The following is a 57,671-nucleotide window of genomic DNA, read 5'->3' as shown; positions in this document are numbered from 1 at the left end:
CAAATAATTCTCCAGAATTTCTTCCGTGAGCAACCAATGAACGAAGAATAATTTCTTTAGTAGTCATATTAATTACCCACATTCTTTCTTCATTTGAAGACAAACTAAAATCTACAATTGTTAAAATTTCTTTTTCAATAATTCCTTGTTTTTTCAATTCATTATAACCTTCAAAAGCTTTTGAAAAACTTTCATAGTTAGGTAATGATAATTCATTAGATTGAATTGAATTATAAAATGACTTACATTTAGCCTCCAAAGAAACTTTTGCATTTGAAGCTACTAATTTTGGGTCAGTTAGATTATTTTTTATTTCTTTGCTAGTGCTTAGAGAAGTAAAGCTTAAGCAAATAAAACTAAGGGCAAAAAGAGAAAATAATTTGTAATTCATTGTTGTTCTAATAGTTATTCGGTTGATTTGAGGTTCCAAATATATTTAAAATTTTTAACCAAACAAATTTTTTTATGCTTTTTATCGAAAAAAAATGCATTTAGTCGATTTAATATCAAAAAGTTAAAGATTTTATAATTTGTTTCCCTCAAAAATGAATAATCCTAAATTTGTAAAAAAGATTTCATGCATAATAACTTCGTTTTCTGCCTTTTATTGTTCATATTTTCAAATTATTTCTTTGGACAAGAAGTTTTAAACACAAAAAGTGTTAAAAAAATCACAAAAGCAGAAAAAAATACTTCAATCATTTCAATTGATGGTCAACTTGATGAAGAAGAATGGTCAAAAGTTTTACCTGCAAAAGATTTTTACACTTTATCTCCAGACAATGGAAATCTAGAAAGTCCAGAATTACGAACAGAAGTCAAAGTTCTCTATGACAATGATGCCGTATATATTGGTGCAACTTTATATGATAATCATCCAGAAAAAATCTTAAAAGAAATAACAGAAAGAGATAATTTCGGAACGTCAGATTCTTTTGGAGTATTTATAAACGGTTATAATGACGGGCAACAAGATTTTCAGTTTTATGTAACTGCTGCCAATGGACAGGCCGATTGTAATTTTACATCACAAGACGGTGAAGATTATTCTTGGAACGCTATCTGGTCAAGTAAAGCAAAAATAACCGATTATGGTTGGGTAGTTGAAATAAAAATCCCATATGCTGCTTTACGTTTTCCAAAAAAAACAGAACAAGTCTGGGGAATTAATTTCTTTCGAGAAGTAAGAAGAACAAGACAAAAATACACTTGGTCACCTGTTTATAATACTATAGGTGCTTTTTCTCAACAAGCTGGTATTTTAAAAGGTATTGAAAACATTCAACCTCCTACTCGATTGTTTTTAATTCCTTATACATCAGCTTACTACAACACCAACAAAGAAGATTCTGAACTTACACTTAAAGGAGGTTTAGATATTAAATATGGTATTAATGATGCTTTTACTTTAGACGCTATCTTAATTCCTGATTTTGGTCAAACCAAATTTGACAATGTGGAATTAAATTTGGGTCCTTTTGAACAACAATTCAATGAAAATAGACCTTTCTTCACTGAAGGAACCGATTTGTTCAACAAAGGAAATTTACTTTACACGAGAAGAATTGGTGCTTCACCTCAATTTTATCCCGACTTAAATAACAATGAAGTCATTGAAGAATTCCCTACAACGACTAATTTACTCAACGCTATTAAAATTTCAGGTCGTAACAACGATGGATTAGGAATAGGTTTTCTAAATGCAATTACTGAAGAGACCAAAGTAATTATAAAAGATAACGCATCTGGAAATACAAGAGAAGCCATAGTTGCTCCGTTAACTAATTACAATGTAACTGTTTTTGACCAACGATTTAATCAAAATTCATCTGTAACCTTTATTAATACGAATGTAACTCGAAATGGAAGTTACAGAGATGCCAATGTTGCGGGTTTGGTTTTTGATTTAAACACTCCAAAAAACACCTATAATTTATCTGGAAAAATAAACTTGAGTAATACGTTTGATATAGAAAATAAAAATGGAATTGAATCTAATCTTGCCTTAGGAGAAACTTCTGGAAATTATCGTTTTAGTATTGGCGGTGAATACCTCTCTAAAGATTTTGACAAAAACGATCTAGGAATTGTATTTCTAAACAACTATTATAGTTATTATGCCAACGCTTCTTATCGTATATTAACGCCAACCAAAACTTTTAATTCTTTTAATGTGGGTTTATATACGTATATGGAACACAATAATGCGAGTAATGAAATACAAAACAATAATTTCAGTTTAGATGTTAACACCACTTCAAAAGACAATCATTATTTTGGTTTTGGTTACAGAATAAAACCTTTTGAACGTTATGATTATTATGAACCAAGACATGAAGGGAGATATCTTATTTTACCAAGACTACAAAGCTATTGGGCTGGATTTTCGTCAAACTATAATTATAAATTCGCTTTTGATTTGCAACTTTCCCATCTTTTTTATGATCAAAGTGGCCGTTATGATTTTGATATCTTTATTAGTCCAAGATACCGCTTTAGTGATAAATTTTCTTTAATTTACTCTATTAACCCTTACATTCAAAAAAACAACATCGGTTATATTGATTATTTAAGCACTTCCGATGAAATTATTATAGCGCAAAGAGATCGTCATACTATTAATAATGCTTTAACCAGTAAATTTTCAATTAATAGTCAAATGAATTTCAATCTATCCGTTAGACATTATTGGTCATTTGCTGAAAACAATACGATTTACATACTTCAAGACAATGGGAGACTTCTTGAAAAAAACGATTATACCGATAATAAAAATTCTAATTTTAGTACTTGGAATTTAGACTTATCCTATTCTTGGTGGTTTGCTCCAGGTAGTCAAGCAACAATTCTTTATCGAAATAATGCAGCAAATTATTCCAATGATATCGACAAAAATTTCAAAACTAACTTTGACCACCTTTTTACTGACAATTTAAACCATACTTTTTCAATTAGCATTCGTTATTTCATCGATTACAATCAAGCTAAAAATTGGATTAAAAAAAGTTAAAAACGCTTTATAATTACTCAATCGTTTTCGCATTTTTATTGTTAAATTCAACTATCTTTTTTCTGTCTGAATTTCTCAAATAGTTATATTTGTAGAAACACATCCAAAATGAATAAGAAAGTAATTTTAATGATATTAGATGGTTGGGGAAAGTCTCCTGACCCAAAAGTTTCCGCAATTGATAATGCACATACTCCATTTATTGATAGTCTATATACCCAATACCCCAATGCGCAATTAAGAACAGATGGTTTGAATGTAGGATTACCTGAAGGCCAAATGGGAAATAGCGAAGTGGGACACATGAATTTAGGCGCTGGAAGAATTGTGTATCAAGATTTAGCAAAGATTAATTTGGCCGTAGCCAATAAAACGATGAACCAAGAAAAACCTTTAACAGATGCTTTTGAATATGCTAAGAAAAACAACAAAGCCGTTCATTTTTTAGGATTAGTTTCGGATGGTGGTGTTCATAGTCATACTTCTCATTTAAGAGGTTTAATTGATGTTGGCCAAAGTTTAGGCGTTCAAAATATGTTTGTTCATGCCTTTACAGATGGTAGAGACGTAGATCCAAAATCTGGGGCACAATATATTGAGAATCTTCAAAGTTATTTATCTCATACTAATGCCAAGTTAGCTTCTGTAATTGGAAGATATTATGCCATGGACCGAGATAAAAGATGGGAAAGAGTAAAATTAGCTTATGATTTAGTTGTAAACGGACAAGGCACACCTTCTAAAAATGCAACACAAAGCATTCTTAACAGTTATGAAAACAATGTAACTGATGAATTCATCCAACCTATTGTAATGACTGACTCTAATGATCAACCCATTGCAACTATAAAGGAAGACGATGTTGTTATTTTCTTCAATTTTAGAACCGATAGAGGGCGTGAACTAACAGAAGCGTTATCGCAACAAGATTTTCATGAAGAAAACATGCACAAATTGAATTTGTATTATGTTACCATGACCAATTATGATGAAACCTATAAAAATGTACAAGTGATTTATGACAAAGATAATATCACTGAAACTTTAGGAGAAGTTTTGGAAAAAGCGGGTAAAAAACAAATTCGTATTGCCGAGACAGAAAAATACCCACATGTAACTTTTTTCTTTTCAGGTGGTCGAGAAGAACCATTTGCTGGAGAAAGTCGTATTTTGAAAAATTCACCCAAAGTGGCTACCTACGATTTACAACCCGAAATGAGTGCTTACGAATTAAAAGATGCTTTAGTTCCTGAATTAAAAAACGGAGCAGTGGATTTTGTATGCCTTAACTTTGCAAATGGAGACATGGTAGGACACACGGGTGTAATGGAAGCAGCTATTAAAGCATGTGAAGCTGTAGATATTTGTGTAAAAGAAGTTGTGGAAACCGCTTTGGAAAATGGCTACACTACGCTACTTATTGCTGATCACGGGAATTGTGAAACCATGATTAATCCAGATGGCACACCAAATACAGCACACACTACGAATCCAGTTCCTCTTATTTTAATTGACAAAGAATTAAAAACGATTCACGATGGCGTATTAGGCGATATTGCTCCTACTATATTAGATTTAATGGATATTCCAAAACCTGAAGCTATGACTTGCAAATCGTTATTGTAAATGAAAAAAACGCTTGTTTTAGTCTCTTTTTTACTATTTCTATTTAGTTGTTTTACTTTATTTCAAAAAGAAAATACAGAAGATTTCGTTACCTATAAAGTAAATCCAACTAAAGAAATAATTTCTTTTTATTGGAAAAATGAGAAAAATTTAAATTTTAAAAGTATCACCAACTTAAAAAAATGGTTGATAACAAAAAATAAAGAATTGATTTTTGCAACCAATGGTGGTATGTATAAAAAAGATTTTTCGCCTCAAGGGTTATATATAGAAAATTATATCAAAAAAACATCACTAGACACTATTGCAGGTAAGGGCAATTTTTATTTGAAACCAAATGGTGTTTTTTATATTACCGATGAAAACAAAGCATATATTACAATAACAGAAAAATTCAAATATTCTGAAAATATTAAGTATGCCACACAATCTGGTCCAATGCTAGTAGTAAACGACAAAATACATGATGCTTTTGCCAAAGGATCTAAAAATCTAAATATTAGAAATGGTGTAGGAATATTAGATAATGGTGAAATTATTTTTGCCATGTCAAAAAAAGAAATCAATTTTTATGATTTTGCTACCTATTTTAAAAATCTAGGATGTAAAAATGCTTTATATTTAGACGGTTTTGTATCAAGAACTTATTTACCTAAAGAAAATTGGATACAAACCGATGGCAATTTTGGAGTTATCATTGCTGTTTCAAAAAATAAATAAATTATGAAAAAAATTAGCTTATTCTTCCTTCTCCTAATTATCAACAGTTGTGCATTACATTCTAAAGGTGAAGATGGAAAACCTGGAACAAATGGAACAAATGAAAGCAATGGAATAGATGGAGCAAACGGGAAAGATGGAAAAGCTGCTCTTGGATTGAATTTGGTTAAGAAAGACAAACCAAAAGAAATTGGCGATGGAATTCTAGTTGGTAAGACTCAAAAAAATGACTTATTACAAGAACCATTTAAAGAGTGGTTTGAAAATGGCTTTACTGATTATCAACCGGATTCTGAAATTATCAACTCCTTAAAAGGAATCAATTTCAACTACAGCATTACCATTTTTATGGCAACATGGTGCGAAGACAGCCAGAATCAAGTACCCAAGTTTTATAAAATTTTAAATGAAATTAATTTTCCAGAAGACAAGGTAACGTTAATTACCATGTTAAGAGATAAACCAACCCCTGAAGCATTCGAAAAAGAACTAAATATAACAAATGTTCCCACTTTTATTTTCTTTGAAAACGGCAAAGAATTAAACAGAATTGTAGAATCTCCCGTTGAAAATTTAGAAAAAGACATGGTTACTATTCTATCCAAAAAGCCTTATCGTCATATTTACAGCGAATAAACTACGTTAAAAAACGATTTATGTAACAATAAGTCCTTGTTTTTTATATTTTTGTGACCAAGTTTATTATTGCTATGAAATCAATACATTTTACACTGATATTCAGTTTTTTACTCAGTTTTTCACTATTTGGTCAAGGAGGAGCTTCCTCTTGTGCAGAATTAGCCGCAAACCCTGAAGCCTATCAATCCTGTGCGACAAATATTCCGTTTTCAAACTCAGTGGGTCAAAATGGAGAAAACTTTAATACTACTTGTATTGGAGAGAATTTTCAAGGACCTACTTGGTTTTTTATAAAAATTCAAAATTCTGGCCCTATTACTTTACAAATTAGCCAAACCGATTTATCTGGCAATGGAACAGATGTAGATTTTGTTCTTTGGGGCCCCTTTACAACACTAAATAATGTTTGTAATCAATTAAATACAGGAACAGAAATAGATTGTAGTTGGTCTGCAGCAAGTATAGAAAATATTAATATTCCAAATGCTACAACTGGACAGTTGTATGTTATGCTAATCGACAATTACTCTAATATAGCTGGTAACATAACTGTAACTCAAATTTCAGGTTCGGGATCTACAAATTGTGACTTTCTATCTCTAACGAAAATTACAAATACAGATGGAACCGATATTACATCTACCGATTATTGTAAACCCGCAACTAAAGACATCATGGCAACAGTTGATGTGACGAACTTTAGTGGTTTGGTTTCTAATTTAAGATTTAGCTATACATGGTATAAAGATGGTGTTCAAATTGGAACTACAATAACAGATTCAACCAGCCCAACTAACACCATAACTGTAAGTGAAACGGGAAATTATAGGGTAGAAACAACAGCTTATGATATTACCAACCCTAGTATTGTACAAGATAGTAGCACAGATATTGATTTAAGCTTTCATGTTGTTCCCGATAGCAGTATTCAAAATTCAAATACGGTGTGTTTGAACACTAATCCTGTTTTAAGTACAACAATTTCTAACAATGCCTTGTTAGATCCTACCGTTGATGTTTTAAGTTACCAATGGTATTTAAACACTTCTCCAATAACTGGACAAACAAATCCTTCAATTACCCCAACGCTTCCAGGGGATTATTATGTTGTTGTTTCTAACAATTCCTGTTCTGATGTACAATCGAATACCATTAGAATTATAGCAAATCCCAATATTACTATACAAAGTGACCAAACCATTTGTGAAGGAGATACTTACACCATTACATCTAATAATATAAATGCTTCTCTCAATTCCAATGTAACTTACGAATGGTATAAAGATGGTTTTCCAACAGGAATTACAACACCAAACTATGATGTTAATGCTAGTAACCAAGCCATAAACACAACAGCCACTTATTATTTGATAGCAACCGAACAAAATACATGTTCTTTTACTTCAAATACAGTTTCAATTACAATAAATGCCCTTCCAGTAGTAAACACCATTCCAATTCTTTTTGAACAATGCGATTACATTCCCTCAACTTTAGATGGAATTGCTGAAATGAATTTAACCAGTTTATATGATATAATTACGAATGCAACTCCTGGATTAACACTTTATTATTATCAAGATGCAGGTTTAACCAATGCCATTACAAACCCAACCAATTATAGTAACACGAGTTCGCCATTTAACCAAACTATCTATGTAAAAGCCGTTAATGAAGCTATTACACCAAATTGTACCTCTTCGGGAACAGCAGTAATTACAATTCAGGTAAACCCAACAAACTTATCTAATTATCCAGATATGGCTCCCGTTTGCCCTGAAATAAATCAAACCTATGGTTTTGTTGATTTTGAAGCCCAAAGAACTTTTATAAAGAATACCTATTTCCCTTTATCAAATGTAATTATAACATTTCATGACAATACCTCAGATGCTTCTACTGGTTTAAATGGTTTAACCAATGCCAATCAAATGCCAATTGGAACTACTACTATTTATGCAAGAGTTATTTCAGCAACTACAGCTAGTTGTGAAAGTGTAGGCACATTTGATGTAATTGTAACAACACCACCTTTGCAAACTACTGTAAGTACAGCAATGATATGTGTATTAGATAATTATACATTAAGCTCTAATGACGCAGAAGCATTAACAGGACAAAATCCTACTGTAGTTACCTCCTATTTTAACTCCTTTTCAGAGGCTCTAAATAATCAAAACGCAATAAATAAAAATATAGCATTACCTTTAACACTTGGCACTAAAACTTATTATATTAGGTTATTTGATACCGCTACGCAATGTGTTTCAATTATTAATTTTGACATCAATGTATCTCCTAATCCAACACTAGTTCAACCTAGTCCTATTACTCATTGTGGTGAAACTACAGCATTTTTTGATTTAGAATCTAGAATTAATCAAATTACGGCTGGAAATTCAAATTATCAAGTTACTTTTTATGAAACACTTGCTGATTTAAATACTGGTAATGCAATTGCAACTCCTTCGAATTATGAAAGTGCCACTGCTACTGTATACATTAATGTAATTGATACTGCTAATAATAATTGTGCCGCAACAACTACTTTAGACCTTGCTGTACTACCAAACCCAGGTGCTTCGAATAACCCAACACCTTTAGAAATATGTAATGATGCTGGGTTTGATGTTTTTGATTTAACCGTTCGTGAAAACGAAATGGCTGGTTCAACTCCCACAACAGATATCGTTTTTAGTTATTATATCGATTTAAATGATGCATTAAATAACACTAACACTTATATCTACAATCCGACTCAATTTACCAATACAATCGCTAATTATCAGAAAATATATGTTCGTTTAAACAGCAAAGTAAATAGAGATTCAGAACTCAATATCGCTTGTTTTAAAATTTTAGAATTAGATTTATATGTAAGACCTTATCCTGAAAATATCATATCTAACGAACCATACATTATATGTACAGATCAAGAAACCAATACAATTACTCCCGTAGAAGTTAAAACTGGATTAGATACAACCAACTATAGTTTTACCTGGTATAATGGTTTTGATGCAATAACTGGCAATGAAATAAATAATGAAACAAACCCTTCTTTTGTAACCTCAACAGTTGGAGAATATTCAGTTATGGTTACTAATATTTCTAATGCAGCAATGTGTTCTAGCATTTTCAATTTTACAACAGCAACATCATTAGCTCCTAATTCCATAACAGCATCTCCGTCAGAATTAATTGCTTTTGATACAGAAAACACAATTACTGCTATTGCATTACCTAATTCTTCCGACTATTTATATAGTATTGACGGAACATCTTGGCAAGAAGACCCAATTTTTACAAATGTTTTACCAGGAAAATATACTTTAAGTGTGAGAAATAAATTTGGGTGTGGAGATGCCTATACCGAATTTATTATTGCTGATTTTCCACGTTTTTTTACACCTAATGGAGATGGTTTTAACGATACTTGGAATATACAAGGAAGTGAAACTATTGATGTTTTAACCATTTATATATTTGATAAATATGGCAAACTCTTAAAACAATTAGCTCCTAATGGCGCTGGCTGGGATGGAACATTTAATGAAAAACCGTTACCATCATCTGATTATTGGTTTAAATTAGTCTATACGAAAGACAATATTACAAAAGAATTCAAAAGCCATTTTACTTTAAAAAGATAATTAAAAAACGATTTTCATTCAATCCTGGTTCTTCCAGGATTTTTTTTGTAACAATTCTAAAATAAAAGTTAAACTTTCAATAATTAATAGTAATACTATTATATTTGTAAGTATAAATATCAGTTATGACTAATTTACTTAACAATCTTAGTATAAGTGTGAATGAGAAACTCTATGTTAAAAACCCTGAAACTTCAGGTTTAGGAAAAAAAATTATTGAACATAGCATTTTATTAATTCACGAAATTGGATTTGAATCTTTTACGTTTAAAAAGTTAGGCGATAAAATTCAATCCAATGAAAGTTCGATTTACCGTTATTTTGAAAACAAACATAAGTTGCTTCTTTACTTGTCTTCATGGTACTGGTCCTGGATTGAGTATCGGTTGGTATTTGCTACCGCTAATGTTTCGGATCCAATGGAAAAATTAGCCAATGCGATAGAGATTGTAACAGAAGAAATAAAAGATGATCTCTCTATAACACATATTAATGAATCTATTTTAAATAAAATTATCATTGGAGAGTTTACCAAAACTTTTTTAACGAAAGAAGTAGATGAAGAGAACAAAGAAGGCTATTTTTTAGTCTATAAAAGTGTTGTTAATCGCATTATTTTGATGATTGAAGAAGTGAATCCTGATTATAAATATGCAAAAACATTAGCTTCAACCATAGTTCAAGGTGCATTGCATCAACATTATTTAAAAGAACATTTTAAAAACATCACCAATTTATCCGAATCCAATTGTTTAGCTGATTTCTATATCGACTTAATTAAAAAAACAGTACTATGACACCATTAGAAAGATTTAAAAACTTAATTCTAATTGATAAAAGAGATATTTATCAAATTTTTCTTTATTCCATTTTTGGTGGTTTGATTAGTTTAACTTTACCATTAGGAATTCAATCAATAGTTAATTTTATTCAAGCTGGAAAAGTATCTACTTCTTGGGGAATTTTAGTTATTGTAGTGGTTATTGGGGTAATCTTAGTAGGCGTATTCAAAATTATGCAATACCGAATAACTGAAAATTTGCAACAAAAAATATTTGTGCGTTCTTCCTTTGATTTTTCATTCCGTTTCCCAAAAATAAAATTCAACCAATTATACAATCAATATCCACCAGAATTAGCGAATCGTTTTTTTGATACCTTGTCGGTTCAAAAAGGATTTTCAAAATTATTATTAGATATTTCGGCAGCCATTTTACAAATTCTCTTTGGAATTATACTCCTTTCTTTATACCATCCTTTTTTTATTCTTTTTGGAATACTTCTCCTAGGATTACTCTATTTTATTTTTAAAGCTAATTTCAAAGTAGGATTAGAAACGAGTTTAAAAGAGTCTAAATACAAATATAAAGTAGCGCATTGGATACAAGAAATTGCAAGAAATCATTTGAGTTTTAAAAATCAAAATCTATTTGAATTCTCTCTAAGTAAAAATGATGATTTAGTAAGTGATTATTTAAATTATAGAGAAAAACATTTTAAAATTTTAAAGCGTCAATTCATCCAATTGGTCGGATTTAAAACCATTATTACTGCTGGATTATTAATTATTGGAGGTATTTTGGTTTTAAGTCAACAAATGAACATTGGTCAATTTGTAGCGGCTGAAATTATTATCTTAACTATTATTACAGCCGTTGAAAAATTATTTGGTGGGTTAGAACTTTTTTATGATGTATTAACTTCATTAGAAAAATTAGGAGCTGTTTCTGATTTAGAAATTGAAAAGGAAAGTAATTCACAAAATTTCTTTTTAGACAATGAAGGCATAACTTTAGAAGTAAAAAATGTATATTATAAATACCCTCAAGCCGAAATTCCTATTTTAAACAACATTAACTTAACCATTCGTCCAAAAGAACGTGTTGTTATTAAAGGTGAAAACGGTTCAGGAAAAAGTACGCTTATCCGATTGTTAGCCAAAATAATAGATCCAAGTACAGGAACATTATTTGTAAACAATGTGAACATTGACAAAATAAACATAGGAAATTATCGATCCAAAATTGGTTTAATTACACGAGATGATTCCACTTTTGAAGGAACTATTCTAGACAACATTACATGTCAGAATGAAAACCTTAAAATAAATGAGATTAATACTGTTTTGGAGCAAGTCCAATTAATTGATTTTATTAAAACATTACCTTTAGGTTTAGACACTCCTTTATTTCCTGGTGGTAAACAAATAAATGCTTCTGTAGTACAAAAAATTATTTTAGCAAGGTGTATTTTATCCAAACCTGAAATTATCTTATTAGAAGATCCTATTAATAAGATTGACAAGAAACAGTCTCAAAAAATTATTGATTTTTTAATGGATAAAAATCATCCTTGGACAGTTGTCGTAACCGCATCAAGTAAAGATTGGTTACCTCATGCCACTCAAATTATTACATTAGAAAATGGTCAAATTGTTTAAAGTCTAAATTGAAAAATAATGCTAAATATAACTAAGAATAGAGTAGATTCCTATCTTGATTTATCAAAATATAAATCCAATAGCGTTTTTGCAGAGAATAAAGGCTATTTGTTTATTAAAAGACTTTTAGGCGCTATGGCCATTTTAGTCTTACTTTTTCTTTTTCTTCCTTGGACGCAGAACATATCGGGTTCTGGTTTTGTAACTACTTTAAAACCAAATCAAAGACCCCAAAACATTCATTCAGCTATTGCAGGTCGAATTGAGAAATGGTATGTGAATGAAGGTGATTTCGTTAAAAAAGGAGACACCATTTTGTTTATTTCTGAAATTAAAGAAGATTATTTAGATCCTAATTTAGTAGAAAACACTGGAAATCAAGTAATTGCTAAAGAAAACGCAGTCAATTCTTATGCCAGCAAAGTAAAAGCTCTTGAGATGCAACTTGGTGCCATAGAAAGCGAAAAGAACTTAAAATACAAACAAGCAGAGAACAAATTAAAACAAGCGTATTTAAAAGTAAAAAGTGACAGTATTGATTTAGAAGCTGTAAAAACACAATTAAAAATTGCAGAAACACAATTCAATAGAGCTGTAAATTTAAATAAAGAAGGTTTAAAACCACTTACAGACGTTGAAGAGAAAAGAGTTAAATTACAAGAAATGCAGGCAAAAATAATCACACAAGAAAATAAATATTTAGCCAGCCAAAATGAAATTTTAAATGCTTCGATGGAATTGAATCGTATTGCTGCAGAATATGCAGAAAAGAGAGCCAAAGCAAGTAGTGATAAACAAACAGCCTTGAGTTCACAATACGATACAGAAGCACAAGTGAATAAATTAAAAAACCAATACACCAATTATCAAATCAGAAATGGTTTATATTACATTACTGCACCTCAAGATGGTTATGTAAACAGAGCGATTCAATCAGGTATTGGTGAAACTATAAAAGAAGGCACGTCTATAGTAAGTATCATGCCTGCTAATTTTGAAATTGCTGTAGAAACGTATATAGAGCCTGTAGATTTTCCACTGATAAATAAAGGAGAGAAAGTAAGGGTTTGGTTTGATGGATGGCCAACAATTGTATTCAGTGGATGGCCTGGAGCTTCCTATGGTACATTTGGAGGTATCGTTGTTGCAAAAGAAAATTTCATCAGTGAAAATGGAAAATATCGTGTCTTAATTGCACCAGATCCAAATGATAAGAAATGGCCAGAACAATTAAGTATTGGCGCAGGAACACAGTCTATAGCTTTATTAGAAGATGTGCCTATTTGGTTTGAAATTTGGAGAACCTTAAACGGCTTCCCTCCTAATTTTTACCAACCAGAAAGCACAAAAAATAAATCGGAAAAAAAATAAGAGTATGAAATCAAACATTTGCATTATCTTCTTGTTTTTAAGCTGTTTTATAGTTGCTCAAGAACCTTCAAGGGAATTTACTTTTGAAGAGTTTCTTGGCTATGTAAAGAAATACCATCCTTTGGTCAAACAAGCCGATTTAAAAATCTCTGAAGCTCAAGCAAAGCTAATGAAAGCCAGAGGTGCTTTTGATCCAAAAATTGAAGCCGATTTCTTAAAAAAGCAATATTCCGATAAAACCTACTATTCCTTATTCAATGGTAGTTTTAAAATACCAACTTGGTATGGTATCGAAATTAAAGCAGCCTTTGATAATAATGAAGGTATTTATTTGAATCCAGAAAATTCAGTCCCAAATTCAGGATTAACATCATTAGGAATTACAATCCCTATTGGACAAGGGCTTTGGATAAATGAAAGAATGGCAGAATTAAGAAAAGCCAAATCGTATCAAAAATTAAATCAAGCCGAAAGAGATTTAGAAATAATTGCTATTCTTCATGCTGCAACGGTAAGTTATATTAATTGGAAAAGAAGTTACGACGAAAAACAATTATATACCAATTATTTAGAAAATGCAACGGAACGTTACAAAGGAATTATAACCTTAATTGAACAAGGAGACAAAGCCGGTATCGATAGTATTGAAGCAGGAATAACTGTGAAATCTAGAAAGTTAAATTTGGAAAATGCGCAATTAAAATTAACCAAAGCGAAGCTCGAGTTATCTAATTTTTTATGGACAGAAAACAATATCCCATTAGAACTAGAAGATGTATTATATCCCGATTTAAATATTGAAAAAACGATTTTAACCACATTAAATATTGAAGATTATTTACTACTTAATCTGGATAATCATCCTAAATTAAATGCATTACAATCTAAAATTGATATTTTAAACACCGACCGTCGATTACAGGCCAATCGGATTTTACCCAAATTGGATCTTAGTTATAATTATCTATCTGAGCCTAGTGCATTTGAAAATTATCGCTTTGAAGATTACAAAATTGGAGTGAATTTTTCTTTTCCATTATTTTTAAGAAAAGAAAGAGCCAGTTTAAAGTTAGCCCAACTAAAAGTTCAGGACAGTGAGTTGAGTTTACAATTTGAAAAAGAAAATTTAGCCAATAAAATAGAAGCGCAAAAACAAGAAATTGAATCCTTTAGAAAACAACGTATTTTAAATACTACTTTGGTAAATGATTACAACACCATGCTTGCAGCAGAAGAACGATTGTTTCAAATGGGAGAAAGCTCTTTGTTTTTGATTAATTCGAGAGAAAATACTGTAGTAAGTTCACAACTTTCCAATATTGCCTTGGAAAACGCATATTTATTAGCTTCGGCTGGACTATTTAAAACGATTGCCAAACTTAATTAAATAAAAAAATCCCGAAAAAATCGGGATTTTTAATTTATAACACTACAGATAATTAGTAACGACCACCTCTATTGTTATCTCTGTTAGAAAAGTTTCCTCTTCCTCCTCCACCATTTCCATTACGGTTGAAAGATCTTCTTTCACCTTCAGGTTTTGGTTCAGATTTGTTTACAACGATAGTTCTGCCTTCAACAGTACCACCATTTAACTCATCGATAGCTTTTTGTGCTTCCGCATCATTTGGCATCTCAACGAATCCAAATCCTTTACTTCTTCCAGTAAATTTATCAGAGATAATCTTAACTGAATCAACAGTTCCATACTCTTCAAAAAAACCTCTTAAATCTGCTTCCTCAATACTAAAAGGAAGACTTCCTACAAAAATGTTCATAAATATATATTATAATTGAAACAAAGGTAATCTTTTAATGCATACAAAATCTTTTTATTTCATTTATTTTCAAATGTTTACACAAAAATAATATTTAAACTAGCAATGTATTGAGTTACAAACCATTTACTAAATCAAAATCAAATTACTTCTAGTTAATTAAAACAAAAAATGAAGTGTTTTTTGTACTTCCCTAATTAATTTTAATAAGTTCGTTTTTTAATCTCACCTATCTATAACTAATTAGTCACGCTTTTAGAATCAATTTTAATTCTATTATATATTTATTCTCTCAGAAAATTTTTCTAGTATTTAGAATACCTTAAAAAATACCATATAAAATTGTATTTTTGCTTTTTGAATTGGATTATTATGATTGTTATAAAAACGAAAGAAGAAATTGAATTAATGCGAGAAAGTGCCCTAATTGTTTCTAAAACATTAGGTATAATTGCCAAAGAAATTAAACCTGGTGTAACCACGCTATATTTAGATAAAATTGCAGAAGAGTACATTAGAGACCATGGTGCTGAACCTGCATTTTTAGGCATGTATGGTTTTCCCAATTCTCTTTGTATGAGTCCAAATACACAAGTGGTGCACGGTATTCCAAATAATACTCCTCTCCAAGAAGGTGATATTATTTCCGTAGACTGTGGTGCTTATAAAAATGGTTTCTATGGAGATCATGCCTATACTTTTGAAGTGGGTGAAGTAGAGGCGGCAACCAAAAAATTACTTCAAGTAACCAAAGAATCACTTTATGAAGGTATTCGTGCCACTAAAGTGGGCAACCGAGTAGAAGACATTGGCTTTGCCATTCAACAATATTGCGAAAAACACGGTTATGGAGTGGTTCGAGAGTTATGTGGTCATGGTCTAGGAAGAAAAATGCATGAAGACCCAGAAGTTCCAAATTATGGCAAACGTGGCAGGGGTAAAAAATTAGTTAACGGAATGGTTATTGCTATTGAACCGATGATTAATATGGGTACTAAAAACATTATTCAACATAGAGATGGTTGGACCATTACTACAGCTGATGGAAAACCTAGTGCGCATTTTGAACATGATGTGGCTATTGTCGATGGAAAACCCGAATTACTTTCTACTTTTGCCTATATCTATGATGCTTTAGGAATTACGAGTAATGAAGAAGAAGGGTTAAGACAACAAGCATTCGTATTATAATTTTATAAAGAAATCAACCCATTACTTTCCGATATAAAACAAACACCATGAACTGTAAAACATGTGACAACCTATTAGAGGATCAGGATAAATTTTGTTCCAATTGTGGGGCAAAAATAGTTCATGATCGATTATCTTTTAAAGGAACTATGGAAGAATTTGTTGGCCCTTTTTTGAGCTGGGACAACAATTTTTGGAGAACTTTTATAGGTTTATTCAAACAACCCAAGGATGTTTTAGAAGCATATATTAATGGTGCTAGAAAAAAATACTTTCAGCCCTTTTCTTATTTAATTTTATATACCACAGTAGCTGTACTTTTTTATAAGTTGTTTCCCTTGCCTGACATTTATGATTTTACAGCTAATTTTAACAAAGGTGCTACTGATCCTAATGTACCTCAAATAGATATGAAAAAGTTCTATAGTTCATTCTATAATTACTATAATTTTATCATCATCTTAACAATTCCCATATATTCCTTATTAACCTATCTTACCTTTAAAAGAAAAGGAAATAATTTCTTTGAGCATTTGGTATTCAATTCGTACATGCAAACGAATATTGGATATGTTTCCATACTCATACAAATTCTATTATTACACCTTCTACACCAACCTTCACCGTTTTTTACCATACAAATTTTATTTTCGGTTTGTTTTAGTATCTATGTTTTTAAGAAATTGTACCATTTAAATGCGAAGCAAGTTGTTGTTGCTATTTTGAAATTTTGGGGTTTAGCCTTATTGGTATATATCATTTTGTCAATTCTTATAGGAGGTATTGTAATTTTAACTATGCTTCTATCAAAGTAACTATACATGAAAAAGATTTTCAAGTTTATCCTCAATACTATTCCTCGACCGCTACTCATTCGATTGAGTATTTTTGTGAGACCTATTATTGCTTTCGTACTTAAAGGAAACAAGTATACAGATCCAATAGACGGAAAAAGTTTTTCTATGTTTCTTCCCTATGGTTATGGTACCCAAAGAAATAATGTTTTATCTCCAAGTACATTATCTTTAGAAAGACATCGTTTACTTTGGTTATACCTCCAAAATGAGACGAATTTCTTTACCTCTGAAAAAAAATTAGAAGTTTTACATTTTGCTCCAGAACAAGAGTTTTACAAACGATTCAAAAAGCAAAAAAACCTTTACTATACCACTACCGACTTACTTTCACCTCTCGCAGATGTAAAAGCAGATATTTGTAATTTACCTTTTAAAGACAACACGTACGATATTATTTTTTGCAATCATGTTTTAGAACACATTCCAGATGACACTAAAGCAATGCAAGAATTATATCGCGTTTTAAAACCTGGTGGAATGGGAATCTTTCAAATTCCTCAAGATTTATCTCGAGCTACTACTTTTTCTGACGATAGCATTACGGATCCAAAAGAGCGTGCCAAAATATTTGGACAATATGACCATGTAAGAGTTTATGGACGCGATTATTTTGATAAATTAAGGAGTATTGGTTTCCATGTAAAAGAAGTAGATTACACCCAAACACTTTCTAATGATTTAGTAGAAAAATACTGTTTAGCCAAAGGAGAAATCATCCCAGTTTGCTTTAAATAATTAGATATGCCCATTTCAAAAGAGACAAATCATGCTTTAGTATTTGATTTATCTTATCATCCCATTTTAGAAACCTACACTCCTTCTGCTTATATTGTTGAGCAAAATGAAGGTGTTTTATCTTATATCATTAAAATTGCTAACTCCAAAACCATTGCAGAATCTGAAATTGAATTAAATGCAATCGAACAGCAATTATTAAGCATTTGTGATAAACTGACTCCCAAACAAATACTTTCAAAATACAAAATTAAAAATAAAGAAGCGAAGCGTTTAGAACTGCTTTTAAGTGATGCAAAAGTAAAAAAACTGGTCTCTCATTTTGTTGCTTTTTCCATGGAAAATTTTTTTAAACTAATATCATCTACAACTATTCCTTTAAGTATTGATTTAAACAAAAAAGACGTTTTTAACAAACAACAACTGGTATTTGCATCAACGCCATTGGAACCCAAATTTTATTTTTCCAAGACAACCGAAAACCTGATTTACCGTTTGAGTTTATTGGATAACCAAAATGAATTTTTCCCTTTTAAACAAGAGTTAAAAATTGTAATGAACGAACCCTCTTGGATTACTTTCGACGGAAAAATATATCATATTCAACATATTAATGGAAATAAATTAAAACCTTTTTTACAAAAGAAAGAAGTTATCATTCCAAATAAAAACAGTATTGAATACTTTAATAAATTCATCAAGAATGTGATAAAAAAAGTTCCTATTGAAGCGGATGGATTTAGTGTTATAAAAGACAGTTCTTGTAAAGGTTGCATTATAAAGCCTAGCTTATCAATTACACATAAAATATATCTGTTAGAAGTTTTTTTTGTTTATGAAGATTACACCTTCTCAATTACCGATGAAAAAAACTCACATATTAGTTTGAATTATAATGAAAATAATGAGTTTACCGTGCTTCAAACCGTTCGAAATAAAAAACAAGAAGCTGCATTTGTAAAAGAGCTTGAAGCTAACGGATTATTATTTCTAAATTCAAAGTTTGCATCGTTCACCAATGCCATTAATGAAGTTTCAGAATATTACAATATATTGGCATTAATAACTAAGCAAGATAAAATTGTAAATACAAATATCTCTATCGATTGGAATATAAACGGTAAGTTAATCAATACCGCAACTTATAAAATTGCGTCCCATTTTGTAGAAAACAAAGATTGGTTTGACATTGAAATGACCATTGAAATAGGCTCTCACACCTTACCCTTTTCTGCAATTATTCCTTATTTGAAATCAGGCAATCGTTTTTATGAACTTCCAGATGAGAGTATTTTTATAATACCAGATGAGTGGTTTAGCAAATATAAACCACTAACCGATTTTGGGAAACAAAAGAATCATTTAATCCAAATTCAGAAAAACCAATTTACATTATTAGAAGAAACAGGAATCGCTACAGAAAATAATTCTTTCAATAAAGAAATTATTCCTTATGATACAACTGGCAACATTCAAGCATCTCTTCGAAACTATCAAAAAGAAGGCGTGAATTGGTTGGTAAAAAATTATCAATTGGAACTTGGCTCCTGTTTGGCAGATGACATGGGGCTTGGAAAAACCATTCAAACATTAGCCTATTTGGATTTTGTTTTTACCCGTTTTGAAGAGGATTTTTCAACAGTACAAGAAGACGAATCTTCATTGGATTTATTTAGTACAGCTCAAAATAAAGAAAAAAAGTTAAAAGCATTAGTCGTTGCTCCTAGCTCCTTAACTTATAACTGGTTTAATGAAACCAAAAAATTTGCACCTCATTTTACACGATTAAATTATACCGGTTTAGATCGAAAAATAAAACGTAAAAAATTAGACAAAGTAGACTTAGTTTTTACTTCATATGGCTTGTTATTGAAAGATATTGCTATACTAAAAACAATCCCGTTTCATTTTTTAATTATAGACGAAAGTCAGCAAATAAAAAACAGAAATTCTAAGATTTACAAAGCCATCAATACCATAAATGCCACTCATAAAATATCTTTAAGCGGAACTCCAATAGAAAACTCCTTGAGTGATTTATGGAGTCAAATGCAATTTGTAAATCCTAATTTGTTAAACAGCTTTACTTTTTTTGACACTTATTTTAAAAAACCAATTGAAAAACAAAAAGATGTTCAAAAAATTAAAGAATTAAAGTCGCTGATTAATCCTTATTTATTGAGAAGAACCAAAATGGAAGTAGCTCAAGATTTACCTGAAATTTCTGAGCAACTATTTTATTCTGAAATGAGTGAGCAACAAGCCAAACTATATGACAATGAAAAATCAATTATCAGAAACTATTTAATTGATAAAAAAATAAATGCTATAGAAGCCAAGTCAAATTCCAAAATTTCCATTCTCAATGCCTTATCTAAATTACGACAATTAGCGAATCATCCTATTTTAATTGGTGAAGAAATGGATTCAGGTAAATTTTCAGATGTAACGGCTTATATAGAAACATTGGTACAAGCCCAACAAAAAACATTAATTTTTAGTTCCTACACTTCTCATTTAAAAATCTATACCGATTGGTGTGAGAAACAAAAAATTAACTATTGTCTTTTAACTGGTAATACCCCTTTAAAAGATCGAGAGAAACAAGTGGCTGCTTTTCAAGAAGAAGACTCTCAATTACTTTTCTTTATTTCTTTAAAAGCAGGCGGAACGGGTTTAAATTTGACAAAAGCTTCCTATGTTCTCCTTTTAGACCCTTGGTGGAACCCTTTTGCAGAATTACAAGCCATTGGAAGAGCACATCGTATCGGTCAAAAAAACCAAGTCAATGTGGTTCGATTTATAGCGAAAGACACAATAGAAGAAAAAATAAATCAATTACAACAAAATAAAAAAGATATTTCAGACGCTATTATTGAAAATACAATTCCAGAAGAAATTTTTGACAATATTAATTACATTTTAGAATAATAAACCATTACATTATTTTAATTGTAATTTTTGAAAATTTGGTGTCGTAAATTGCTGCAATTGATTTTTGTCATCTGCATATAAAATCATAATATATAACTCAGTATGCTTTTCTGTAAAAGCTTGTATATCTTCCAAAGGCATCAACATAAAAGCAGTTGCATAACCGTCTGCCATAACACATTTTGGAGCTAAAACCGTAGCGCTTAAAATATTGTTTTTTTCTCTTTTACCTGTTTTAGGATTAATAATATGAACAAATTTTTCTCCAGTAATAGAATCTGTAATTACTTTTCGATAATTTCCTGAAGTTGCCATACCTAGATTTTCAATTCCAATGGTAACAATTAACTTTCTTTGATTGGGCTCTTGCAAAGGATCATCTATTCCTACAACCCACTTTTTATGATCGATGGTATTACTACCTATTGCTACCAATTCGCCTCCTATTTCAACAATTGCATTTTTAATTCCTTTGGCTTTTAAAAAATCGATTACTACATCTACAGAATAACCTTGAGCAATAGCATTAAAATCGAAATAAGTTTGAGAATATTGCTTAGAAATAGTCAAATCTGATTGTAATTGTACTTTATTAAAGCCTACATATTGCAACAAACTATCCACTTCTTTTTGAGATACATTTTGATGCTTTTTACTTGGACCAAAACCATACGCATTAATTAAAACTCCTACAGTTGGATCAAACAAACCATCGGTTTCTAGAAAAATTTGTTTCGATGCACGGAAGGTTTCGACAAATAAATCATCCACAACTATTGTTGAATCTCCAGCATTCAGCTTTGCTATTTTAGAATCTGGTCTATAGGTAGATAACGATAAATCAAAAGCTGTAAGTAAGGAATCAATCTGACTTTTAACAACAATTTCTTCTTTTGCGATGTATTTTATACTATAGGTACTACCTTGTGCTTCTCCCTGAATTATAAAAAAATCGTTTGTTGCTTCTTCTTTTTTATCTTGGCAAGAAATCAAAACAAAAAGAAATAATAGGTAACTATAAAAGGGTTTGATATCCATTGTAATTAATTATATAATCAGAATTTCTGTATATTGGTTTTTCAAAATCATCCGCGTTAGCTATACCCACACCTGCAAATAAAACTTTGGCGTTTTTGGTTTTCGCATGATTTATAAATGTTTCTATAAATAAAACATTCGGTTCATCAGGGTTAATTGGATAAGGAACAGCTTGAACCATTACAAAGTGAAGGGTATTTGTTTTCTTATCAACACAAACAAATTGAGGATGTTTTTTTAATTGACTATTAATGGCTATAAACTCAAAACCATTTTTTTCTAAGTCTTTCCCCACATGGCTCATAGCAATTTGATGCAATTCTTGTTCTGTTAATTCTTCCATACTACAAAAGTACAAATTGATTGGGTAGAAATAAAAAAACCGTTCTAAAATAAGAACGGTTTTTATTTATTATTTTTAGATTATCCACCAAAGTCGTCAAATCTAATATTTTCAGGATCTAATCCAAAATCTTCTCCCATTTTTTGAACGGCTTTGTTCATCATTGGAGGTCCACAAAAATACAATTCAATATCTTCTGGGTTTTCATGTTGAGATAAATAGTTATCAATTACCACATTGTGAATAAATCCAACAAATCCATCTCCTTCTCCATTGATTCCGTCTTTTACTTTCCAGTTATCTTCTGGTAATGGTTCTGACAAGGCAAGATAGAACTTAAAGTTAGGGAAATCTTTCTCTAAAGCTCTAAAGTGATCCGTATAGAATAACTCTCTCTTAGAACGTCCACCATACCAATAGGTTACTTTTCTTCCTGTTTTTACAGTACGGAATAAATGATACAAGTGAGAACGCATTGGTGCCATTCCAGCTCCACCACCTACATATAACATTTCAGCTTCTGATTCATTAATAAAGAACTCTCCATAAGGACCAGAAACCACCACTGGGTCTCCCGCTTTTCTTGAGAAAATATAAGATGAAGCCACACCAGGATTAACTTTTGCCCATCCATTGATGTTTCTATCCCAAGGTGGAGTTGCCACACGTACATTCAACATAATTTTTCTTCCTTCAGCTGGGTAAGAAGCCATAGAATAAGCTCTTTCAACTAACTCATCGTTTTTCATTACTAATGGCCATAAATTGAATTTATCCCATTCTGCTTGGAATTTATCTGGTTCACCAGGATGTTCAACAGGGTGTGCTGTAATATCTATATCCGAATATTTAACTTCACATTTAGGAATTTCAATTTGAATATATCCGCCTGGCTCATAGTGCATATCATCTGGTAACTCCACAATGAATTCTTTAATAAAAGAAGCCACGTTGTAATTAGAATATACTTTTGCTTCAAATTTTTTGATACCGAATACTTCTTCAGGCACCTCAATTTTCATATCTCCTTTTACTTTCACCTGACATCCTAAACGCCAACCTTCTGCTAATTCTTTTCTATTGAAATGAGGAGTTTCAGTAGGCAAAGCTTCTCCTCCACCTTCTAAGACTTTACATTTACATTGAATACAAGTTCCTCCACCTCCACAAGCAGATGGCAAAAATATTTTTGAACTTCCTAATGTAGATAATAAAGAACTTCCTGAATTTACTTCTATTTCTTCTTCACCATTGATTTTAATTTTAACAGGTCCTGAAGGAACTAATTTTGCTTTAGCAAACAAAATAACCGCTACTAAAACCAATAATAAAACCAAAAAGGCAACTACTGTTGTTAAAATTAAACCTGTAGTACTTACTTCTAATGCTATCATAATTAATTTTGTGCTATTTCGGTTAATGAATCTTTTACAGTTTCCACAGCAGTCGAATCCGTTTTTACTTCTTCAACTGGAGTCACTTCTTTCATTTCAGTTGGAGGAATTGCTTCCACAACTTCCTTTTTAGGAGCTTCATCACCACCTGTTAACATTCCACCGAAAGACATAAATCCGATAGCCATTAAACCTGTCAAGATAAAAGTAATACCTAATCCTCTGAAAGCAGGTGGCACATTAGAATATCTGATTTTTTCACGAATGGCTCCAATCGCTAAAATTGCTAAAAACCATCCAATACCAGAACCTACACCGTAAACTGTTGCCTCCGTAATATTATTAAATTCTTTTTGTTGCATGAATAAAGATCCTCCTAAAATCGCACAGTTTACAGCAATTAACGGCAAGAAAATACCTAATGAATTGTATAAAGCAGGCGCAAATTTCTCCACAATCATTTCTACTAATTGAACCATTGTCGCAATAGTTGCAATAAATAAAATGAACGTTAAAAAGCTTAAATCATAATCTACATACTCATCCCCTAACCATACTAAAGCTCCTGGTCTAAGCAAGTATTGATCTAATAAGTAGTTTAATGGTACCGTTACTAACATAACGAAGATTACCGCAGCTCCAAGTCCTACAGCAGTAGAAACTTTTTTAGAAACCGCTAAGTAAGAACACATTCCTAAGAACGTGGCAAATACCATATTATCAATAAAAATTGACTTTAAAAATAATTGTAATAAATCCATTTCTTAGTGTGTTTCTTCAATTAAACTTTTATTTCTTGAACGTTGGAAACCAATAATTAGTCCCAATGTAATTAAAGCCATTGGTGCTAATAACATGAATCCATTGTTTTCATATCCTAAGGCATATAAACCTGAAAGTTCGCCTTTAATTGGATTTCCTAGTAAAGGGTGTCCTAAATATGTTTTTCCTAGACCAAATAAGTCACCAGAACCTAATAATTCACGGAAAAAACCAACAATTACCAAGATAACTCCATATCCTAATCCGTTTCCAATACCATCTAAGAATGATTTCCATGGTGTGTTACCCAAAGCGAATGCTTCAAATCGTCCCATGATGATACAGTTCGTAATAATTAATCCAATGAAAACTGATAATTTTTTTGCTAAATCGGGTACAAAAGCTTTCAAAGTTAAATCTACTAAGATTACTAATGTTGCCGCTACCACTAATTGAGTAATAATACGAATGGAATTGGGTATGATATTACGCATTAATGAAATCACTACGTTACCCATAGCTGTTACGAATATTACCGATAAAGCCATAATAACAGAAGCTTTTAATTCTGCTGTAATTGCCAAAGCAGAACAAATACCTAATACTTGAACCGTAATTGGATTATTATCTGCTAAAGGATCTTTTACTAGTCCAAGATTCTTTTTTGAGAACAATGGCTCTTTTTCTTTTGTTTTAGTATCTGCCATAGTTTTATTTTTTAAGGGTTTCAAAGTAAGGTAAATACAAACCTAAACCTTTTTTCAACATAGCTGTTACACCATTTCCAGTAATTGTAGCACCGGAAATTGCATCCACTTCGTTATCCGTTTTGTCTGTATTATTAGGATCTCCATTTGATTTAGAAACCGTTACCGATTTAAAATCTCCAGATGGGCCATAAATCATTTCACCTTTAAAATCATCTTTAAAGAAAGGCTCCGTAATATTAGCTCCTAAACCTGGCGTTTCACCTTTGTGGTCAAAGAAAACACCATAAATTGATTTTAAATCATCATTAAGAGCAACATATCCCCAAATGGCATCCCATAAACCGTTACCTCTTACAGGAACAATGTAAATGGTTTTTCCATCTTTTACCGCTTCAAAAATAGGCAAACGTTGCGTTTTACCTTCTTTAGCCGCATTTTGCTCTTTTTTAACATCAATTAAATAAGCTTCTGCATCCTCTGTAGCTGTTGTTCCTTCAACAACAAATTGTTTTTTAATATATTGATTGAACATCTCTGTTGCATTCGCACGAGTTGCTTCTACTCCTATTGAACTTAAAATATCTAATTGCGTTTTAACTTTATCATTGTTAACACGCATGTCTTTTGTTGCATTTGCAAAGAATGCCAACAAAGAACCCACCACTACTACTAATATTACTGCGAATACAATAGTATATATGTTTGAATCTGTACGTTTTGTTGACATAATTAAGCAGTTTTAAGTTTTAATCGTTTCATTCTTCTCTTCACATTTGCCTGAACAACATAATGATCAATTGTAGGAGCAAATACGTTCATTAATAAAATTGCCATCATAACCCCTTCTGGATAAGCGGGATTGAAAACACGAATTAATATAGAGAATAAACCGATTAAGAATCCATAAATGATTTTACCTGTATTCGTTTGCGATGCTGATACAGGATCTGTTGCCATAAATACAATACCAAAAGCCAAACCACCTATTAATAAGTGTTGCCAAAATGGTAAGTGCATTAGACCATAGAACTTACTTCCTTCTACGATAGCTCCAGAATCTACTAATCCATTAAAGATTAATCCCATTACTGCGGCACCAATAACTGCAGAAATCATGATACGCGCACTTCCAATTCCTGTAAAAATCAAAAACAAACCAGCTAATACAATTAAAAAAGTAGAAGTTTCTCCAACTGAACCAGGAATGAATCCAAAGAATGAGTTCATTGCATCCCAATGCTCAGGAAGTGGTTTATTTTGAGCTAAAGCTCCTAAAATAGTTTCTCCAGAAATAGCATCAACACCATTTGAAGCTTTTAAACCATCAACAGCACCATGCACCCAAACTTTATCTCCAGACATCCATGCTGCCCAGTTAAAGAATAAAAATGCACGAATTGTTAATGCTGGATTTAAGACATTCATACCTGTACCACCAAATAATTCTTTACCGATAATTACTCCAAATGCAACTGCAACAGCTAACATCCATAAAGGTAAATCGATAGGAACAATAAGAGGCACTAACATACCTGTTACTAAATACCCTTCTTCCACTTCGTGTTTTTTAACCGTAGCAAAGATAAATTCAATACCTAAACCAACTCCATAAGAAACTACTAATAATGGAAGTATCTTTTTCAATCCAACTAAAAAGTTGTCTAATGTGAAAAAATCAACAGCTTCAAAACCATTAATTTGTCCATTCATTTGGTAACCTGCATTAAACATTCCGAATAATAAAACAGGAACCATTGCCATAATAACCGTGTTCATTACACGTTTTAAATCGGCAGCATCTCTAACATGTGAACCAGAATGTGTTGTTATGTTAGGCATATAAAGAAAAGTGTGCAACGCGTTGAACGATTGTTCCATTTTAGTACCGCGATACTTTTCTTTTAAATTATGTAAATTTTGTTTCAAACTCATTTTTTGTGATTTTAAATTTCTTAAAGGGATTAACCTACTTCTTTAATCATTAAGTCTAATCCTTGTCTCACAATTCTCTGATGATCTTGTTTTGAAACATCAACAAATTCTGTTAAAGCAAAATCTTCAGGAGCAACTTCATAAATACCTAAAGCTTCCATTTGGTCAATATCTTTAACCAAAATAGCTTTCAATAATTGCATTGGGTAAATATCAAGCGGACAAACTTTTTCATACTCTCCAGTTAACACAAAACCTCTGTGCTCTCCGTTTGTATTTGTATTTAAGTCGTATTTTTTATTTGGTGTTAAAAAAGAGAACATCATAGCTCTGTAAACACTAAATTTATTAGGTCTAGGGATATTCCAACCAAAGAAATCGTAATCGTCACCTTCTGGAATAACAGTAACTTGATTATGATAAAACCCTAAAGCAGCATCTTTAGTTTTCTTATCACCTGTTAAAACATTTCCACTAATAATTCTGTAATTACCTTCTTTTAAATTTCCAGCAACAACATCATTAATTTGAGCACCCATTAAAGCTTTCACATAAGAAGGTCTTTCAAAACCAGTACCTGTTAAAGCAACTATTCTTTCTGCGTTAAATTTTCCTGTTAAGAACAATTCACCTATAACGGCTACATCTTCTATTTGAACAGTCCAAACTTTTTCACCTTTATTGATAGGGTCAATTTTAGCAATTTGAGTAGAGACTAATCCTACAGGATGTACACCTTGCCCTTTGTGCACCACAACTCCTTCCACAGAAGGCATAAAATCAGCTTTTGAATCCACTGTTACATGAACTTTTCCTGAAGTTAACTTTGTTAAGGCTGCAAAGCCAGCTTCTAAAGCCTCCTTTTTTCCATTTAAAACAAAATTTAAATCCCCTTCTAATGGTGCTGAATGTATTCCAGAAACAAAAATAGCTTTTGGTGTATCTGCCGAATTCGCAACAACATCATACGGACGTTGTTTAATGAATGGCCAACAACCAGAAGCTAACAAATGTTCTTTAACTTCAGAACTCGACGAAGATTTTGGATTTATTTTGCTATGCTCTACGTAGACATCTTGAGAATCAGCAAGTATTCTAATCTCTAGAATAACTCTTTTTTCTCCACGAATAATTTCTTGAACGGTTCCACTTACCGGTGACACGAACTTTACAGCTTCATCTTTCTTAGAAAAAAAGATGGCTTCACCAGCTTTTACAGCAGCTCCTTCCTTTAAAATCATCTTAGGAGTGACCCCATGAAAATCAGAAGGTTTAATAGCATAGACTTTCGATCGGGTAGCATTTGAAAGTTGTTTTTCCGCTTCACCCTTCAACTTAAGGTCTAAACCTTTTTTAATTCGAATGTCTTTTGACATGTTTATTGAAGATATGGTTAGTACTATTTTATAAAACGTGCAAATTTAATTAATTAAGAAACACTACTCCAAAAATATAGCAATTGATTTTCATTATTTATACTTATTCTAAATTATCAAAAAATATCCATTACAGCATAAATTTTGCGCTACTATTTAGAGATTTACTATTTTTACAAAAAGTACAAAAAACATGATGATTAAAAAAATTATCTTACTCTTTTATTTTCTTTCTTTTACAGCTATTTATGCACAAAGTGAAAGCGAAACTGAACCTCCTTACAACATCAAAACCATTTCGTTTGTTCAAAACAATAAAAACGTATTACCTTTTTTTAGATTAGGTGAAACTTTTGAACTACAATTTGATGATTTATTTGGAAATGAAGCAGATTACTATTACACCATAACTCAATACAATTATGATTGGACGCCAACTACTTTAGCCAAAGTAGAATACCTAACTGGATTGGACAACCAAAGAATAATCACCTATGAAAATTCTTTTAACACACTCCAACTGTATTCGCATTATCGCCAACAATTTCCAAACAAATACAATCGTATAACTAAAAGCGGAAATTATATCATAAAAATCTTCAACGACGAACAAGAGCTTGTTTTTTCAAGAAAATTCATCATTTACGAAGAAGAAGTTCAGGTAGCAACCGAAGTGCGTAGAGCCCGTGATTTTGAAAGTTTAAATGAAAAACAAAACATTGAAATTGCAATCAATTACGGAGATCTATTGCTTCAAAACCCAATTCAAAATGTAAAAATTACAATTTTTAAAAATGGAAATTGGAAAGAACAAATTTCAAATATAAAACCCCAATACACTATTGGTTCTGAATTGATTTACAAATATAACAAAGAAACCCAATTTTGGGCTGGTAATGAATTTTACACACTCGACAACTCTCAAATTAGAGTAACCAACAATACGGTTTCTAGAGTAACGGCTGGAGATATTTACAATTCACACCTTTATGTTAACAAAGCCAGAAAAAATGGGATATATACCTATTTTCCTGATTTCAACGGAAACTTTATTGTCCTAAACAGTAATTCAGAAAACTCAGAAGTCGAAGCAGATTATTCTTGGGTATATTTTAGCCTTGACGCACCTAATATGTTTCACAATGAATCCATCTACATCACTGGCATGTTCAATAATTACGCCACAAACGAAGAGAATAAAATGACCTACAATGAAGAATCTGGACTATTTGAAAAAGCCATTTTAATCAAACAAGGTTATACTAATTATCAGTACACTCTTTTAGATAAAAATAAAAAAATTGATTATCAAAATGCCCTTGATGGGAACTATTACCAAACCGAAAACAATTATACTGTAATTGTATATTACAAAGGAAACAATGATCGTTATCATCGCGTGATAGGCATTTCAAACACTAATAGCGAAGGAATAAGAAACTAATGATTCAAAGAAAATTCAAACAATATCGTGGTTACGAATGTTTAAACTGTGAAACGCCATTAGACAGTAGCGAAAAATATTGTCACCATTGTGGTCAATTGAATTCCACTAAAAGACTTACTATATCCGATTTTATCGAAGAATTTCTATCAAATTTCTATGCTTATGATTCAAGATTAAGAAATTCAATAGTTTCCATGTTTACTAAACCTGGTGTTTTAGCCAAAGAATTCAACGAAGGGAAAAGACAAAAATATGCAAATCCATTCCGTTTGTTTCTAAGTGTTTCAATCTTGCTTTTTTTAACGATAAGTTTAGCAGAGAAATTTTCTGATTCTCAATCCAAGAACAACAATACTGTCAATATTAATAATCCTAAAGAAATTGCAGCAGTTGGTCAAGATAGTTTGGCTTTTTCAAATGCATCTCAATTAAAGAATGAACTTAAAGAGTATAAAAATCTAAACAAAGATTCTATTTACACCAAAGAAGAATTAGACAAAAGTTCGATTGGCTTCTATTATAAATTTAGTTCTTTTCGAAATTTTCATATTAAATACCCTAACAAAACAACCGCTCAAGCACTAAAGGAATTAGGCTATGACGATACACAGTTAAATCATTTTTTGTATAATAAATCTATTTTATTTAAGACCAATAACATCAAAAATGAATTAGCAGAATATTTTTATCAAAAACTACCCTTTTTAATATTTTTATCTCTACCAATAATCACCATTATCTTTTGGATGGTTTTTTATTCCAAAAAAATAAATTATACCGAACATTTAATTTTTTCCTATACTTTTTTCACATTTCTTTTTATATGCCTCATATTATTTAATAGTATTGCCCTTTTTAGCGAAACTATCTCTGAATTTTTAATTGCCATAAGTACATTATTCATATTCCCATATTACCTTTATCGATCACTACGTAATTTTTATCAACAAAATCGTTGGAAAACCGTTTTAAAATTCATAATTTTGAACCCACTATTTGGTATATTTTTATTAATTTCATCATTGATAATGATATTCTTAGGAATACTTTTATTTTAAAATGGTAACACAAATAACAAAAGGCATTAAAATTTCTGTTCAGACTAGTTTTGAAGGTACTTACTTCAAAAACTACAAGATTCACTTTGCCTTCAGTTACGAAATAAAAATTGAAAACCATAGTAAAGATTCAGTACAATTAAACACTAGACATTGGGAAATTTACGATGCTCTTAATAACAAGGAAATTGTTGACGGTGAAGGAGTCGTTGGAAAAAAACCAGTTTTAAAACCAGGTGAAACACACACATATACCTCTGGCTGTTTGTTATCTTCTCCTATTGGAGCCATGAAAGGTTTTTACAACATGATTAACTTTACAACTACCAAAAGTTTTAGAGTTATCATTCCTACTTTTAAGTTTAGTGCTCCTTTTGCTTTAAATTAATTTTAGCACTCTTTTTTCTGCAACAATTGTTGCCTACTATCCATTATTTTTTTCTTAAATTTGCCCATCAACATATACTAATTCATTAAAAATAATATCTTATGTTAAAAGGATTTTTTAACGTTCCAAAAGCTGTAAATGAACCCGTTAAAACATATGCAGTTGGCTCAAAAGAAAGAGAAGCAGTTGCAAATGCTTACAAAGAAATGTGGAATTCTAAAATTGAGGTTCCATTATACATTGGTGACCAAGAAATAAAAACGGGTAACACACGCACCATGTCTGCTCCTCATGATCATAAACATATTGTAGGAACTTACCATTTAGCAGAAAAAACACATATTACACAAGCTATAGATAATGCTCTTGAAACCAGAAAAAAATGGGCAGCCATGTCATGGGAAAATAGAGCCGCTATATTTTTAAAAGCTGCCGAATTGATTGCTGGACCTTATCGTGCAAAAATTAATGCAGCCACAATGATTGCACAATCTAAAACGATTCATCAAGCCGAAATTGATGCAGCTTGTGAATTAATCGATTTCTTACGTTTCAATGTGGAATATATGACACAAATCTACAAGGAACAACCTAATTCTGATTCCTCAACATGGAACAGATTAGAACACCGCCCTTTAGAAGGCTTTATCTATGCTATTACTCCATTTAACTTTACAGCTATTGCAGCTAATCTTCCAGCAAGTGCTGCCATGATGGGTAATGTAGTAGTTTGGAAACCAAGTGATAGCCAAGTGTTTTCTGCAAAAGTAATTATTGATATTTTCAAAGAAGCAGGATTACCAAATGGCGTAATCAATGTAGTATTTGGTGATGCTATCATGATTACAGATACTATTTTAGCTAGTCCAGATTTTGCAGGCATTCATTTCACGGGTTCCACCCATGTATTCAAAGATATTTGGGCTAAAATTGGAAACAACATTAATACCTACAAAACCTATCCTAGAATTGTAGGTGAAACTGGTGGTAAAGATTTTATCATTGCACACCCATCTGCAAATGCGAAACAAGTTACCACAGGTATTACAAGAGGCGCTTTTGAGTTCCAAGGTCAAAAATGTAGTGCCGCTTCAAGAGTTTATCTTCCACAAAGTTTATGGCCTGCAGTGAAGAATCAATTGGAAACCGATTTAAAATCAATGAAAATGGGATCTCCAGAAGATATGTCAAATTTCATTACCGCTGTAATTCATGAAGGTTCTTTCGATAAATTAACCTCTTACATTGATCAAGCTAAAAAAGATGCCGATGCAGAAGTTATTTTTGGTGGAAACTATGACAAATCAAAAGGATATTTTATTGAACCGACGGTTATTTTGACTACAAATCCAAAATATACCACTATGGAAACTGAATTATTTGGCCCAGTAGTTACAATTTATGTATACGAAGATGCAAAATGGTCAGAAACCCTAAAATTAGTAGATGAAACTTCTGAATACGCTTTAACCGGAGCCGTGTTTAGTACCGATCGATTTGCCATTGAAGAAGCGACTGTAGCATTACAAAATTGTGCAGGAAACTTCTACATTAATGACAAACCAACTGGTGCTGTTGTAGGTTGCCAACCTTTTGGTGGTGCTAGAGCATCTGGAACAAATGACAAAGCAGGTTCGGTATTGAACTTATTACGATGGGTTTCTCCAAGAACAATAAAAGAGACTTTTGTTACTCCAGAAGATTACAGGTATCCGTTCTTAGGAAATTAAAAGATATTTTAAATAAAAAACGCTATCGAATATGATAGCGTTTTTTATTTGAAATATATTATTTCTTATGTTTTAAAGGCAAATAGACTACTTTTTTAGTTTCAAAAAAATCTTCTTCAAAAAAATCAGCTAAATTATATTGAACCGCATTCGGAAAAGCAGTCAATTCCTCTGTTAAATCACCGCCTTTTAAATATAAGATTCCATTTTTCAATTCGTGTTTCGAATCTTTGACAGTTCTATCAGCAACCCATTTCACAAAATCAGGCATATTAGTAACGGCACGACTTACAATAAAATCAAAATTCCATTTTACCAATTCGGCTCTTTTCTGTTCCGCAACCACATTCTTTAACTCTAAAGCTTTAGCTACTTCTTGAACAACTTTTATTTTCTTTGCAATTACATCAATAAGATAAAATTCAACTTCAGGATACATAATCGCTAATGGAATTCCTGGAAAGCCTCCTCCTGTTCCCACATCCATAATCTTACTTCCTTTTTTAAATTCTAAAATTTTTGTAATCCCTAAAGAATGCAGTACATGCCTCACATACAATTCCTCAATATCTTTTCTTGAAATTACATTAATTTTCGAATTCCAATTTTCATACAAGTCTTTCAGCATCTCAAATTGTTTTATTTGATGCTCACTAAGATTTGGGAAATATTTTAAAATTAACTCCATTGCTTTTTTTTGTTGCAAAAATACATTTTTTAACAAACAATTAGGTTAAAATAGGTAGTCTAATAGAGATAATTATTATCTTTGGTCACAAACAAAGCTTTAGATAAAAAATAATGAATACAAAAACCCCTATTTTCTCAAAAACAGATAACGCTAAGTTTTTCAGAACTTTAAATAAACGAGTAAACGATTATTTTAAAGAAAAAAACTTAAAAAGAACAGGGAACTGGAAGTTGCATTTAAAAACAATTATAATGTTTACTTTATTCCTAGCGCCTTATTTCTTTTTAATTTCATTACAAATGCCTTTTTGGGTGTATTTACTTTTAAGCATCACTATTGGTGTTGGTATGGCTGGTGTAGGAATGAATGTTATGCATGATGGTAATCACGGTTCCTATTCTACCAAATCTTGGGTCAATAAATTTATGGGAGGCAGTATCTACATTTTAGCAGGAAATGTATACAACTGGCAAGTACAACATAATGTTTTACATCATACATACACGAATATACCAGGTCATGATGAAGATTTAGATGCAGGAAGAATTATACGTTTCACCAAAGAAGCGAAGTGGTATAAATTCCATAAGTTCCAACATTATTATTCTGTGTTTTTATACGGATTATTAACATTCAATTGGGCTTTAACAACTGATTTTAAACAAATGAGCGGGTATTTAAAAAGAAATCTCTCATATGGTAAATTAAAAAGTCCAAAAATCTTATGGACAACTTTAGTTATTACAAAAATTATTTATTTTTCCATTTGGATAGTAATTCCAATGGTAATGGGAATCGTTTGGTGGAAAGTACTAATTGGCTTCTTCGTGATGCACTATACTGCGGGTTTAATTTTAAGTATCATCTTTCAACTAGCGCATGTTGTGGAAGAAACGACGAATCCTGTTCCCTCTGCTGAAACAGGTGAAATTGAAAACACTTGGGCTATTCACCAATTATTCACTACAACTAATTTTGCTCCAAAAAATTGGATTGTAAATTGGTATACAGGTGGATTAAATCATCAAATAGAACATCATATTTTTCCAAACATAAGCCACATTCATTATGGAAAAATTGCAGAAATAGTAAAACAAACCGCTAAAGAATGCAACTTACCTTACTATGAATACAGAACAATGAGAAGTGCCATTATAGCTCACTTTAAGCATCTCAAGGAACTAGGTCAGCAACCACAATTAGCATAAAATTGAGACGCGAGAGATCGCGTCTTTTCTATAAACTATAAATAACAAACTACACAATGAACGCATTATCAGATAGAATTAACAATTTATCTACATCGCAAACACTAGCAATGGCCGCTTTAGCCAGAGAATTAAAAGCACAAGGAAAAGATATCATAAGCTTAAGTTTAGGCGAACCTGATTTCAACACTCCTGATTTCATCAAAGAAGCTGCCAAAAAAGCAATCGATGAAAATTACAGCACCTATAGTCCTGTTGACGGTTATGTTGAATTAAAAGAAGCGATTTGTAAAAAATTCAAACGTGATAATGATTTAGATTATAAACCAGCTAATATTGTAGTTTCAACAGGTGCTAAACAATCTTTATATAATATTGCTCAGGTAATGCTAAACGAAGGAGACGAAGTGATTTTACCAGCTCCTTATTGGGTATCGTATTTTGAAATCATCAAACTTTCGGGAGGCACACCAGTTGAAGTACCAACTTCTGTAGAAAGTGATTTCAAAATAACTCCAGAACAATTGGAAAAAGCAATTACTCCGAAAACAAAAATGATGTGGTTTAGTTCTCCTTGTAACCCTAGTGGTTCAGTTTATAACAAAGAAGAATTAACAGCCATTTGCAAGGTTTTAGAAAAACACCCTAATATTTATGTGGTTTCTGACGAAATTTACGAACATATTAATTTCTCTGGAACATTTTGTAGTATTGGTTCCATCCCAGGAATGCAAGAAAGAACTATTACCGTTAATGGAGTAGCAAAAGCATTTGCCATGACAGGATGGAGAATTGGCTACATTGGTGCCCCTGAATTTATTGCAAAAGCGTGTACTAAAATCCAAGGACAAGTAACGAGTGGAGCTAATAGTATTGCGCAAAGAGCAACTATTACAGCTGTGGAAGCAGATCCAAAAGTATTAAACCACATGGTAGATGCCTTCCACAAAAGAAGGGATTTAGTTGTAGGATTAATTCGTGAAATTCCAGGTTTAAAAATTAACGTTCCTGAAGGTGCATTTTACGTGTTCCCAGATGTATCGGAATTCTTTGGTAAAACATTAAAAAACACTAAAATCGAAAACGCTACTGATTTCTCTATGTATCTTTTAGCAGAAGCTAATGTAGCTACTGTAACAGGTGAAGCTTTTGGAAACCCAAATTGCATTCGTTTTTCTTATGCAACTAGTGAAGACTTATTAAAAGAAGCATTACGTAGAATAAAAGAAGCTTTATCTTAATATTATAACAGATACTATATTTAAAAGGAAACCATTTTAGGGTTTCCTTTTTATTTAGTAATCTTTATAGATAGAAGCAACATCTTTAACTATATTGGTAGGGGAATGACAATCACAATTACTTAATCCTATTACGTAAATCTTTTCATCAGGTAAATATACAGCCATCGACTTAAATCCAAAAATACTACCTCCATGTTCATAAGAAAGACTTTCATCTCTTTTTGTAATATGCCAACCGTATCCATACCCTATTTCTTCCCCATTATTTAAAGTATAGTTTTTAAAAATCATCTCTTTTGTTTTTTGTTGTACCAATGTATTTGCCTCAAGAGCTATTTGCCATTTTAATAAATCATCAACAGTAGACAATAAGGATCCTGAAGCATATGGTAAACTGAAACTAATAAATGTATTGTTGACAAATTCTTCTTTCAAATGATAGCCTGAAGCCCTTTTTTTAATTACTTTTTTATGACTTGCATACGAGGAAGAAATCATTTTTAAAGGTTTAAAAATAGTTTCTTCAATAAATTCCGCATAGGATTGATCCGAAACAATTTCAATAATAGAACCTAAAATAACATAGCCTGAGTTATTGTATTTATACATTTCTCCAGGTTTAAAATCCATCGGTTCCTCTTTAAAAAAAGCAATCAATTCTTGCGGTGACAAGTCCTTTTTAGCAATCTCATTAATGGTCTTTATTTTTGTAAAATCTTTAATCCCAGAAGTGTGCGTTAACAAGTGGTGGATTGTAATTTTGTTACCTTGAGTGGGGTAATCTGGAATATATTTTACAATTTCATCTTCAAAATCTAATTTTCCTTGTTCTTGTAGCATGGCAATAGCAACCGCAGTAAATTGTTTTGTCATAGAACCAATTTCAAAAATAAAATCAGGTTGCATGGCAACTTCTAATTCTAAATTGGCTTTACCAAAAGCTTTTCTATAGAGAATTTCTTCACCCTTAGCTACTAAAAAAACGCCTCCAGGCTCATTTTCTTTAAAGGTTTGACCAATAATACTATCTATTTTAGATGTAGCGACTTGCGAATAACTATTTGTCTGAAAAGCTAAAAAAGCAATCAGAAAAAGACTTGTAACTGTTCTCATATTTTTTTTGATTGATGATGATTCCTTTTTTAGACTTAAAAAAACAAATTGCGGTTACAAAAAAAGCAAACAATTGTTTTTCTTTCATTTATTATCAATTTATTTTGCATTATAATTTTGTCTTTCGATTCAGATAAGAAGTTATATAAAACATTTGCAGAAGACTAAATATAAAAAACAGAACTAAAGAAAAAGTAAGTGTTTTTGAAAACCTAATTCTTAAAAACAACTGATTCCAGTTATTTTGAAATACATTTTGAAAAACAGATGTAGATGTTTTATTAGCTTCTGTATTTCCTAAAAAATAAAATGCCACACATAAGAAAACGGCAAATAAAACAGTAATTATTAGCCACGTTTTTTTAGATATTAAAGGTGTATGCAATTTTTGAAAGACTACCTCTCTTTCAATTTGTTGCATTACTTTTAATGTAAATCCTTCAGAAGGGGTTTCTAAATGGGATTTACGCATCATTCCCTTGATAAAATCTTCAGTATTCATTTCTTCTTTCATAATTCTCGATAATTTCTGTTGGTAATTGCATTCTTAAAATAGTTTCTAGTTTTTTTCTACTTCTGAATAGTTTTACCTTGGCGTTATTTGAACTGATACTTAGTACTTTTGCAATTTCTTCTAAAGATTGCTCCTCATAATAATATAACGTTAACAATATACTTTCTTCATAAGGCAATAAATTCAAACATTTTTGAATTAGTTCTTGTTGCTCCTGTTGCACTAATATTTGAAAAGCACTTTCCAATTCTGACACTTCATTTCCTTTATAATCTTCCAACGATATGGCTAGTTTTTCTTTTTTATACTTTTTTAAAATATCCAAACAAGCATGGTATGCAATTCTATACACCCAAGTGGAAAATTTAGAATTGCCCTGAAATTTTGATAACGATTTATAGACTTTTATAAAAATATCTTGAGTTGCTTCTTCTGCTTCATCTCTATTTTTAAGCATCCTTATAGCAATAGTAAATACCAAATCTTTATACTTGTCTACTAAAACAGTAAAAGAATTCGTATCTCCTTGTAATACTTTTTGTATATAAACTTGATCTTCCGTACTAATCATATATAAGTAAGACTGCTATTTGTTTATTTTGGTTACATCATTTTAAAAAAAATCAAAAAAAGTGTAACCTTATTTTAATTGTTATCGTCATAGGTTAAAACACATTCAATTTAATCAATTAAAAAACGAAAAGTTATGGGATCAGAAATTATTATTGTACCAGTTATGTTTTTATCCATTTTTGGAATCTTTTATTTGTTCTTAAACACTAGAAACAAAGAACGATTAGCACTTATTGAAAAAGGAGCCGACGCCAATATCTTTTTTTCAAACAACACTTCTGGAATACCTATGTGGAAAATTGTAATCATCAATTTAGCTTGTCTAATGATTGGTATTGGCACAGGAATACTATTAGCTTCAATAGCTGATAACATGTTTAAAATTGATAAAGGACCTATTTATTCTAGTTTCATTTTTATTTGTGCAGGTTTAGGATTGTTAGCTGGTTTCAAAATTTCAAAAAAACTAGAATAATTTCATTTTACTTTCTGAAAAAAAATTGGACCCTTTAAAAAAGTGGTTCAATTTTTTTTTACGTTTTAAAAACCTAATTTTGTTTCAACTTAAACTGAAACACACACTACAATGACTAAAAAAATTTTACTTCTTGGTTCTGGAGAACTTGGAAAAGAGTTTGTAATTGCTGCTCAACGCATTGGACAACACATAATCGCAGTGGATAATTATGAAAATGCTCCCGCAATGCAAGTGGCACACGAATTTGAAGTAATAAATATGTTGGATGGTGCAGAATTAGATCGAATTGTTGCTAAACACCAACCTGATTTTATTGTTCCTGAAATTGAAGCGATTCGTACTGAACGCTTTTACGAATATGAAAAACAAGGTATTACTGTGGTTCCATCAGCAAAAGCCGCAAATTTTACGATGAATCGAAAAGCCATTCGTGATTTAGCAGCAAAAGAATTAGGCCTACGTACGGCCAACTACCGTTATGCAACAACTTCAAGAGAACTAGAAGAAGCCGTAAAAGAAGTTGGAATTCCTTGTGTAGTAAAACCTTTGATGAGTTCGTCTGGCAAAGGGCAATCTACCATAAAATCAACAGAAGATATTGAAAAAGCTTGGAATTATGCGGTTGAAGGTTCTCGTGGAGATGTGGTTGAAGTAATTGTTGAAGCCTTTGTAACCTTTGATTCAGAAATCACACTTTTAACAGTAACTCAAAATCACAGTTTACCCACTTTATTTTGTGCGCCCATTGGTCACAGACAAGAAAGAGGCGATTATCAGGAAAGTTGGCAACCCGCAAACATTTCTGAAACAGCACTTACTGAAGCACAAGATATGGCTAGAAAAGTTACCGAAGCATTGGGTGGCGCTGGTCTTTTTGGAGTGGAGTTTTTTCTAACTAAAGAAGGTGTTTATTTTTCTGAATTATCACCGAGACCTCATGACACGGGTATGGTAACTTTAGCTAACACGCAAAATTTCAACGAATTTGAATTGCATCTGCGTGCCATTTTAGGCTTACCTATTGCTGAAATTACTTTGGAAAGAAAAGGTGCTAGCGCGGTTATTTTGGCTTCTGAAAATTCAAGTCAACCCACCTATAGCGGTATTGAAAAAGTAGCGGCATTATCCAAAACCGATTTTAGAATTTTTGGAAAACCCACCTCCAGACCGTATCGAAGAATGGGTGTAGTTTTAACTCATGATACTTTAGAAACTCCTATTGAAACGATTACAGATAGAGCTAAAGAAACAGCTAAATTAGTCACTGTAAATTCTTAATGAGATAACATAAAAAAGCCCAAATTAATTTTTGGGCTTTTCTCATTATTGTTTAATAACTTTTATGGTTTCTTCATATCCGTTATGGGTTACTTTTAAGAAGTAAATTCCTTTTTGAAAACTTGAAATGTCTATTCTAGAAAAAGTAGCTTTTACAACTTCTTGATAGATTGTTTTTCCTAAAACATCAACCAAAACTACAGCATCAATAGCTTCATTTACCTTAGAATGTATAAATAACTCATTCGTGGCAGGATTTGGGTAAACCACAAAATCATTTTTCTTAAAATCAGATACTCCTAAAGTCTCAACAAATTCAGTCGTAAAAGTATTGGTTACAATGGCCGGATTAAAATCAAAATAAATCTCAGCTGTATTTGGAATTATATCGCCAATTGCATAACCAGACATGGGTTTAATTTGAAAAACAATATAACCTTTACCAATGTTTGTATTTGCAACAGATGGTGGTAAATCGATACCATCAAATTTCCAACTCAAATTATTACCCTCTTTGATTAAAACATAATCGTGACTCGCATCTATCATTTTAAGGGTTGCAACATCTAACATAGCATCTAAAACATCATCTACTTTTACATTTACAGCATTCGCTGTTCCTGTATTTTCAAACTGAATGGTATAGGTTAAATAATCAGAAGAAGTAAAATCGGCATAGACAATTTTTCCACCATGTACTTCTGTTTTATCATTTGGATCATAGGAACCAACCACAACTTGCGATAACGTAGCTTCATTATTATTAGGATTAATATCTCCTGTAGGAAGAGTAATCGTAACCGAATTGGTTATAACATCTCCTAATGCTACCGTTGGAATCGTTGGTGTTTGCATTGTAACGTAAATGTAACGCGTTTCATTGGGCAATAAATTAGTAAAGTTATAACTAAACCCATTGGCATTGGTAACAATTCCTGATTGAGAAACATTGGTTATAGATACGATAGCATCGTTGGTAAAAGTAATCGTTCCATTCATTACCATATTGCCACTATTTCTGTACATAATTCTCTCATAGTAAACAAACCCTGGCCTTGGAGGCGCACCAAACTGGTTGAGAAACACTTGTAAATCTGGGCTATAATCACCTAAAATAGGAAAATTATAAGTTGTAATACCTGAATTTACAGGAACAGTAATGTTTGTATAATTATTTTGTGTTACTGTAAAATTCTGATAGGCTGCGTCAAGAGTATAACTCAAATTATAAGTATTGGAAGCATTCGTTTCATATAAATAATATATCCCGTTTGAGGATTCAACATGTATGGTATTGCCATTATTAATTTGGTATTCAAATGAACCTACATTAATATTTGGTTCACCATTATCTTGTATATTATTTCCGTTACTATCTAAAAAAGCATTTAGTTGTATTCCATCTGTTATTGGTAAAGAGGTTATTTCTACGACCCAATTAGAAGTTGAATTTCCATCGTAAGTTCCATTAAATAAAAAATCACGTGTTACATAGCCTGCATTAATGTCTTCTTGTGTTAACACATAAGTAGCCGTAAAAGTAGTAGTATCTGTAGCACCACCAGATAATGCAGCCAAAGTAGCGCCATTAGTTGACAAACCAAAAGCATCTAATGTAATGTTAGTAAGATCTAAGGTTTGCGTGTTTGTAAGCGAAAAAGTATAACTAATTACATCGCCTATATTTACAAAACCATCATTGTTGTAATCTTGATAGGTACCATTTGTCCCTACACTAAAAATAGAATTAATGGTAACACATTCCATAAAACCACAACCAGAACTATCATTAATCTCAAAACAATGATAGCCTGAAGGAACATAAGGAAATTCTGAACTTGAATTTAGAATATTATCTAAAAAATAAGTATAAGGAGGAGTACCACCCGAAACATTTATAACATGTACCGTATTCCCTACTGCTTGAAGTGTTGCTGTAATAGGATTAGGTTGTACAATTTGAATAGTATTTGCAATAGCGGTACATCCATTGCTATCCATTACAGCTACAATATAAGTTCCTTCTGGTAAATTTGTAAAAGTAGGGCTAATTTGATGTGTTACACCACCATCAATTGAATATTGATAGATACCACTTCCTCCAGTTGCTTGAACCGTAATGGTTCCGTTAGAAATACAATCATAAGATTCTAGAAATGCTGTTGCCATAATAGGTTCAGGATAAGGAACCGTAATTAACACATAACCAACACATCCAAAAGAATCAGTTGCAGAAATATAATAATCACCAGGTGGTAAACCTACTATTTGATTGCCAAATACTGGGCCTGCTGGAATTGCAGAAGTATAATCGTAAATATATTCTCCCGAACCTCCAACAGCACTTACTCTTATTGTAGCACCAGTTGCACAACCGTTAGACTCAATAAAAGCAGTTACCACTATCTCATAATTCTCAATCAAATTAAATGTTTCATAAACCACCGCTGTAGTATTAATATTTTCAACCCTAACATAAATAGTTTCTGGACTAGAAACACTTGTATAAGAAGTAGGGTTTGCAATGGCATTTACATTATTTTGCGCATCTGCAAGGCTAACATGATAGGTAATTATTAGGTCTGCTGGATTTTGGGAGCCAATTAAAATGGCTTCTTGAGAAGTTAAATCAAATACATTATTCCCTGCACAATTATTCAAATCTGAAATTTGTGCAAAAAGGGAAATTTGAAATAAAATAAAAAACAATAGTAGAATTTTTTTCATATAAATTTTTTAATAAAAAAGTTCTCAAAGATATACAAATAACATTCTCAAATTACAATGAAAAATACTAAATTAGCTTTTCTAAATATACTTACCATGAAAAAAATCCTGCTATTCTTAGCCTTGTTTTTACTAAATATTGCAGTTGGTCAAGAGAAAAAAGCCACTACAAAAAAACAAATTGTAGAAGCGTCTTGTGGGCAATGCCAATTTGGAATGAAAGGTAACGGTTGTGATTTAGCCGTTAGAATAGACGGAAAAGCGTATTTTGTAGAAGGCACTGATATCGACAAACACGGAGACGCTCATGCTGAAGATGGTTTTTGTCAAGCGATTCGCAAAGCGGAAGTTATAGGTACCATTAAAGATACTGTTTTTGTTGTGACTCAATTTAAATTACTTCCCAAATCAACAAAATAATGGCTTTAATTTTAGACAATATTTCCAAAATAACGCCACTTACCGATAGTGAAAAAGAATTCATTCTTTCCAAAACCGAAGTCAAAGAATACAAAGCGAAGACCTTACTGCATAGTGCTGGTGAAATATGCAAAGATTCATATTTTGTCAATTCGGGTATTGTAAGAAGTTTTAATATTAATGATCATATTGTAGAACATGTGTTGCATTTTGCCTGCGAAGGTTGGTGGATTGGTGATATGTACAGTTTACTTTCTCAAAAGCCAGGGAATTTATTTATTGAAGTATTGGAAGATGCAGAAGTAGTTGTATTATCCAAAGAAAATCAAGAAATTTTATATCATGAAATTCCAAAATTAGAACGTTTTTTTCGCATTTTAATGGAAAAATCATTGGTTGCCCACCAAGAACGGTTAATGGATAATTTGAGTTTGTCAGCCGAAGAACGATTTGAAAAATTTTGCAATCGGTATCCGAGTTTAATTCAAAATGTACCTCAAAAGCAAATTGCTTCCTACATTGGGGTAACCCCAGAATTTTTTAGCAAAATGAAAGCCAAATTACTTAGAAAAAAAGAATAAAAAAACAGTTGCTAAAATTGAATTAGCAACTGCTTTAAAATTAATGTTTCCACTAATTCCCTTAACTTATTTTTGGATTACGAGTCTTTTATTATACATAGATTCTTTGGTAAAAATCTTTACAAAATATTGCCCTTCTTTTAAAAGAGAAACATCAATATTGTCTTTTGTAGTGGCAACTACTAATTGACCAAAATCATTATAAATTTGAGCCTTTTCAAAAATTTCTGAATTAGTAAGGGTAATAGCAATATGAGAAGAAGCTGGATTAGGATACAGGTTTACAAATATTTCATTATTTACAACTGTATTTCTAAGACTTTGCGTACAATTGTTCATAAAAGTCACTTCATTTGAAGTAGCTAAATCATTTCTAAATGTTTGTTGGGCTACCAAATTATTCTTTAACTTATAATCCAACCAAGAGTTCAAAAAATTAAATGTAATAAGGTGTTGTTGGGTTCTATCTATTTGAATATTATTTGAAGCCGTTCTTTCTCCAAAATCGCAAGCAAAATTAGAATTTGCAAAATAGCAATGTGCTCCTCCAGTTATGCTAATATAATACTTACAGTTGGAACCTAGATTACTATAAAGAGGCAAATGGTTTTCATCTGGAGGTGTTACACCATCGCTACTTCCTGAAAACACAACAGCATCTTCTTCCACTTGAGAAGCTGGTACCAGTGTATTAAAACGTAACTGCGCAGGAGCAAAAGTGACTACAGTCTCCACTTGAGCCAGAGAAGCGGCAACAATTGCTGCACCACCACCCATGGAATGCCCTAACAAGGCTGTTTTATTTCCAACTATACCATTAAGTACAGAAGAGGATACATTGTTCTCTGCTTGCATGGCTCTAACTACGAAAGCCAAATCTTTGGAATACGCATCGTGATTTGCAAATACACTATTTTCTGTATTTACAAACGCTACAATATACCCCTTTGGAACCAAATTGTCATAAAAGTTTTGATACGCGTCTGAACCCATTACAAAACCATGTCCAAAAACAAGTACAGGAAAAGACACTTTAGGTTGATTTGGAACTGGGTTCGTTGGATAATAAATTTTAACGCTAACACTTCGGTTCCTACGACTACTGTCTCTAAAGTTTTTTGAAACACTAGCAATGTTGTAGTTCTGTGTAATTCCCTCAAATGCGCCAACAAAGAGAAAAATTACGATAAGTAAAAAATTTTTCATAAAATATTTATTTGTTTGTTTGATGGCACTAAATTAGAATAAAATATTATGCAAGCATATTATTTTTATATACTTTTTTATTTATATTTTTAATTATTTTGTTATAAATTAACATTTTTAACAAAATATAATTTTAAATTTAACAAAATAAAAAGAAAACAGAAATTATGAATTCATCAAGAAACCATTTACCAATTGGCAAAAGAGATTCCAACCCCTAAAGTAGTCTGGCGTACATTATAATCAATTAGTGTTTCTCCGTAACCATGAAATACTTGCACATGTCCTCTTAAGTGTCCTCGAATAGGAAAAACATAGTTCAATTGAATATTTCCTTTTTTAAGCGTGGAAAAAGAATGAGACATAATACTATAAAATTCATGTTTTCCAAAATTTGCTCCTATTTCTAGTTCCGCATCTCCAATGAATTCTGTAATCCCAGGATTTTCATCTTCTTCATCTGGCATACGGTACCAAGGTCTGAAATTGACATTCCAATTTTTATATTCATAACCAATGTTAAAGATGATACGATTCCAACTTCTAGAAGTAGGAATATCTTTACCATTAGACTGATGATTTAAGATAAAACCAAAATTTCTAATTTTTCCGCCACCTAAACTGATGCACATTGGAAAGTTAAAAATAATTTCAGGTTCATAATTCAATTCTCTAAAAGCACGAGATAGTTTTTTATTATATACTTGCCAATGCGCTTTTTGGGTATAAGCCACCCACAAATCCCCTTTTCCAAAGAAGAGACCTTCTACTACTTTTGTTTTAAAACTAATTTGAAATTTTGCCTCAATATTATCAAAGATATTGGTGTCATCCGTTGCAAATTCACCACTTTCATTAAATGGGGCTTCATTTTTTTTTGTTGACCATCGGGCAGCCGCAAAATAGATAGGTCTATACGATACCAATCGAAACGTTCCTTTTCTGTCGATACTATCTAATTCCCATTGTTGAGAAATCGTTTTCTTAATAATTGGATTTGGAATGGCTTCTTGTGCAAAAGTTTTAGAAACGAACAACAACATTACAATCAATAACTTATTAAAGTGTGGCATTAGAGGTTTATTTAATGTATTAGTCATCCACGAAATTAGCCTTTCGCCAAGCGTTTCGGTTTCAATACTTTCGAAATCTTTTACATAATTACTAGGTCTTCCTCTAACTTAGAAACATTTTATATAAATTTGAATACTAGAGTTGGTTTACATTATAAAAAGTAAATCTATTGTACATTTCTATTCCTTTAATTATTTAATGAAAACAAATGGATATCAAAAAAATTTCTGATTTAATTTCTGAAAAATTAACCTATTGGTTAGAAAGTTTAATTAAATTATTACCCAATATCTTTTTGGCAGTTGTTGTGTTAGTTTTGGGCTTATTTATAGCAAAATTCATTCGCAAAATTGCACACAAACTCTTTGCTAAGGTTTCTAAAAACATTACTTTAAATAACTTGTTCAGTTCTATTGTCTACTTAACGGTAATAGGAATCGTGATTTTTACGGTTTTGAGTATTTTAAAACTCGACAAAGCGGTGACTTCTATTTTAGCGGGTGCTGGTATTTTAGGTTTAGCATTGGCTTTTGCCTTCCAAGATATCGCAGCTAATTTTATGTCGGGTATCTTTATTTCTTTCCGAAAACCATTACGTGTAGGCGATATTGTTGAAGTGAAAGATTATATGGGTAAAATAACGGAAGTCAACCTTAGAGACACCGTTATGGAAACTTTTAAAGGACAGGTGGTTATTATTCCTAATAAAGAAGTATTTCAAAATCCCATTGAAAATTATTCACACATTAGAAAAAGACGCTTTGATTTGACTGTTGGAGTATCTTATGGTGAAGACTTAGAAAAGGTTCAAAAAATTACGTATGATGCTGTTAAAGATATACCCGATTTATCGGAAGAAGATGAAGTAAAAGTATTTTTTACCGAATTTGGTGATAGCTCAATCAATTTATCGGTTCGCATGTGGGTAAATACACCGGAACAATCGGTTTACAATAAAGTAGGTAGCGAGGCCATCATTAGAATTAAGAAAACATATGATGAAAATGAGATTGTGATTCCGTTCCCTATTCGCACCTTAGATTTTGGAATTAAAGGCGGTTTACCACTCAATGAAGTACCCGTTCAAATTAGCAACGGAACTGAAAAAAAACCATAATTCTTTTCTTAATCTAGGTTAAGGGCAAAAGAGGTGTGTTGGTCGTAAATTTGTATCAAATAAGTTGAAAATCAACAATGAAGCAGTAAAGAAATCATTCAGACTGTTTCATTTTATTCTAACAAAAAATTTTACAAATGAAAAATTCAGTAATTCATAGAGCAAACACCAGAGGAAATGCAAATCATGGTTGGTTAAACGCATGGCATAGTTTTAGTTTCGCAAATTGGTACAATCCAGAACGAGTGCACTTTGGAGCATTACGTGTATTAAATGATGATACAATAGCTGCAGGTATGGGTTTTGGAACGCATCCTCACGATAATATGGAAATTATTACGATTCCTTTAGAAGGGGATTTAGCACATAAAGACAGTATGGGAAATGCCGCAACGATTAAAACAGGCGATGTTCAAGTTATGAGCGCTGGAACTGGCATCAGACATAGTGAATTTAACCCTAATCCTGACCAACAAACAAAATTGTTCCAAATTTGGTTATTTCCTAACAAAGAAAATGTAACACCTCGTTACCAACAAATAACATTAGATCAATCGTTACAAAAAAACAACTTCGCTCAAATTTTGTCTCCTAATCCAGAAGATGAAGGGGTTTGGATACATCAAGATGCGTGGTTTTATTTAAGTGATTTTGATCAAGATTTTTCAAAAAAACTAGATTTAAAAAAAGAAGGTAACGGTTTTTATATCATGACAATTGAAGGAGAGATTGAAGTAAATGGTGAAAATCTTAGTAAAAGAGACGCTATTGGGTTTTGGAATACAACTACACTTGAAATAAAAGCCACAACTGCAGCTAAATTCTTAGTAATGGAAATTCCAATGGAACATTAATAAAACAAGATTATGACACCAACAGTCCAATTAGAAACCAACGACAAAAACGGTTCCTTCTACATTGAAGTAGACGGAAAATTAGTCGCAAAAATGACTTTTGTTTATGCTGGTAATGATAAAATAATCATCGATCATACCGAAGTAAATGAAGCTTACAATGGCAAAGGCTTTGGAAAACAAATGGTAGCTCAAGCGGTTGCTTTTGCTCGTGAGAAAAACTTAAAAATTATTCCTTTGTGTCCTTTTGCGAAAAAAGTTTTCGAAAAAACACTAGAATATCAAGACGTACTATAATTATGGGACAATTATTAGAAAATGATGTATTAGGACATATCGGTTTACAAAAATATAAATGTACCATTTCATGGCGAAATGGTACATTTATAATGGATGAACCTGAAAGTATTGAAGGTAAAGATTTAGGTCCAGATCCCTACTCTACTCTTTTAGCTTCTTTAGCGGGTTGTACTTTGTCTACTTTACGAATGTATATCAACCGAAAAGGATGGATTATTCCAGAAATAAAAATTTCCTTAAATTTATATCAAGAAAACACTCCTGAATTAAAAACAACCATAACACGTACCATTACTTTTTCAGAAAACATTGAAGAAGATATTAAAAACAGATTACTACTAATTGCAGAAAAATGTCCAGTCTCTAAAATTTTGAAAAACAAAGTCGTAATCGAAACCACAATTTAATTGTATTTTTAACAAACTAAATAACAATATATGAATCCGAAAGACATTACAAAAGAATACACTAATGGTGAAGTAACCATAGTATGGCAATCTGGAAAGTGCATTCATTCTGGAAATTGTGTACGAAACAATCCTGATGTTTTTAAACCAAGAGAAAAACCATGGATTACACCTGAAAATTCAACTACTGAAAAAATTATTGCAACTGTGGAAAAATGTCCATCAGGTGCATTAACCTATTATAAAAACAAATAAATAATGGCGAAAAAAATTATTGCTTTTGGAGCATCAAACAGTAAAAAATCAATTAATAAACAATTAGCCACTTATGCTGCAGGTCTTTTTACCAATGCAACGACAGAAGTTTTAGATTTAAATGATTTTCCTGTACCAACATATTCCATAGACATTGAAAAAGAAGAAGGTTTTCCTCAAGCGGCTCATGCTTTTTTAAACAAACTTGCAGAAGCTGATTTACTTGTGATTTCTATGGCAGAACATAATGGAAATTATACAGCCGCTTTCAAAAGTCTTTTCGATTGGATGTCTCGCATCAATGTAAAATTATTTCAAGGTAAAAGTATATTCCTTTTAGCAACTTCTCCAGGAGCTCGTGGCGGTAGTTCTGTTTTAGAAATTGCTGAAGGAAGGTTTCCTAGACATGATGGTATTATTGAAACTACTTTTTCATTGCCTAGTTTTAATGATAATTTTGATACTGATAAAGGGATGATTACTAATTCTGATTTAGATAACGAATTAAAAGAAAAAGTTAAAAAAATAAACTTCTAATCTTTTCTTAATCTAGGTTAAGTGACACTCTAATCATCTGATTGTAAATTTGTAGTGTAATTAAAAACATAATTTAAAATAAAAAATATGGCAACTACAAAATGGACAATAGATTCCACACATTCAGAAATAGGTTTTAAAGTAAAACACATGATGTTTACAAATGTTTCCGGGAAGTTTGACTCTTATGAAGGCGTAATTGAAACAGAAGAAAATGATTTTTCAACGGCAAAAGTTTCTTTCTCAGCAGCAATCAACTCTATTAACACGAGTAATGTAGATAGAGATAACCATCTAAAAAGTGGTGATTTTTTTGATGCAGAAAACTTTCCAAATTTAACTTTTAAAAGTTCATCATTTTCAAAAGTAAACGATCACAATTATGAACTAACAGGCACACTAACTATTAAAGGCACTTCAAAAGAAGTAAAATTACCTGTAGAATTTAGCGGATTAATGCAAGACCCATGGGGAAATACAAAAGTAGGTTTAAACATTGAAGGTAAAATCAACCGAAAAGATTGGGGATTAAATTGGAATGCCGCATTAGAAACTGGTGGCGTATTAGTAGGAGAAGAAGTTAAACTAATCATTGAATTACAATTAGTTAAAGCCTAATTTTAACTTTCAAAAAGAATACACCTTATAGATTTTAGAATTTGTAAGGTTTTTTTATGCTTAAAAAAGTCTATTTTTGTTACCGATTATGAATACATAAAAAACATAACGCATTAAAAATTAAACGAAACAAATGAAAGCATACGTATTTCCAGGTCAAGGAGCCCAATTTACAGGAATGGGAAAAGACTTATATGAAAATTCGGCAATTGCCAAAGAATTATTTGAAAAAGCGAATGAAATTTTAGGTTTTAGAATTACTGACATCATGTTTGAAGGAACAGCAGAACAATTGAAAGAAACCAAAGTAACACAACCTGCAGTTTTCTTACACTCTGTAATTTTAGCAAAAACATTAGAAGATTTTAAACCAGAAATGGTAGCAGGACATTCTTTAGGTGAATTTTCAGCATTAGTTGCTAATGGTACTTTATCTTTTGAAGATGGTTTAAAATTAGTCTCTCAAAGAGCATTAGCCATGCAAAAAGCTTGTGAAATAACGCCTTCCACTATGGCTGCCGTTTTAAACTTAGAAGATAAAATTGTAGAAGATATTTGCGCTAGTATCGATGGTGTAGTTGTAGCAGCCAATTACAATTGTCCTGGCCAATTAGTAATTTCTGGAGAATACAAAGCTGTGGAAGCTGCCTGTGAAAAAATGAAAGAAGCTGGTGCCAAAAGAGCTTTAATTTTACCTGTTGGTGGAGCTTTCCATTCGCCTATGATGGAACCAGCAAGAGAAGAGTTAGCAGCAGCAATTGAAGCTACTACTTTTTCTAAACCTGTTTGTCCTGTTTACCAAAATGTAACAGCAAATGCGGTTTCAAATCCAGAAGAAATAAAGAAAAATTTAATCATCCAATTAACTGCACCAGTAAAATGGACACAATCTGTCAATCAAATGATAGCGGATGGAGCAACTAGTTTCACAGAAGTAGGTCCAGGAAAAGTATTGGTTGGCTTAGTGAATAAAATCAATAAAGAAGTAGCTACTCATTCAGCTTAAAAAAATAAAAGTAAAAAACTCCGATATTTTATCGGAGTTTTTTTTAGCTACCTTTGTTTAAAAGTTTTTTAGTAATGAATTTGAATTTGCGAACCGTAAATGTAACCCGATACATTACTCCGCTTCGAGAAGGAGGCTCTTTACCTGCTTTAGCTGAAGCAGATGACGATTTTAAATATGTATTAAAATTTAGAGGCGCTGGACACGGAGTAAAGGCATTAATCGCAGAATTTTTGGGTGGTCAAATCGCAAAAATACTTGGGTTGCCAGTTCCTGAGTTGGTTTTCGCTAATTTGGATGAAGCTTTTGGAAGAACAGAAGCAGATGAAGAAATTCAAGATTTACTAAAATTTAGTCAAGGGTTAAATTTAGGGTTGCATTTTTTATCAGGTGCATTAACCTATGATGCTGCAGCAAATGATTGCGATGCTTTATTGGCTTCGAAAATTGTTTGGCTGGATGCTTTTATTACCAATGTTGATCGTACCTTCAAAAACACGAATCTACTGCTTTGGAAAAAAGAACTTTGGCTCATTGATCATGGTGCTTCCTTTTATTTTCATCATTCTTGGACCAATTGGGAAACTACTGCGAAAACCCCTTTTGCGCTCATCAAAGATCATGTTTTGTTACCCAAAGCTACACAATTAGAAGCAGCTCATGTTTTTTGCACCAATACTTTAAACTCTGCTATTTTAAAGGAAATCGTCAATCAAATTCCAGATGAATGGTTGGAATGGGAAGATCAATCCATGTCTCCAGAAACTATAAAAGAAGTTTATTTCCAGTTTTTGACGATTCGTTTACAACATGCAGAATTATTTTTAAAACAAGCTCAAGATGCACGAAAAACACTTATATGATTATACGATAATTCGTGTAGTACCTAGAGTAGAGCGCGAAGAATTTATCAATGTAGGTTTGATGCTATTTTGCAAACGTCAAAAATACCTGCGTATTCAATATCAAATTCCAAAGGAAAAAATAATTGCTTTTTGTCCCAAATTCGATTTGGAACAATTACAAGTAAACTTAGAAGCTTTAGTTACTATCTGTGAAGGTAAAAAAGAAGGTGGTCCAGTTGCACAATTTGAAAAAGAAGAACGTTTTAGATGGATTAGTGCTGTTAAAAGCTCTAGTATACAAACGTCTCGACCTCATGCAGGATTTAGCAATAATTTAGACCTAACCTTTGAAAAATTGTATAATGAGTTAGTTACCTAACATAAATCTGTTAATAAAAGGTCAAAACAAAACAGTTGTAGAACATTTCATTTTCAGTTTATTACTTTTATAATGTATTAAAAAAACAATTTAAAAATGAAAAATAAAATTCTATTTTCTGCCCTTTTTATAAGTTTCTTCTTCTCTTCATGTCAGGAAAACACAAAAAAGGAAGAAATAAAAACAGAAGAAACTCAAGTTACAGAACAAATTGTAAAAGAAACTCCAGAGTTCACTAAAGGAATTGAAACCACACATAAAAAAGCAGCTTTTATGAGTAATGAAGTAGTGAGTTACGATTTAGTAGTTCAGTTTGGAGGCAAAGATTATTTAGCAGCAAGATTCACGCAAACGGTAACTGGAAGCAAAATAAAGATGGAAAGAACTAATGGAGAAATCGTTATTTTTGATGGTAATAATGTCTTTACCAATAAAACGGATGCCAACCTTCAAAGTGACCGATTTGATATTTTTACTTGGTCTTATTTTGTAACTATTCCTTATAAATTAAATGATAATGGGACCATTTGGTCTGACTTTCAAGACAAACCATTTTATGACACTAAGCTACATACAGGAAAATTATCTTTTGAAGCAAATATTGGTGATGCACCAGATGATTGGTATGTCATTTATAAAGATGAACATAATTATTTGGTAGGAGCTGCTTATATTGTAAGTTTTGGCAAAGGAAAAGAAGTCGCTGAAAAAGAACCTCACGCGGTAAAATATAATCATTTTTCAGAGGTAGACGGTATCCCTTTTGCTACAGAGTGGACGTATCATATGTGGACTAATGAAACTGGATTTGGAGAAAAAATTGGTAATGCTACTTTATCAAATATAACTTTCTCAAAAACAACCGACAATCTTTTTAACAGACCAAAAAATGCAATTGTAGTACCTCTGAAATAATCAATATGACCCATTTTTTAGATATTTTAAAAAACTTAAAGGATGTAAAAGTAATCGATGCCTCGATTGACTATTCATTATATACGCCTATTCAACTAGCTGCATCTAATAAAGATTTAACACCTTCAGTACTAAAAGATGCTGAAGCTTTTGAACAATATATTGAGAATCATTTAGCCAAAAACAAAGCCAAAGTCGCTTATGGCGGTTATTTAGAAACACGCAATCTTTATAAAAGAAGTACCGTTTTTAATGATGCAATTACCGATGAACGCAATATTCATATTGGTTTAGATTTATGGATTAAAGCAGGAACAGCTGTTTTAGCAGGTTTAGATGGAACGATACACAGTTTTCAAAACAATACGGCATTAGGAGATTATGGACCTACTATTATTTTGAAACATCAAATTGAAGGGATAACTTTTTATACCTTATACGGTCATCTTAGCTTAGAAAGTCTCGACAACAAAAGTATTGGTCAAACCGTAAGAAAAGGAGACTACATTGCTACACTTGGAGCACCACCAATAAATGGTGATTATGCACCACATTTACATTTTCAAATCATCCAAGATATGGAAAACAAAAAAGGAGATTATCCAGGAGTTTGCAGCAGTAAAGACTTGCCTTTTTATAAGTCGAATTGTCCTAATCCAAATTTCTTGCTAAAGATTTAAATTTTAATTACATTTGAAAGGATAATATTTAAAATAAACAATATGAAAAAATTATTTTTAACAGTCGTATGTGTGGCAAGTTTACTAGTAGTTTCATGTAAAGAATCTACACAAGACAAAGTAGAAGAGGCAACTGAAGCGGTAGGCGAAGATATTAAAGAAACTACTCAAGATGCAGTAGAAACTATCGACACCGCCATGACAGAAGTAGGTAACGATATCGAAAATGGTGTGGATAATGTAAAAGAAGAAGTTAACGAACACGTTGAAAAATAATTTTCAACCTTATAGATTAAAAAAAGCTCCAAAAATGGAGCTTTTTCTTATTTAATTATCTTGCTAATAAAGCAGTATCTGTAAAATCTGTAAACAAACCATCCAACCCTAAATTATAAAAGGCCTGGTATTCTAAAATAGGATTATTATGATAATTACTTAACAATCTTCTACTTTCATTTCTAAAAGTGTAAGCATGCACTTGCAACCCTTTAGCGTGCGCTCTTTCAACTAAATCACTAGGTTCTAAAGCCGTTTTATCGGCATCGTTTATTTTCCCATCCGCATTCATATCATCAGCAAAAGTATCTTGGTTTGTATCTGTGCCTTTGTAAGAAATAAGGAAAGGTTTCCAAGGTCCGATTCCGTCCGCATAGGTTTTCACAAAATTCAATCCTGCTTCTGTGGTGAAATAACTGTAATCTCTAGAATCACCTTGTAAATGCCAATCATAAGGCTTTCCATAAGAAACGGTTTCTCCATTAGGAACTTCAAAAATTAAATCCCCATTTAAAGCAACATCATAACAACTGAGTAATTGAATAATTTTAACGGTAGATTTAGATCGAATATACTGCAGATTACTCACTTCAAAAGATTGCACAAATACCGGAGCTGATTTATCATTCCAGCCTGCAGTTGTTAATGCTTCTAACAATTTATCAGAGATAGGTAAATTAAGAGCTTCATGAAAAGCAGGGTGTTTGGTTTCTGGATAAATACCAATTGTTTTTCCTAACTGTGTCGATTTTTCCTTCACCAAAGCAATCACTTCATTAAAGGTAGGGATTTCATACAAATTATTGTATGCTTGAGAGCGTTCTGAAAAAGCTTGTTTGGCACGCAATTGTTTAATTTCTGCCAATGTAAAATCGGAAGCAAACCAATCTTCCACAAGTACACCATCAATATCTTTAGTTGATTTTTTTGAAGCAAATGCTGCAATTTCCGAAACATTTGTTGTTCCTGACAACATCGGCTCGTGTCTTACCACTAATACACCGTCTTGGGTCATAACTAAATCGGGTTCGATAAAATCAGCACCTAATTCGATTGCTTTTGCATAAGCAGCTAAAGTGTGTTCGGGCAGGTATCCTGAAGCCCCCCTATGTGCCACAATTAAAGGATCTTTCCCTGTTAAAGTAGGATACTTAGAAGTAGGTATTACTTCTGGAGTGCTGTCATCTTGATTACATCCCATAATCAATACTGCAGTAATTGCAAAGAATGTGTTTTTAAAAATCATGTTATAATTTGTTTGTTTGAAATGCAAAACAGCATCTTTTTTTCAAATAACAGATTACCCGATTGTTAAAAATAGATTATTAAAAATGTCAAAAAAAACACCAAAATCGATATCTTTTGGTGTTTTCTATTCGTTTTAGTATTACTTTAAACTTACTTTCTAATTTTTTGTTCCCATTTCCAGGCACTTTCTAAAGCTTCTTCAAGAGAAGATGCTGCTTTCCAACCTAAGACAGAATTGGCTCTATCTGTATTAGCATAAGCCGCTACAACATCACCTTCTCTTCTACCTACAAGTTTATAATTTAATTTTTCTCCACTTACCTTTTCAAAAGCAGTTATTACCTCTAGTACTGAACTTCCAGTTCCGGTCCCTAAATTAAAAACCTCTACTTTATCTTCATTTTTATGCTGCATCAATCGTTGTAAAGCTACCACATGCGCTTTGGCTAAATCTACCACATGAATATAATCTCGAATAGCTGTTCCGTCTGGAGTGGGATAATCAGTACCATATACGGAAAGTTGTTCTCTTAAACCTATGGCTGTTTGTGTAATATAGGGTACTAAATTTTGAGGAACACCTATGGGCAACTCACCAATAGCAGCACTAGGATGCGCTCCAATAGGATTGAAATAGCGTAAAAGAATAGCGTTAATTTCAGAAACTTTTGCCACATCTTCAATTATTTCTTCTCCAATTTGTTTGGTGTTGCCATAAGGGGACATTGCTTTTTGTACAGAGGCATTCTCCGTTATAGGCATTTTTTCTGCTTGTCCATACACTGTACATGATGAACTAAAAATAAATTGCGCTTTAGGTAGCTTTTGCAATTCTTGCAACAAATACACTAATGCCGTAACGTTATTTTCATAATACAGCAATGGATTCGCTACACTTTCACCCACGGCTTTAGATGCTGCAAAATGAATAACACCAAAAATATCATTATATTTCTGAAACAATTCTTGAACCGATTTCTTATCCCGTAAATCTATTTTCTCAAAAAAAGGTTTTTTACCCGTTATTGAGAAAATTCCCTCTAAAACTTGCTCCGAAGAATTAGACAAATTATCTACAACAACAACTTCAAATCCTTCATTCTGTAATTCAACAACGGTATGAGAACCAATAAAACCTAAACCTCCTGTAACTAATATCCTCATCTTTTATTTTTCAATTATTCGATAGCTTGATTGTTAGATTTTCTTACTTATCTATTAATCCAAAAACATAATTACACAAATTCTAAAATGGCATCCGTTATAAACTTAATCTGTTCATCGTCTAATTCAGTATGCATTGGTAAAGCAATCACTTCTGCACATAATTGATTGGTTACTGGAAAATCTTCTTCTTTGTAACGGGAATCGGCATACGCTTTTTGTTTGTGTAAAGGAATAGGATAATAAATAGCACAAGGAATTTGTTTGTTTTGTAAGTGAGCCAATAATCCATCTCTTTTCCCATTTGTAATGCGAATTACATATTGATGGAACACATGGCAATCACAAGTATCACAAATAACCGGTACTATAATATGTTCATTTACACCTAAAGCTGCAGAATATTTTCTTGCCGCATCCTGACGTGCTTTATTATAAGCATCTAAATGCGGAAGTTTTGCTTTTAAGACTCCAGCTTGAATACTATCTAAACGGGAATTCACACCGACCACATCATGATGATAACGCTCATACATTCCATGGTTTACAATACCCCTCAGCGTATGTGCTAATGCATCATCATTGGTAAAAATAGCGCCTCCATCTCCATAACAACCTAAATTTTTTGATGGAAAAAAGGAAGTGGCACCCACATGACCTATTGTTCCTACTTTTATTTTTTCTCCTTTCGCATTGGTATAATCCGCTCCAATGGCTTGCGCATTGTCTTCAATTACATATAAATTATGCTCGTTTGCAATTTCCATAATAGCATCCATATTGGCTGCACGTCCAAATAAATGAACCGGAACAATCGCTTTGGTTTTGGGT

56 protein-coding genes (2 of these 56 only partly in view) are annotated in these 57,671 nt (G+C 31.8%); 36 read left to right on the top strand and 20 right to left on the bottom strand.

Annotation, left to right across the window (positions count from 1 at the left end):
• On the bottom strand, positions 1–391 hold the 5' portion of the coding sequence (locus NHF47_RS05575; protein ID WP_252764002.1) for a murein L,D-transpeptidase catalytic domain family protein. The gene continues 341 nt to the left of window position 1, outside the view; only the first 391 of its 732 coding nucleotides appear in the window; the start codon lies at positions 389–391; its stop codon lies beyond the left edge, outside the window.
• 186 nt (positions 392–577) lie between these two features.
• Between NHF47_RS05575 and NHF47_RS05570 the strand changes: the two genes are divergently transcribed.
• The 9 genes from NHF47_RS05570 (at position 578) to NHF47_RS05530 (ending at position 14,846) form a co-directional block, all read left to right on the top strand.
• Positions 578–3,010, top strand: a complete 2,433-nt coding sequence (locus NHF47_RS05570; RefSeq protein WP_252764001.1) for a DUF5916 domain-containing protein — start codon at positions 578–580, stop codon at positions 3,008–3,010.
• Positions 3,011–3,118: 108 nt separating this feature from the next.
• Positions 3,119–4,636, top strand: a complete 1,518-nt coding sequence (gpmI, locus tag NHF47_RS05565; protein ID WP_252764000.1) for a 2,3-bisphosphoglycerate-independent phosphoglycerate mutase — start codon at positions 3,119–3,121, stop codon at positions 4,634–4,636.
• Positions 4,637–5,356 (top strand): phosphodiester glycosidase family protein, encoded by a 720-nt coding sequence (locus NHF47_RS05560; RefSeq protein WP_252763999.1) that lies wholly within the window; start codon positions 4,637–4,639, stop codon positions 5,354–5,356.
• Between the two features lie 3 nt (positions 5,357–5,359).
• Positions 5,360–5,992: a thioredoxin family protein gene (locus NHF47_RS05555; RefSeq protein WP_252763998.1), complete on the top strand. Its 633-nt coding sequence runs from the start codon at positions 5,360–5,362 to the stop codon at positions 5,990–5,992.
• 74 nt (positions 5,993–6,066) lie between these two features.
• Positions 6,067–9,648 (top strand): T9SS type B sorting domain-containing protein, encoded by a 3,582-nt coding sequence (locus NHF47_RS05550; RefSeq protein ID WP_252763997.1) that lies wholly within the window; start codon positions 6,067–6,069, stop codon positions 9,646–9,648.
• Between the two features lie 125 nt (positions 9,649–9,773).
• A complete protein-coding gene (locus NHF47_RS05545; protein ID WP_252763996.1) occupies positions 9,774–10,445 on the top strand; it encodes a TetR/AcrR family transcriptional regulator in 672 nt (223 codons plus the stop codon).
• On the top strand, positions 10,442–12,088 hold the full coding sequence (locus NHF47_RS05540; RefSeq protein WP_252763995.1) for a peptidase domain-containing ABC transporter: 1,647 nt from the start codon (positions 10,442–10,444) through the stop codon (positions 12,086–12,088). Before NHF47_RS05545 ends, NHF47_RS05540 begins: the two co-directional genes overlap by 4 nt.
• 18 nt (positions 12,089–12,106) lie before the next feature.
• Positions 12,107–13,459, top strand: coding sequence for an HlyD family secretion protein (locus NHF47_RS05535; RefSeq protein WP_252763994.1), 1,353 nt, complete (start codon positions 12,107–12,109; stop codon positions 13,457–13,459).
• Positions 13,460–13,463: 4 nt separating this feature from the next.
• Positions 13,464–14,846: a TolC family protein gene (locus tag NHF47_RS05530; protein WP_252763993.1), complete on the top strand. Its 1,383-nt coding sequence runs from the start codon at positions 13,464–13,466 to the stop codon at positions 14,844–14,846.
• Between the two features lie 52 nt (positions 14,847–14,898).
• Here the strand turns inward: NHF47_RS05530 and NHF47_RS05525 are convergent, their stop codons facing one another.
• Positions 14,899–15,237 carry an RNA-binding protein gene (locus tag NHF47_RS05525; RefSeq protein WP_140997106.1) on the bottom strand — a complete coding sequence of 113 codons (339 nt, stop codon included), beginning with the start codon at positions 15,235–15,237 and terminating at the stop codon, positions 14,899–14,901.
• A 372-nt stretch (positions 15,238–15,609) separates the two neighbouring features.
• Here NHF47_RS05525 and map point away from each other — a divergent pair, with 372 nt between their 5' ends.
• Genes map through NHF47_RS05505 form a run of 4 tightly spaced genes read left to right on the top strand, consistent with a single transcriptional unit; the run spans position 15,610 to position 20,951 of the window.
• Positions 15,610–16,428 (top strand): type I methionyl aminopeptidase, encoded by an 819-nt coding sequence (map, locus tag NHF47_RS05520; protein WP_252763992.1) that lies wholly within the window; start codon positions 15,610–15,612, stop codon positions 16,426–16,428.
• Positions 16,429–16,475: 47 nt separating this feature from the next.
• The gene (locus tag NHF47_RS05515; protein WP_252763991.1) at positions 16,476–17,243 is read left to right on the top strand and encodes a DUF3667 domain-containing protein; all 768 of its coding nucleotides are present in this window, start codon (positions 16,476–16,478) and stop codon (positions 17,241–17,243) included.
• Positions 17,244–17,249: 6 nt separating this feature from the next.
• Entirely contained in the window at positions 17,250–18,020 is a 771-nt protein-coding gene (locus NHF47_RS05510; RefSeq protein WP_252763990.1) for a class I SAM-dependent methyltransferase, read from the top strand.
• 6 nt (positions 18,021–18,026) lie between these two features.
• Positions 18,027–20,951, top strand: a complete 2,925-nt coding sequence (locus tag NHF47_RS05505; RefSeq protein ID WP_252763989.1) for a DEAD/DEAH box helicase — start codon at positions 18,027–18,029, stop codon at positions 20,949–20,951.
• 12 nt (positions 20,952–20,963) lie between these two features.
• Here the strand turns inward: NHF47_RS05505 and NHF47_RS05500 are convergent, their stop codons facing one another.
• The 8 genes from NHF47_RS05500 to NHF47_RS05465 all read right to left on the bottom strand — a co-directional run bounded on the left by NHF47_RS05500 (position 20,964) and on the right by NHF47_RS05465 (position 28,509).
• Positions 20,964–21,992, bottom strand: coding sequence for an FAD:protein FMN transferase (locus tag NHF47_RS05500; RefSeq protein ID WP_252763988.1), 1,029 nt, complete (start codon positions 21,990–21,992; stop codon positions 20,964–20,966).
• The gene (locus tag NHF47_RS05495; protein ID WP_252763987.1) at positions 21,970–22,335 is read right to left on the bottom strand and encodes a Na(+)-translocating NADH-quinone reductase subunit F; all 366 of its coding nucleotides are present in this window, start codon (positions 22,333–22,335) and stop codon (positions 21,970–21,972) included. Before NHF47_RS05495 ends, NHF47_RS05500 begins: the two co-directional genes overlap by 23 nt.
• An 80-nt stretch (positions 22,336–22,415) precedes the next feature.
• Positions 22,416–23,729, bottom strand: a complete 1,314-nt coding sequence (gene nqrF / locus NHF47_RS05490) for an NADH:ubiquinone reductase (Na(+)-transporting) subunit F (protein WP_252763986.1) — start codon at positions 23,727–23,729, stop codon at positions 22,416–22,418.
• Between the two features lie 2 nt (positions 23,730–23,731).
• Positions 23,732–24,490, bottom strand: a complete 759-nt coding sequence (nqrE, locus tag NHF47_RS05485) for an NADH:ubiquinone reductase (Na(+)-transporting) subunit E (protein WP_140997116.1) — start codon at positions 24,488–24,490, stop codon at positions 23,732–23,734.
• 3 nt (positions 24,491–24,493) lie between these two features.
• Complete coding sequence (locus NHF47_RS05480) at positions 24,494–25,198, bottom strand: NADH:ubiquinone reductase (Na(+)-transporting) subunit D (protein WP_140997117.1); 705 nt, start codon at positions 25,196–25,198, stop codon at positions 24,494–24,496.
• Positions 25,199–25,202: 4 nt separating this feature from the next.
• On the bottom strand, positions 25,203–25,928 hold the full coding sequence (nqrC, locus tag NHF47_RS05475) for an NADH:ubiquinone reductase (Na(+)-transporting) subunit C (protein WP_252763985.1): 726 nt from the start codon (positions 25,926–25,928) through the stop codon (positions 25,203–25,205).
• Positions 25,929–25,930: 2 nt separating this feature from the next.
• Positions 25,931–27,133, bottom strand: coding sequence for an NADH:ubiquinone reductase (Na(+)-transporting) subunit B (locus tag NHF47_RS05470; RefSeq protein ID WP_252763984.1), 1,203 nt, complete (start codon positions 27,131–27,133; stop codon positions 25,931–25,933).
• Between the two features lie 29 nt (positions 27,134–27,162).
• Positions 27,163–28,509: a Na(+)-translocating NADH-quinone reductase subunit A gene (locus tag NHF47_RS05465; protein WP_252763983.1), complete on the bottom strand. Its 1,347-nt coding sequence runs from the start codon at positions 28,507–28,509 to the stop codon at positions 27,163–27,165.
• 193 nt (positions 28,510–28,702) lie between these two features.
• Between NHF47_RS05465 and NHF47_RS05460 the strand changes: the two genes are divergently transcribed.
• From NHF47_RS05460 to pruA, 4 genes are all read left to right on the top strand, one after another.
• Entirely contained in the window at positions 28,703–29,953 is a 1,251-nt protein-coding gene (locus NHF47_RS05460) for a DUF5103 domain-containing protein (RefSeq protein ID WP_308219258.1), read from the top strand.
• The gene (locus tag NHF47_RS05455; RefSeq protein ID WP_252763982.1) at positions 29,953–31,014 is read left to right on the top strand and encodes a DUF3667 domain-containing protein; all 1,062 of its coding nucleotides are present in this window, start codon (positions 29,953–29,955) and stop codon (positions 31,012–31,014) included. Before NHF47_RS05460 ends, NHF47_RS05455 begins: the two co-directional genes overlap by 1 nt.
• A gap of 1 nt (position 31,015) precedes the next feature.
• Positions 31,016–31,402, top strand: a complete 387-nt coding sequence (gene apaG, locus NHF47_RS05450; RefSeq protein ID WP_140997123.1) for a Co2+/Mg2+ efflux protein ApaG — start codon at positions 31,016–31,018, stop codon at positions 31,400–31,402.
• 101 nt (positions 31,403–31,503) lie between these two features.
• Complete coding sequence (gene pruA, locus NHF47_RS05445; protein WP_252763981.1) at positions 31,504–33,132, top strand: L-glutamate gamma-semialdehyde dehydrogenase; 1,629 nt, start codon at positions 31,504–31,506, stop codon at positions 33,130–33,132.
• Positions 33,133–33,190: 58 nt separating this feature from the next.
• Here pruA and rsmG read toward each other — a convergent pair whose 3' ends face one another.
• Positions 33,191–33,820: a 16S rRNA (guanine(527)-N(7))-methyltransferase RsmG gene (rsmG, locus tag NHF47_RS05440; RefSeq protein WP_252763980.1), complete on the bottom strand. Its 630-nt coding sequence runs from the start codon at positions 33,818–33,820 to the stop codon at positions 33,191–33,193.
• Positions 33,821–33,933: 113 nt separating this feature from the next.
• On the opposite strand from rsmG, the gene NHF47_RS05435 reads away from it, so the two are divergent.
• Both NHF47_RS05435 and NHF47_RS05430 read left to right on the top strand, forming a co-directional pair.
• On the top strand, positions 33,934–35,031 hold the full coding sequence (locus NHF47_RS05435; RefSeq protein ID WP_252763979.1) for an acyl-CoA desaturase: 1,098 nt from the start codon (positions 33,934–33,936) through the stop codon (positions 35,029–35,031).
• Between the two features lie 56 nt (positions 35,032–35,087).
• On the top strand, positions 35,088–36,272 hold the full coding sequence (locus NHF47_RS05430) for a pyridoxal phosphate-dependent aminotransferase (RefSeq protein ID WP_252763978.1): 1,185 nt from the start codon (positions 35,088–35,090) through the stop codon (positions 36,270–36,272).
• Between the two features lie 54 nt (positions 36,273–36,326).
• Here NHF47_RS05430 and NHF47_RS05425 read toward each other — a convergent pair whose 3' ends face one another.
• From NHF47_RS05425 to NHF47_RS05415, 3 genes are all read right to left on the bottom strand, one after another.
• Positions 36,327–37,388, bottom strand: coding sequence for a serine hydrolase (locus NHF47_RS05425; RefSeq protein WP_252763977.1), 1,062 nt, complete (start codon positions 37,386–37,388; stop codon positions 36,327–36,329).
• Positions 37,389–37,497: 109 nt separating this feature from the next.
• On the bottom strand, positions 37,498–37,902 hold the full coding sequence (locus tag NHF47_RS05420) for a hypothetical protein (protein ID WP_252763976.1): 405 nt from the start codon (positions 37,900–37,902) through the stop codon (positions 37,498–37,500).
• Positions 37,880–38,473 carry an RNA polymerase sigma factor gene (locus NHF47_RS05415; RefSeq protein WP_252763975.1) on the bottom strand — a complete coding sequence of 198 codons (594 nt, stop codon included), beginning with the start codon at positions 38,471–38,473 and terminating at the stop codon, positions 37,880–37,882. Before NHF47_RS05415 ends, NHF47_RS05420 begins: the two co-directional genes overlap by 23 nt.
• A gap of 135 nt (positions 38,474–38,608) precedes the next feature.
• Here NHF47_RS05415 and NHF47_RS05410 point away from each other — a divergent pair, with 135 nt between their 5' ends.
• Positions 38,609–38,950 carry a DUF6249 domain-containing protein gene (locus NHF47_RS05410; protein WP_252763974.1) on the top strand — a complete coding sequence of 114 codons (342 nt, stop codon included), beginning with the start codon at positions 38,609–38,611 and terminating at the stop codon, positions 38,948–38,950.
• Positions 38,951–39,061: 111 nt separating this feature from the next.
• Positions 39,062–40,231: a formate-dependent phosphoribosylglycinamide formyltransferase gene (gene purT / locus NHF47_RS05405; RefSeq protein WP_252763973.1), complete on the top strand. Its 1,170-nt coding sequence runs from the start codon at positions 39,062–39,064 to the stop codon at positions 40,229–40,231.
• Positions 40,232–40,276: 45 nt separating this feature from the next.
• Here the strand turns inward: purT and NHF47_RS05400 are convergent, their stop codons facing one another.
• On the bottom strand, positions 40,277–42,958 hold the full coding sequence (locus NHF47_RS05400) for a T9SS type A sorting domain-containing protein (RefSeq protein WP_252763972.1): 2,682 nt from the start codon (positions 42,956–42,958) through the stop codon (positions 40,277–40,279).
• A 96-nt stretch (positions 42,959–43,054) separates the two neighbouring features.
• Between NHF47_RS05400 and NHF47_RS05395 the strand changes: the two genes are divergently transcribed.
• Both NHF47_RS05395 and NHF47_RS05390 read left to right on the top strand, forming a co-directional pair.
• Positions 43,055–43,378: a DUF6370 family protein gene (locus tag NHF47_RS05395; protein ID WP_252763971.1), complete on the top strand. Its 324-nt coding sequence runs from the start codon at positions 43,055–43,057 to the stop codon at positions 43,376–43,378.
• Positions 43,378–43,959, top strand: coding sequence for a Crp/Fnr family transcriptional regulator (locus tag NHF47_RS05390; RefSeq protein WP_252763970.1), 582 nt, complete (start codon positions 43,378–43,380; stop codon positions 43,957–43,959). The genes NHF47_RS05395 and NHF47_RS05390 overlap by 1 nt, the downstream gene beginning before the upstream one ends.
• 66 nt (positions 43,960–44,025) lie before the next feature.
• Here the strand turns inward: NHF47_RS05390 and NHF47_RS05385 are convergent, their stop codons facing one another.
• Positions 44,026–45,165 carry a T9SS type A sorting domain-containing protein gene (locus tag NHF47_RS05385; RefSeq protein WP_252763969.1) on the bottom strand — a complete coding sequence of 380 codons (1,140 nt, stop codon included), beginning with the start codon at positions 45,163–45,165 and terminating at the stop codon, positions 44,026–44,028.
• A gap of 188 nt (positions 45,166–45,353) precedes the next feature.
• The gene (locus NHF47_RS05380; protein WP_252763968.1) at positions 45,354–46,238 is read right to left on the bottom strand and encodes a phospholipase A; all 885 of its coding nucleotides are present in this window, start codon (positions 46,236–46,238) and stop codon (positions 45,354–45,356) included.
• Between the two features lie 209 nt (positions 46,239–46,447).
• Here NHF47_RS05380 and NHF47_RS05375 point away from each other — a divergent pair, with 209 nt between their 5' ends.
• The 13 genes from NHF47_RS05375 (at position 46,448) to NHF47_RS05315 (ending at position 54,428) form a co-directional block, all read left to right on the top strand.
• Complete coding sequence (locus tag NHF47_RS05375) at positions 46,448–47,356, top strand: mechanosensitive ion channel family protein (RefSeq protein ID WP_252763967.1); 909 nt, start codon at positions 46,448–46,450, stop codon at positions 47,354–47,356.
• Between the two features lie 137 nt (positions 47,357–47,493).
• The gene (locus tag NHF47_RS05370; RefSeq protein ID WP_252763966.1) at positions 47,494–48,210 is read left to right on the top strand and encodes a pirin family protein; all 717 of its coding nucleotides are present in this window, start codon (positions 47,494–47,496) and stop codon (positions 48,208–48,210) included.
• Positions 48,211–48,222: 12 nt separating this feature from the next.
• Positions 48,223–48,507 carry a GNAT family N-acetyltransferase gene (locus NHF47_RS05365; RefSeq protein ID WP_252763965.1) on the top strand — a complete coding sequence of 95 codons (285 nt, stop codon included), beginning with the start codon at positions 48,223–48,225 and terminating at the stop codon, positions 48,505–48,507.
• A gap of 2 nt (positions 48,508–48,509) precedes the next feature.
• The gene (locus NHF47_RS05360) at positions 48,510–48,917 is read left to right on the top strand and encodes an OsmC family protein (protein WP_252763964.1); all 408 of its coding nucleotides are present in this window, start codon (positions 48,510–48,512) and stop codon (positions 48,915–48,917) included.
• A gap of 30 nt (positions 48,918–48,947) precedes the next feature.
• Positions 48,948–49,172, top strand: coding sequence for a (4Fe-4S)-binding protein (locus NHF47_RS05355; protein WP_252763963.1), 225 nt, complete (start codon positions 48,948–48,950; stop codon positions 49,170–49,172).
• A gap of 3 nt (positions 49,173–49,175) precedes the next feature.
• Positions 49,176–49,709 carry an NADPH-dependent FMN reductase gene (locus NHF47_RS05350; RefSeq protein ID WP_252763962.1) on the top strand — a complete coding sequence of 178 codons (534 nt, stop codon included), beginning with the start codon at positions 49,176–49,178 and terminating at the stop codon, positions 49,707–49,709.
• A gap of 87 nt (positions 49,710–49,796) precedes the next feature.
• Positions 49,797–50,327, top strand: coding sequence for a YceI family protein (locus NHF47_RS05345; RefSeq protein ID WP_252763961.1), 531 nt, complete (start codon positions 49,797–49,799; stop codon positions 50,325–50,327).
• A 133-nt stretch (positions 50,328–50,460) separates the two neighbouring features.
• Positions 50,461–51,333 (top strand): ACP S-malonyltransferase, encoded by an 873-nt coding sequence (fabD, locus tag NHF47_RS05340; RefSeq protein WP_252763960.1) that lies wholly within the window; start codon positions 50,461–50,463, stop codon positions 51,331–51,333.
• Positions 51,334–51,407: 74 nt separating this feature from the next.
• Positions 51,408–52,196, top strand: a complete 789-nt coding sequence (locus tag NHF47_RS05335) for a HipA family kinase (protein ID WP_252763959.1) — start codon at positions 51,408–51,410, stop codon at positions 52,194–52,196.
• On the top strand, positions 52,174–52,557 hold the full coding sequence (locus NHF47_RS05330; protein ID WP_252763958.1) for a DUF3037 domain-containing protein: 384 nt from the start codon (positions 52,174–52,176) through the stop codon (positions 52,555–52,557). Before NHF47_RS05335 ends, NHF47_RS05330 begins: the two co-directional genes overlap by 23 nt.
• Positions 52,558–52,653: 96 nt before the next feature.
• Positions 52,654–53,472, top strand: a complete 819-nt coding sequence (locus NHF47_RS05325; RefSeq protein ID WP_252763957.1) for a heat-shock protein Hsp90 — start codon at positions 52,654–52,656, stop codon at positions 53,470–53,472.
• A 5-nt stretch (positions 53,473–53,477) separates the two neighbouring features.
• The gene (locus NHF47_RS05320) at positions 53,478–54,152 is read left to right on the top strand and encodes a peptidoglycan DD-metalloendopeptidase family protein (RefSeq protein WP_252763956.1); all 675 of its coding nucleotides are present in this window, start codon (positions 53,478–53,480) and stop codon (positions 54,150–54,152) included.
• A 42-nt stretch (positions 54,153–54,194) separates the two neighbouring features.
• Positions 54,195–54,428 (top strand): hypothetical protein, encoded by a 234-nt coding sequence (locus NHF47_RS05315; RefSeq protein WP_252763955.1) that lies wholly within the window; start codon positions 54,195–54,197, stop codon positions 54,426–54,428.
• A gap of 55 nt (positions 54,429–54,483) precedes the next feature.
• Here NHF47_RS05315 and NHF47_RS05310 read toward each other — a convergent pair whose 3' ends face one another.
• The 3 genes from NHF47_RS05310 to NHF47_RS05300 all read right to left on the bottom strand — a co-directional run.
• Positions 54,484–55,674: a glycerophosphodiester phosphodiesterase gene (locus NHF47_RS05310; protein ID WP_252763954.1), complete on the bottom strand. Its 1,191-nt coding sequence runs from the start codon at positions 55,672–55,674 to the stop codon at positions 54,484–54,486.
• Positions 55,675–55,826: 152 nt separating this feature from the next.
• Complete coding sequence (gene galE, locus NHF47_RS05305; protein WP_252763953.1) at positions 55,827–56,840, bottom strand: UDP-glucose 4-epimerase GalE; 1,014 nt, start codon at positions 56,838–56,840, stop codon at positions 55,827–55,829.
• 71 nt (positions 56,841–56,911) lie between these two features.
• Positions 56,912–57,671 carry the 3' portion of a DegT/DnrJ/EryC1/StrS aminotransferase family protein gene (locus NHF47_RS05300; RefSeq protein ID WP_252763952.1) on the bottom strand. Its footprint extends 368 nt past the window's final position, so the window shows 760 of its 1,128 coding nt (coding positions 369–1,128); the start codon falls outside the window, past its right edge; the stop codon is at positions 56,912–56,914.

Origin of the sequence: Flavobacterium sp. NRK F7 (genome assembly GCF_024054195.1) — a bacterium.
Taxonomy (GTDB): Bacteria; Bacteroidota; Bacteroidia; order Flavobacteriales; family Flavobacteriaceae; genus Flavobacterium.
This window is presented reverse-complemented; position numbering and strand designations above follow the sequence as displayed.

Excerpts from the sequence above, each read along its gene's own strand:
- NHF47_RS05570 (WP_252764001.1), top strand. The coding sequence starts at position 578 with ATGCATAATAACTTCGTTTTCTGCCTTTTATTGTTCATATTTTCAAAT.
- gpmI (WP_252764000.1), top strand. The coding sequence starts at position 3,119 with ATGAATAAGAAAGTAATTTTAATGATATTAGATGGTTGGGGAAAGTCT.
- NHF47_RS05560 (WP_252763999.1), top strand. The coding sequence starts at position 4,637 with ATGAAAAAAACGCTTGTTTTAGTCTCTTTTTTACTATTTCTATTTAGT.
- NHF47_RS05555 (WP_252763998.1), top strand. The coding sequence starts at position 5,360 with ATGAAAAAAATTAGCTTATTCTTCCTTCTCCTAATTATCAACAGTTGT.
- NHF47_RS05550 (WP_252763997.1), top strand. The coding sequence starts at position 6,067 with ATGAAATCAATACATTTTACACTGATATTCAGTTTTTTACTCAGTTTT.
- NHF47_RS05545 (WP_252763996.1), top strand. The coding sequence starts at position 9,774 with ATGACTAATTTACTTAACAATCTTAGTATAAGTGTGAATGAGAAACTC.
- NHF47_RS05540 (WP_252763995.1), top strand. The coding sequence starts at position 10,442 with ATGACACCATTAGAAAGATTTAAAAACTTAATTCTAATTGATAAAAGA.
- NHF47_RS05535 (WP_252763994.1), top strand. The coding sequence starts at position 12,107 with ATGCTAAATATAACTAAGAATAGAGTAGATTCCTATCTTGATTTATCA.
- NHF47_RS05530 (WP_252763993.1), top strand. The coding sequence starts at position 13,464 with ATGAAATCAAACATTTGCATTATCTTCTTGTTTTTAAGCTGTTTTATA.
- NHF47_RS05525 (WP_140997106.1), bottom strand. The coding sequence starts at position 15,237 with ATGAACATTTTTGTAGGAAGTCTTCCTTTTAGTATTGAGGAAGCAGAT.
- map (WP_252763992.1), top strand. The coding sequence starts at position 15,610 with ATGATTGTTATAAAAACGAAAGAAGAAATTGAATTAATGCGAGAAAGT.
- NHF47_RS05515 (WP_252763991.1), top strand. The coding sequence starts at position 16,476 with ATGAACTGTAAAACATGTGACAACCTATTAGAGGATCAGGATAAATTT.
- NHF47_RS05510 (WP_252763990.1), top strand. The coding sequence starts at position 17,250 with ATGAAAAAGATTTTCAAGTTTATCCTCAATACTATTCCTCGACCGCTA.
- NHF47_RS05505 (WP_252763989.1), top strand. The coding sequence starts at position 18,027 with ATGCCCATTTCAAAAGAGACAAATCATGCTTTAGTATTTGATTTATCT.
- NHF47_RS05500 (WP_252763988.1), bottom strand. The coding sequence starts at position 21,992 with ATGGATATCAAACCCTTTTATAGTTACCTATTATTTCTTTTTGTTTTG.
- NHF47_RS05495 (WP_252763987.1), bottom strand. The coding sequence starts at position 22,335 with ATGGAAGAATTAACAGAACAAGAATTGCATCAAATTGCTATGAGCCAT.
- nqrF (WP_252763986.1), bottom strand. The coding sequence starts at position 23,729 with ATGATAGCATTAGAAGTAAGTACTACAGGTTTAATTTTAACAACAGTA.
- nqrE (WP_140997116.1), bottom strand. The coding sequence starts at position 24,490 with ATGGATTTATTACAATTATTTTTAAAGTCAATTTTTATTGATAATATG.
- NHF47_RS05480 (WP_140997117.1), bottom strand. The coding sequence starts at position 25,198 with ATGGCAGATACTAAAACAAAAGAAAAAGAGCCATTGTTCTCAAAAAAG.
- nqrC (WP_252763985.1), bottom strand. The coding sequence starts at position 25,928 with ATGTCAACAAAACGTACAGATTCAAACATATATACTATTGTATTCGCA.
- NHF47_RS05470 (WP_252763984.1), bottom strand. The coding sequence starts at position 27,133 with ATGAGTTTGAAACAAAATTTACATAATTTAAAAGAAAAGTATCGCGGT.
- NHF47_RS05465 (WP_252763983.1), bottom strand. The coding sequence starts at position 28,509 with ATGTCAAAAGACATTCGAATTAAAAAAGGTTTAGACCTTAAGTTGAAG.
- NHF47_RS05460 (WP_308219258.1), top strand. The coding sequence starts at position 28,703 with ATGATGATTAAAAAAATTATCTTACTCTTTTATTTTCTTTCTTTTACA.
- NHF47_RS05455 (WP_252763982.1), top strand. The coding sequence starts at position 29,953 with ATGATTCAAAGAAAATTCAAACAATATCGTGGTTACGAATGTTTAAAC.
- apaG (WP_140997123.1), top strand. The coding sequence starts at position 31,016 with ATGGTAACACAAATAACAAAAGGCATTAAAATTTCTGTTCAGACTAGT.
- pruA (WP_252763981.1), top strand. The coding sequence starts at position 31,504 with ATGTTAAAAGGATTTTTTAACGTTCCAAAAGCTGTAAATGAACCCGTT.
- rsmG (WP_252763980.1), bottom strand. The coding sequence starts at position 33,820 with ATGGAGTTAATTTTAAAATATTTCCCAAATCTTAGTGAGCATCAAATA.
- NHF47_RS05435 (WP_252763979.1), top strand. The coding sequence starts at position 33,934 with ATGAATACAAAAACCCCTATTTTCTCAAAAACAGATAACGCTAAGTTT.
- NHF47_RS05430 (WP_252763978.1), top strand. The coding sequence starts at position 35,088 with ATGAACGCATTATCAGATAGAATTAACAATTTATCTACATCGCAAACA.
- NHF47_RS05425 (WP_252763977.1), bottom strand. The coding sequence starts at position 37,388 with ATGAGAACAGTTACAAGTCTTTTTCTGATTGCTTTTTTAGCTTTTCAG.
- NHF47_RS05420 (WP_252763976.1), bottom strand. The coding sequence starts at position 37,902 with ATGAAAGAAGAAATGAATACTGAAGATTTTATCAAGGGAATGATGCGT.
- NHF47_RS05415 (WP_252763975.1), bottom strand. The coding sequence starts at position 38,473 with ATGATTAGTACGGAAGATCAAGTTTATATACAAAAAGTATTACAAGGA.
- NHF47_RS05410 (WP_252763974.1), top strand. The coding sequence starts at position 38,609 with ATGGGATCAGAAATTATTATTGTACCAGTTATGTTTTTATCCATTTTT.
- purT (WP_252763973.1), top strand. The coding sequence starts at position 39,062 with ATGACTAAAAAAATTTTACTTCTTGGTTCTGGAGAACTTGGAAAAGAG.
- NHF47_RS05400 (WP_252763972.1), bottom strand. The coding sequence starts at position 42,958 with ATGAAAAAAATTCTACTATTGTTTTTTATTTTATTTCAAATTTCCCTT.
- NHF47_RS05395 (WP_252763971.1), top strand. The coding sequence starts at position 43,055 with ATGAAAAAAATCCTGCTATTCTTAGCCTTGTTTTTACTAAATATTGCA.
- NHF47_RS05390 (WP_252763970.1), top strand. The coding sequence starts at position 43,378 with ATGGCTTTAATTTTAGACAATATTTCCAAAATAACGCCACTTACCGAT.
- NHF47_RS05385 (WP_252763969.1), bottom strand. The coding sequence starts at position 45,165 with ATGAAAAATTTTTTACTTATCGTAATTTTTCTCTTTGTTGGCGCATTT.
- NHF47_RS05380 (WP_252763968.1), bottom strand. The coding sequence starts at position 46,238 with ATGCCACACTTTAATAAGTTATTGATTGTAATGTTGTTGTTCGTTTCT.
- NHF47_RS05375 (WP_252763967.1), top strand. The coding sequence starts at position 46,448 with ATGGATATCAAAAAAATTTCTGATTTAATTTCTGAAAAATTAACCTAT.
- NHF47_RS05370 (WP_252763966.1), top strand. The coding sequence starts at position 47,494 with ATGAAAAATTCAGTAATTCATAGAGCAAACACCAGAGGAAATGCAAAT.
- NHF47_RS05365 (WP_252763965.1), top strand. The coding sequence starts at position 48,223 with ATGACACCAACAGTCCAATTAGAAACCAACGACAAAAACGGTTCCTTC.
- NHF47_RS05360 (WP_252763964.1), top strand. The coding sequence starts at position 48,510 with ATGGGACAATTATTAGAAAATGATGTATTAGGACATATCGGTTTACAA.
- NHF47_RS05355 (WP_252763963.1), top strand. The coding sequence starts at position 48,948 with ATGAATCCGAAAGACATTACAAAAGAATACACTAATGGTGAAGTAACC.
- NHF47_RS05350 (WP_252763962.1), top strand. The coding sequence starts at position 49,176 with ATGGCGAAAAAAATTATTGCTTTTGGAGCATCAAACAGTAAAAAATCA.
- NHF47_RS05345 (WP_252763961.1), top strand. The coding sequence starts at position 49,797 with ATGGCAACTACAAAATGGACAATAGATTCCACACATTCAGAAATAGGT.
- fabD (WP_252763960.1), top strand. The coding sequence starts at position 50,461 with ATGAAAGCATACGTATTTCCAGGTCAAGGAGCCCAATTTACAGGAATG.
- NHF47_RS05335 (WP_252763959.1), top strand. The coding sequence starts at position 51,408 with ATGAATTTGAATTTGCGAACCGTAAATGTAACCCGATACATTACTCCG.
- NHF47_RS05330 (WP_252763958.1), top strand. The coding sequence starts at position 52,174 with ATGCACGAAAAACACTTATATGATTATACGATAATTCGTGTAGTACCT.
- NHF47_RS05325 (WP_252763957.1), top strand. The coding sequence starts at position 52,654 with ATGAAAAATAAAATTCTATTTTCTGCCCTTTTTATAAGTTTCTTCTTC.
- NHF47_RS05320 (WP_252763956.1), top strand. The coding sequence starts at position 53,478 with ATGACCCATTTTTTAGATATTTTAAAAAACTTAAAGGATGTAAAAGTA.
- NHF47_RS05315 (WP_252763955.1), top strand. The coding sequence starts at position 54,195 with ATGAAAAAATTATTTTTAACAGTCGTATGTGTGGCAAGTTTACTAGTA.
- NHF47_RS05310 (WP_252763954.1), bottom strand. The coding sequence starts at position 55,674 with ATGATTTTTAAAAACACATTCTTTGCAATTACTGCAGTATTGATTATG.
- galE (WP_252763953.1), bottom strand. The coding sequence starts at position 56,840 with ATGAGGATATTAGTTACAGGAGGTTTAGGTTTTATTGGTTCTCATACC.